Raw genomic sequence first — 56340 nt, forward strand, 5'->3', positions numbered from 1 at the left:
ACCTTTGACCGCAAGATTCATTTCCTCGAGCGAAATAACCCTGAAACATCAACACGCCCTAGGTAAATTCCCAGTAAGTCGCTGCTCATTTTAATTTCAACTGGTATACTATGGCGTTTTTTCAGCAAAATTCGTGGAATCCATGCTCTATCTTCTCGCTAGCTGTATCGCACTGTTAATCGGGCCTCTGTTTTATCGCTACTTTTCATCGGGCAGCGGATTACAGAAGGGCCTCGATGGCTTTATCTTCGTCTCCTTAGGCGGATTAGTGCTGATCCATATTTTGCCTGAATTGCTCGAGCATGGAGGCCTATTGGCCATCGTCTTTGTGGTACTCGGCCTCTGGGGACCGACCGCCAGTGAACGCTTATTCCATCGCTACTCAGAGATCACCCATAATCTCACCCTGTCACTCGGGATTGGCGGTCTTTTACTGCACACCATCACAGATGGCGGCGCTATGGTGCTGGCGCAGCAGGATGGCAATTCCAGCCTATTGGCGCTCGGGGTGATATTGCATCGACTACCCGTAGGCCTTGCCATTTGGTGGTTACTCAAGCCTCAAGTCGGAACGCGTTGGGCAAGTTTGGTATTAGTCGCCATGATGCTGCTCACTGGCGTGGGTTATTTCGCGGGCGAGCAATTATTATCCCAACTCAGTCTAGATAATACCGTTTATTTGCAAGCCTTTGTGACAGGCTCCATCCTGCACGTTGTGCTGCATCAACCCCATGGTCAACATGGTCAACATGATACGGATACGCAAGGCCAGTATGAATATCAGGCTGGTATCGGCAGTTTACTGGGGATTGGATTATTGATGGTGCTGTTACTGATGGATTCTGGCGGCCATGAACATGCCCACCACGATCACAGCACCGAACAGCTGACAACTTGGTTGATGACCATAGCACCCGTGCTTTTGCTAAGCTACGCCGCAGCGGCGCTGCGATTCCAGTTAGGCTTGACGCCACAGGATAGCAGTCTTGCCCGCCGTTGGTTCCAACGCTTAGCTGGCCCTGAGGCGCTAGTACTGACAGCACTGTTGCTCGGTCCTTGGTTAGCGCTATTCCAACTCCTAGTGGTGTTTATAATAAGCGCTTATCTCGCCCATGCTAGGGTCGAGATCACTGATCCCCATACTAAATTGCCCAATAACTCGCTGCGCTTCGGCTTTGCCCATTTGGTTGATCGCAGCGCTCCTTGGGTGCTCCTCAGTCTAGTGTTAGTCAATCTGATAGGTCATCCTTCGGTGCCGTTAAGCAATCCCATGTTGCAGATTGCCGTGCTCTTGCTGGTCTTTTTACCCATGCGCTTCTGTAACTTAGGAGCAGCAGTGCTGTCGATTGCCCTTGCCTATAGTGGCTGGAGCCCTTTGGCTATCATATTGCCTCTGATTGCCGCGCCAGTGCTGAACTTCGCCCAGCTTAAACTCATGAGCTGGCCACAGCGTGGAATTTTGCTGGCAATTATTGCTGTATCACTGGTAGCAGCGCTTAAGTTGCCTATGTGGTTCTCGTTAAGCACTTTACCCGAGGCAATTAACTTAGCTGCACTGCTTATCCTATCTGGCTTATTTGCCGCAAGTTTACTGCGCCTTGGGCCTCGTAAGTTCTTGCGCCGCTTAATGTTGTTAAAACCTGCTGCCCATGGTCATAAGCACGGCCATGAGCATGCACACACGCATTCCACTGCGTCAGAAACCTCCCATGATCACGGGCATGGCCACTCTCATACACACAGCCAGAGTAGCAACCATGGTCATTCCCATGGTGATGGCAATAAGCACCACCACTAACGCTGTTCATTTGCCGACAGACAGGCTAAGTTAATCCTACTTCTAGGATAAATTTAGCCTGTTATGTGCATACTCTTCGTCGCCCTTAATACCCATCCTCAATATCCGCTGATTATTTGCGCGAATCGGGATGAGTTTCACCACAGGCCAACAGCCCCAGCACAATTTTGGCCGCCGGAACAGAATATGCTTGCGGGCAAAGATTTACAGGCGGGTGGCACTTGGTTTGGCGTAAATAAACAAGGGCAAATTGCCGGAGTCACTAACCTTAGGGTGGCTCAAAAATCCCAAGAGTCGATGCGCAGCCGCGGCGAGCTGATTATTAAAGCATTGAGCTCAGGATCACTTGTCTGCCCTAACTGGCTCGAGGAACACGCCGAAGATTATCAGCCATTTAACTTAGTGTTTGGCCAAGGAACGAATCTCTACTGCTTTAACAGCCTTAAGCGGAACACGGTAAAACTCACCCAAGGATTTCATGCGATTAGCAATGGTGCACTCGATGATATCTGGCCGAAAATGGCTAAAGGGCAACGCTCGCTCGAGGCCCTCATTCAACAATCGGGGCCACTTGAGCTAGAATCGCTCATTCAGTTGATGCAGGATGATTCGCGGCCACAGGATAACGAACTACCCGACACTGGCGTAGGGTTAGAGTGGGAACGTCGTTTAGCGGCGATTTATATTCATCACCCTGACTATGGCACCCGCTCCACCAGTATTTTGCTACAAGATGCCCAAGGGGAAGTTCAGTTTACCGAGGTCAGATACGATGGTAAGGGTCGGCGGCTAGGGCAGCAGGACTTTCACTTCAGCCTGCCACCACAATTACCCAAAGAGCCGGACTGTCTCGCCAACTTTTAGTGGATCAGTCCGAACTGTGGTCCATAGTGATCACCCAACGGTCATCAATTTTTTCCACCAGTAGGGTAAATACCCCCGAGGGAGCATCCTTTTGCCGCTTTAAGTCCCAACGCCCCACCACCATAGCGGCATAGTTGCTAAGCATTTTGATTTCTTTAATAGTGAACTTCAGCTCACCCAGCGCCTCTTTATTTGGATAGTTTTTCTTGTAGGCGGCAAGGGTTTCATCCCAGCCGTAACGAAACTTACCGTTAGAGACAAATCTCAGCTGCTCGTTCTTCCAATAACCCTGCATGTAAGCGTCAAGATCGCCGCGGTTCCACGCATCTTGCTGACCTTTTAGCATCTGGGCAATGTCATCCGTTGGCACCGCATTCGCCTGCCCGACAAACAGCAACATCAGTACTGCGAGGCACTGTAAAATGTGTTTTTTCATCAATCCCTGTCGCAACATAGTATCCCTCCCCAACAATCAGGTAAAAATGTACTATAACGAATTTGGCACAGACTATCTTGCCTAAGCCGATTTATAATTAAAAAAAGCTGATGATATTATTCATTTTTCGACTCTGAGCACCAAACCATGTTTACACATTTATGCCACTGGCTACTCAAAATTTCAGGCTGGCAAATCCAGGGGGAACTCCCCAATCAAGCCAAATACATAGTGATTGTCGCGCCACACACCAGCAACTGGGACTTTATCATCGGCGTGCTCGCCCGCGGTGCCTTACACACCCGCATACACTTCCTCGGTAAGCATCAATTGTTTATTCCGCCTTGGGGTTGGTTCTTCCGTGCTATCGGTGGCAGCCCTGTTGATAGGCGTAAAAACAATAACTTAGTCGATGCTGCGGTGCAGTTATTTGCCACCCAGCCAGACTACAAGCTCGCGCTCGCCCCCGAAGGCACTCGCAGCCCTGTTACCCGTTGGAAATGCGGCTTCTACCATATAGCCACCAAGGCTGAGGTGCCAATCGTACCTGTGGGTTTAGACTTTTCCCGTAAGGCAGTCGTAATCCAACCGCCGCTACAACCAAAGGAAATAGAACAAGATATGGCGGAAATCCTCAGCTTTTACCGCAGTATTAAAGGGCGCCATCCCAAAACGATCCCCGACTATACGCCCGACAACAAAGGTTAATGCCTGAGGAATAACGGAGCAAAATATGCAGTTCGAAACTTGGCTACTCTACCTTTTTGCGATTGTGTTGATTGGGATTTCCCCCGGGCCTATCGCCATATTGTCTATGTCCCACGGTATTCATTTCGGTAAAAAACGCAGTATTGCTACAGGGCTTGGCAGTGTCAGCGCCGCACTGGTGCTGATGGCGGCTTCGGCGGCAGGATTAGGCGCCATTATCAGCGCCTCGGAATACGGCTTTAGCCTACTCAAGTGGTGCGGCGCCGCCTACCTGGTGTTTTTGGGCATTAAGCTATTGCTCACTAAGCAGCAAGGGCAAAAGCTGGAAGTGACGAAAACCGAAGGAACAGGTACAGCTAAGCAACTCTTTAAGCAGGCATTTTTAGTGGGGATCAGCAATCCTAAAGATTTACTGTTTTTTGCGGCGTTATTTCCACAATTTATCGATTTAACCGTACCACAAATACCGCAACTGACGATTCTTGCCCTCACTTGGGCGCTCGTCGATTTTAGCTTTGTGATGCTGTACGCCTCTATGGCTAATGTGCTGGCCCCGAGCCTAAAGGCCAGCAACAAATTACATTGGTTTGACCGCTCCAGCGGCGGCGTGTTTCTCACCCTCGCCGCCATCTTGGTCAGTCGGGACTAGCCATCCACTTTCACCGATTTTAAACTGCGGATATCGTTGCCCGTCGGCGCTTGGAAAGCCTGCAAACCAAACTCGGGCAACACGGCAAAGATATGGTCGAAGATATCCGCCTGTATCGCCTCATAAAAAGCCCAGCGGGTATCGTTAGTGAAGATATAAATCTCGATCGGTAGACCCTCGGTGGTCGGTGCCAGTTGGCGCACCATCAGGGTCATATCCTTGTGTACTTTATCGTGGCGCTGCAGGTATTCCTGCAAATAGGCGCGGAAGGTGCCGACGTTGGTCAGATGACGGCCGTTGACCTTCATATCCAGATCCGACACTTTGGCATTCGACTCTTGGATCTCGCTGATCTTGGCGGGAAAATACTCTTTCAAGCAATTGATTTTACTGAGGCGATTTCGCTCTTCCTCGGTTAAAAACTTAATGCTGTTGATATCGATATTGACCGCGCGCTTGATACGACGACCACCCGATTCCGACATGCCGCGCCAGTTACGGAACGCATCCGACACTAAGGCATAGGCGGGGATCATAGTAATGGTCTTGTCCCAGTTACGCACTTTGACTGTAGTTAAGGACACTTCCTCCACCGCACCGTCGGCGCCGTACTTGTCCATTTGGATCCAGTCGCCCTTGCTGACCATACGGTTAGCCGCAAGCTGGATCCCCGCCACAAAGCCTAAAATGGTGTCGCGGAACACTAGCATCACAAAACCCGTTGCCACACCTAAACCGCTGAGGAAGTACACGGGTGACTGATCCGCTAGTACGGAAATCGACACAATTAGGCCGACAAAGAATAGGAACAGTTTGATTAGCTGCACAAAGCTTTTTACTGGCAAACGGCGGCTCACCAGATTGACATCGGAAATCTCATTTACCGCATCGAGCCCAGCGTAAATGGCGCGGATCATCAGGATAACCAGCCAAATACTCAATAGGCGATCGACTAAACTGCTGAGTACGGGATGCTCGGTTAAGGTGATAGGCACTAGAAGGTTGAGCACAATAGCAGGCACTAACATGGCCAGCTTTTCCAGCACGCGGTAACGCATAAACACATCGTCCCACGTCGCCTTGGAGCGCAGGATCACCATGTTAACCGCACGGATCACCCCCCGGCGCATAATAAAATAGGCAATGGCCGCCACCAACACACAGGCAAGCAGCATAATGCTGGTCGACATGCCGTCGGATGGTTGGCTGTCGATCCCGATACTCGATAGCCAGCTCGAGATTTGAAGGCGAATTTCTTGATCCACAATCTACTCCTAGAAAAACGGCTGGGTTATCTGCCCAGGTCAGCCATGCCAAGATAAGGGCATAGGGTTGCGAAAGCATCACGTGCAACAGTGGCACATTCAGCAACAAATATTTCACAACCATATATTTTTAAAAAGATTTTAGCACCCGAAGCTAAGTGCTTAAAGCGCGTATCTGTGTAAATGCCGCATGAGTCTACAACAACTTCCTTTAGACTCGGTTTAGCCGCAACTATTGCTCTAATTCGGCTTGCGCTTGATGTAGCTCGGCCTGAGCCTCTGCCACCTTTTGGCGTTTCTTAGTGATCTTTTCCATCGATTGACCGCTAGCGATGGCTTCGCTGAGTTCATTTTGGCGCTCGACTAATTTAGCCTCTTTGGCCTCGACCTTAGCTAAACGCTCGGCGTATAACGGGTCATCCTCACAATTGGCGGCTACCGCCGCCTCAAGCGCCTTCGCTAATCCATTGGCCTTCGCTTGATTTCCCACCGCTTTGGCCTCGGTAAGTTGCGCTTCAATGGCTGCTAATTTTGCCCCACAGCTCTTTTGGGGTTCCTCCTGCGCCAAGGCAACGCCGCTGCACAATAATGCGATTAAGTATCCATATCGACAAAACATGGCAACCTCCTTTACCTAACTTCAATAGTCCGATGGGGTTGATAGTGCCATAGCTTATAACCACATGCTGAATTTGTGCTGAGTAAAATCGACTTTATTGGTACAAATGCAACTTAGTCAGTGACTTAATGGCAGTAAATTGTTTATGTTAGGACAAAATATTGACTCAGACGGATATCGGAGCCAGAAACCATGCCCAGTTCATTTCGCCTAAGCGCGCTCAGCTCATTATTACTGCTCTCTTCATCAGTGATGGCTGCCGATGTGGCGACTATCACCCTAGAGAATGGCGCTCAAGTCAGATTGAAAGATGACTTCACTTGGGAATATATCATCACAGAGACTAAAGTCGCCGAAGTGCCTGCGGTTGCCACAGTTGCAGCCCCAAGTGCGGCGGTGACATCAACTGCGGCAGCGACTGCAGTAGCCACCAGCACACCCGCCATTGAAGCTGCAACGCCGGTAACCACCCTAACCGCTAATGCGATAGCAAGACCCGAACTCTTAGGGTCTACCGCCAAAGATGGCATTAAAGTCACCTTCAACGAGAGCCAATGGAAGGGCGATAAACTTGGCCTGACCTTCGAGCTGACTAGCACTAGTGGCGAGCACGTGACCTTAGTCGAGGTCGAAGCCAGCTTCTTTGCCGACGATGGCACCTTACTCAAAACCGAAAAGCTGGAAGTTTGGGAAGCCATTTTCCGCATGCCAGAAACCTACCTACGCAAAGGCGAGCAACGCAAGAGCCCGGTGATTTGGGTCGAAGGCGTAGATAAAAGCCGTTGGCAGAAACAAATGATTAATCTCAAAATCACTGAGATTAACTCACGCTAATCCGACAAATGAGATAAGGAATTGGATTTAGCTTTCAATTCCTTACAAACTCAAACGGGTGTTATCAGGTGAAGAATAAACTACAATTGCCAGCATGTCCTTATTCCCCAAATGAGCCAGATGCTTGATGCCCAATAGATATTCATCTCTCGGTCTTACACTCTTGCTCTATGCTGTCAGCTATCAGGCCATTGCCGACACGGTTTTTCTGAATAATGGCGATAAAATTACCGGTGAAATTAAAGCCCTAGATGAGCAAAATCTGGTTATTTCCCGATATTCCCACCATTGAATACATTTCTGACTCGACCTTTGGGCTTAAATACCTGCTAACACAACAGATTTACCTCTCATTTAAATACGATATCAATGAGACTAAATCCGCTGTGCAGCATTCGCAGGATATTTCCTACAGCCTAGGTTTAGGGGTTAACTTCTAAGTTTATTGAGGTTTTACCACGCAGGTCATTTCTGGCGCTTCGTATCCCCAGACAATTTTGGCTTCGCCATGGTGTTCCCACAGACTCTCGTTTCGGCCCTGATACTTAGCACCACTGCCACTGGGCTGAACAAACATCAAGGACGTTTGATCGCCATGCTCGGCTATCAGAGTGGCAGGCTCAGTCTTAAAGTAACTGACCACCACCTCATTGGCAGGATACCCCTCACAGGCATAAAACACCGGGCCGATCATTTCCACTAGGCGATACTGCGCTTGTAGCTCGGCAATCCGCGTCTGATAACTCGACTCGACACAAGCGCGTTTATCTTCACTCTTCCAACATTCATTACGCCCTTTGACCCAACCTCGCTGCATGGCTTTTAATACGGGAGGTTGCTCATTCTTTGCTTTATCAGTTGCTTGAGCGTAAACCTCGGCCAACTGTTGATCTAGCTTAGTCAAGCCCGCATCCTGACACACTATCTCTTCGATACTGCCTGCCTGAACCTTGCTACAGTCAAAGGAAGGCTTTTCTGCAGCCATAGCAGGAATATTTAAGGCCACAGCTAAAAGCACCGCCACTCCTGTGGTTTGCATATTGATTATCTTAGTTAATTTCATTGCAGCATCCCTTTATCTAAGACCCCTAGAGCTCTCTTGTCCATAGCTAATCCTAACTCTGCTTAACCTAAGCTGACTTAAGCTAAATCCCCTTCTTTGAGCGAGCAAAAATCAGCACTTAGCCGCAAATACCAGCCAATATTAGCTCTACAAGCTAACGGCTTTTCACAAACTCGAGTAAGTGTAGTGCAGCCTTGTCGGTTATCCCAAGAGTGTCCATTGAACGGACAATCGCGCGGACACATTTAAAGCCATAGTGCGGACACTTTAGACTCTTCACGCGAACACAATTTTTATCATGCTGATAAATAAAGAATATTTAATTGGCATATATTCTGCCTAGTCAGTGGGCCATCACACTTATCCCTATACAAGGAAGCATTATGAACACTCACACAAAAGTATTCGGCGGTTTATTGATCCTCGCGCTCATCCCCTATGGGATTTGGGCTACGCAGCAGGCAACTACTACGTCATCCGCCGAAACCAACATCTCGATCAATAGCCGTAACTATCCTGACTTTTCGTGGATTTATGTTCGCCAAGATGGTGAGCTCACTATAGGTGCGGGTGAGAGCCAAGATTGGAATAAACTCAAACGCCAAAAGAATCCTTACCAAACGGACTATCTGTGGGTCAAAACGGCTGGAAACAGCTATGTGATCACCGATCCGGCCTTAGTTAATCAAGTGAAAGAGGCCGTGCGCCCAATGCAGAACCAAGGCGAGAAGATGCAGTATCTAGGTGAACAAATGCAGGTTAAGGGTGATACCATCAGCGCCGAAACCAACAAACTCTTAGCGAATATCGCCTTGGGGGAAAAAGATGCAGAGGTTAACGAGCAAATTGAAAGTTTAGGCGCATCGATGGAAGTGATGGGCAAAGAGATGGAACAACTCGGCGAGCAGCACCAAGCGTTAGTCGATGTGGCCGAGAAGCAGGTTTACGACCTGGCGCAAAACGCGATAAAAAATGGCACCGCAGTATTAGCACCTTAAGCCATTATTAGCACTTAAGGGTAAATTATCGGTGATCCCTGTTATAGAGATTGAATTTCCTAGTGAAATTGACTATTTTCACGCCGCTTTGTTATTTCACTAGGAAAAGGATCAACATGGAACAAGCGATAAGTACAGGGAACGACAACCCCATTCAAATGGCAGATACCGTCTATTCGAAAGAAAAGTCACTGTTTACAATTTTAGCGATTATTTCAGGGCTGATTTGGGCCGTGCTGATCTTAGCCACCAAAGGTCTCGCCCTGATTTATGTGCTGATGTTTTTTATCATTTACCTCTTTACCCACTCGGCGTTTATCAGCTACCTAAAGGGCACGGCGGTTGAAATCAGCCCTGAGCAGTTCCCCGATTTACACAAACAATACCTCGCCTGCTGTGAGCGTTTAGAGATTAAAGAACCGCCCCGCGCCTACCTGCTAGCCGCCGATGGCATGCTAAATGCCCTCGCCACCCGCTTTCTGCGTCGCAACTACATAGTGCTGTTCTCATCGATTGTGGATGCACTCGAGTCCGATAAAGATGCCCTTAACTTCTATATCGGCCATGAGCTGGGCCATATTCGCCGTAACCATATTGGTAAAGAGCCGCTGTTAGTGTTCGCCACTTGGCTGCCATTAGTCGGCGCCGCCTACGCCCGCGCCTGCGAGTACAGCTGCGACCTGCACGGTCTGCGTTGCTGCAATAGCCTACGTTCGGCCACCAATGCGGTTGCCGTATTAGCCGCTGGGGTTGAGCAATGGAAACGGATGAATGTGGATCAATATATTCGCCAAACCCAAGAGTCGAGCGGATTTTGGATGTCCTTCCATGAGCTTAATAGCAGCTATCCATGGCTGACTAAACGTATGGCAAGAGTACAAGCGACCGCGCAAGGCAAAGTGTATGCAGCGCCTTCTCGCAGTGTATTCGCCTACCTCTTTAGCCTGTTTATGCCACGTATGGGCACAGCAGGTGGCGGGATTATCATCCTTGCGGCCATTATCGGTGTGGCCGCTGCGGTCGCGATTCCCGCATATAAGGAATACCAAGAGAAAGCGGGCGCAGCCAGCATTAACTATGATGATGCCAACTACGCCACCAGCACCCCGCAAATGGACTCTGAGCCCGCTAACGTGCCCGATGCCGCACTGGCAATCGAGCATATAGACCAGTTACATCAATCATTAGCGCCGATTACCGGGGTGCTGACTCAGTACTACCAAAGCCATAAAGCTTGGCCGACCGAGTTAGAGCCGCTAGGCTTTAGCGATGAGCAGCTAACCACCTTTAACCTCTATTCCGATGGCATAGTCGGATTTGTTGGAGGCGAAACCCTAGGGGATTACCAAGACTATGAGGTGTATCTATCACCCCAAGTCGATGAGCAAGACAATATCACTTGGGTGTGCAGCAGTAGCGGTATTCCCGACGAATATTTACCCGCCGATTGCCAAGGCTAATCTTAGGCTTACTACCCCAGTATTAAGGTGAAGGCCCATCTCCTCACCCATAAATTAAAAAGGCACAAACGATAAGTTTGTGCCTTTTCTTTATTTTAAATGCTTATATCTTAATTAAAAGCTTGGCAGTGTGCCCTTTGGCAAGTAAGCATTAAAACTTGAGGTATAAAGCAGATCCGTTGCCGCTTCGATATCCGGCGCAAAGTATCTGTCTTTATCATAGTAGGCAACCACTTCGCGTAGCTCGGCCTTCGCCTGCGCCACTGCTTTGCTTGGCATTAATGGCGCCCGGAAATCCAGACCTTGGGCCGCCGCCAATAGCTCAACCGCCAATACGCCGCGGGTATTTTCACTCATATCCCGCAGACGACGGGCAGCGAAGGTCGCCATAGACACGTGGTCTTCTTGGTTTGCCGAGGTAGGTAAGCTGTCGACCGACGCAGGGTGCGCGTAGGTTTTGTTCTCAGATGCCAGCGCTGCAGCAGTCACTTGAGCAATCATAAAGCCCGAGTTCACCCCGCCGTTTTTCACGAGGAAAGGTGGCAGTTTAGATAGGCTAGAATCGATGAGCAGCGCGATACGACGCTCTGCAATCGCGCCTAATTCGGCAATCGCAATCGCCAAATTATCGGCAGCCATAGCAACCGGCTCGGCGTGGAAGTTACCGCCGGAGATAATGTCGCCGGTATCTTGGAATACCAGCGGGTTATCGGTCACGCCATTGGCCTCAGTGCCTAATACTTCGGCCGCGTGGCGAATTTGCGTCAAGCAAGCGCCAAGTACCTGTGGTTGGCAACGCAGTGAGTAAGGATCTTGCACCTTTTCACAGTTTGCATGGCTCACGCTGATCTCAGACTCTTCACCCAACAGATGACGGAACACCATGGCCGAATCAATTTGTCCCTTCTGACCACGGGCGGCGTGGATGCGTGGATCGAACGGGCTGCGGCTACCCATGGCAGCTTCAACACTCATCGCACCGATCACTGAGCTGGCAGCAAACAAGTCTTCAGCGTGGAACAGGCCTTCCAGCGCCAGCGCGGTAGAAGCCTGAGTACCGTTGAGCAGGGCTAAGCCTTCCTTCGCGGCTAAATCGATTGGCTTGAGGCCAGCGATTTCTAAGCCTTCGGCGGCCGAAATAATCTGACCTTGATAGCTCATCTCGCCTTCACCCAACAGCGGCAAACACATATGGGCTAACGGCGCTAAGTCGCCAGAGGCACCCACAGAACCTTTTTCAGGCACGCAAGGATAAACCTCGGCATTCACTAGGCTAATAAGGAAGTTAATCACTTCTAAGCGGATACCCGAGAAGCCACGGCTTAGGGAGTTGATCTTTAACACCATCATCAGGCGCACAGTCGCGTCCTGCATGTATTGGCCCGTGCCCGCCGCGTGGGATAACACGATAGAGCGTTGCAGTAATTGCAGATCTTCCGGGGCAATCTTAGTGTTGGCCAGCAGACCAAAACCTGTGTTGATGCCGTAAACGGTGCGACCTTCATCCAGCACCTTTTGCACGATTTGCGCGCTGGTGTTGATCTCGGTAATCGCCTCTGGTGCCAGTTCGAGTGTCAGCTTATGGCGGCTGATTTCACGCAGTTGCGCCAGACTTAAACTGCCAGGCGTTAATACTAAATGATTGACTGATTTCATTTTTACATCCGTATTCTTGTCGTTGTTTTTCACGGTTTGTTGAATAGTTAGTCTTTAAGCATGGGCAGATCTAAGCCCTGCTCTTTTGCACAGTTTTTCGCGATCTCATAACCCGCATCCGCATGGCGCATCACGCCTGTCGCTGGGTCGTTCCACAGCACGCGACCAACACGTTTAGCGGCGGCCTCAGTACCGTCACACACGATCACCACGCCCGAGTGTTGGCTAAAGCCCATGCCGACACCACCACCGTGGTGCAGCGACACCCAAGTCGCGCCGCTGGCAGTGTTCAGCAGTGCGTTCAGTAATGGCCAGTCAGAGACTGCGTCTGAGCCGTCCATCATAGATTCGGTTTCACGGTTAGGGCTAGCAACTGAGCCTGAATCTAAGTGGTCACGACCAATGACGATGGGCGCCGACAGCTCGCCGTTTTTCACCATCTCGTTAAAGGCTTGGGCTAAACGCGCACGGTCCTTTAAGCCCACCCAGCAGATACGCGCTGGTAGACCTTGGAAGGCGATACGCTCACGGGCCATATCTAACCAGTTGTGCAGGTGTGGATTGTCGGGGATCAGTTCCTTCACTTTGGCGTCGGTCTTGTAGATATCCTCAGGATCGCCAGACAGGGCCACCCAACGGAACGGGCCGATGCCTTCGCAGAAGAGTGGACGAATATAAGCAGGCACAAAACCGGGGAAATCGAACGCGTTTTTAACGCCGGTTTCGAAGGCCATTTGGCGAATGTTGTTACCATAGTCTAAGGTTGCCGCGCCTGCCGCTTGCAGATCCAGCATGGCTTGCACTTGTACCGCCATCGAGGCTTTAGCCGCTTTTACGACTGCTGCTTCGTCGGTTTTACGCATGTCAGCCGCTTGCGCCATGGTCCAGCCCTGAGGCAAATAGCCGTTCAGCGGATCATGGGCAGAGGTTTGGTCGGTGACAACATCAGGAGTAATGCCACGCTTCACTAATTCGGCAAAGATATCGGCGGCGTTAGCCAGCAGGCCCACAGATACGGGTTTGCCCGAGGCATTGGCGTCGTTGATCATAGCCAAGGCTTCGTCTAATGAAGTGGCTTTTTTATCCACATAACGGGTACGTAGACGAAAATCGATACGGGTTTCATCCACCTCACAGGCAAGCACAGAGAAACCCGCCATAGTCCCGGCCAGCGTTTGCGCGCCGCCCATACCACCTAAACCACCGGTGAGGATCCACTTACCGGCAGCCACGCCGCCAAAGTGTTGTTTTGCCACGGCAACGAAGGTTTCGTAGGTGCCTTGGACAATGCCCTGAGTACCGATATAAATCCACGAACCCGCGGTCATCTGGCCATACATCGCCAAACCTTGCTTATCTAACTCGTTGAAGTGCTCCCAGTTTGCCCAATGTGGTACTAGGTTAGAGTTAGCAATCAGCACGCGCGGTGCATCCGCGTGGGTGCGAAATACGCCCACAGGTTTGCCCGATTGCACCATTAAGGTTTCGTCGTCTTCGAGGCGTTTAAGCACTTCGATAATCTTGTCGTAGCAGTCCCAGTCGCGGGCCGCGCGGCCGATACCGCCGTAAACCACTAAATCCTCTGGGCGCTCGGCCACATCGGGATGTAAGTTGTTCATTAACATGCGCATTGGCGCTTCGGTTAACCAGCTTTTACAGCTTAATTGGCTACCATGGGGCGCAATAATACGGCGGCTTGGGTCGTGTCGCTTGTCCATTGAGATGTCCTCTTTCAACCTGTTGAACTCACTCGCCATTTGGCTAAGTGCTATTGTTTTTATTGTGTTTTTGTCGCTAAACATCGGATGAATACCATAAGCCTTCACCTCTGTTTGCGTACGTTATTTATGAATGTCAGGTGTCCGCCGAGCTTAAAGCGGCTACCCGGGTGTACTAATTTGGCAAAACTCACCACCCCTTGGCGCGACCAAGTGCGGCGTGAAATCTGTAAACAGGGTTCGGTCGCCGGAATGGCTAACCTCTGCTGCAATTCGCTACTGGCAATAATGGCTTCGATGGTGTGGTGCGCCTCGGTCAGCGGCGCCACCTGCGACAGGTATTCATGGGGTGTCTGCTCGCTAAAGTCCTGCGCCAGATAGTCGGGCGCAAAGGCGGGATTCACATAACGCTCCTCAACTTGCAGCGGCACGCACTGCTCGCAATGCACTAACACCGAATGAAACACCGGACTCCCGAGCTCCAGCGCCAGTGCGATGGCGATAGGCGCGGTAGCGTTTACTTGCTCAAGTGCCAACTGCTGCACACTGTAACCGTGACCACGGTCTTTGATTTCATCGGCAATGTTGCGGATCGCCAACATGGAGGATTGCGACTTTCGCCCCGCCACAAAGGTGCCAAGTCCCTGTGAGCGTTCAAGCACGCCGTTGTCTGTTAGCTCAGTCAAGGCGCGCCGCGCCGTCATCCGGCTACAGACAAACAGTTCGGCCAGCTGGTTTTCCGAGGGGACGCGGGCATTTTCTTCCCACTCACCAGACTCGATACAGCCAATGATATATTGCTTAATTTCTGCAAACTTAGGCGTAGCCAAAACTCTTCCTCAAGATAAAATCTACCTAGGTTTGGCATGGTAGGTACTCACACACCAAAACACTGAGCCACTTTCAAACGTTCAAAATTGCGGCTACAATCCTAGCTTGTATATACAAGTAAATACAAGCTAGCTCACATAACTTTCGATAATAAGGAGTTTGCGGGGCCCAAAAGCCAACGCAGCGAGGGATAACAATGTCTTGGGATCAGGTTTGGATAGACGTTAACGTAGCAACAATGGACCCTTCCATATCAGCACCTTACGGCGCAATTACCAATGCGGCTATCGCAGTTAAAGACGGTAAAATTGCCTGGTTAGGCCCACGCAGCGAGCTGCCTGCCTTCGATGTGTTGTCCATTCCTGTTTACAGGGGCAAGGGCGGTTGGATCACTCCAGGGCTGATTGATGCCCACACCCATTTAGTATTTGCGGGTAATCGTGCCAACGAATTTGAGCTACGCCTAAAGGGCGCCACCTACGAGGAAATCGCCCGTGCTGGCGGCGGCATTATTTCCACAGTTAACGCCTGCCGTGAAGCCGACGAAGCCGAGCTATTTGACCTCGGGCGCCAGCGTTTAAATGCCTTGGCGAAGGAAGGCGTTACCACGGTTGAGATTAAATCAGGCTATGGCTTAGATACCGAAACCGAACTCAAAATCCTACGCGTGGCCCGCGAACTCGGCCAACATCATCATGTGGATGTGAAGACCACCTTCCTCGGTGCCCATGCGGTGCCACCCGAGTTTAAAGACAATAGCGACGGCTATGTCGACTTAATTATCAATAAGATGCTGCCTGCAGTGATCGCCGAAAACCTCGCAGATGCGGTGGATGTATTCTGTGAAAATATCGCCTTTAACCTAGAGCAAACCGAGCGGGTACTGAGCGCCGCCAAGGCGGCTGGCCTGCAAGTTAAACTGCATGCCGAGCAGTTATCCAATATGGGCGGCTCTGAATTAGCCGCACGTTTAGGGGCTAAGTCGGTTGATCATATTGAATATTTAGATGAGGCAGGTGTTAAAGCCCTAAGTGAAAGTGGCACCTGCGCCGTGCTGTTACCGGGCGCGTTTTACTTTTTGCGGGAAACCCAAAAACCGCCTATCGACTTATTGCGTCAATACGGTGTGCCTATGGTGCTCGCCAGCGACTTTAACCCCGGCTCATCGCCCATCTGCTCGACCCTGCTGATGCTGAATATGGGTTGCACCCTATTCCGCTTAACGCCAGAGGAAGCGCTCGCAGGTTTAACATTGAATGCCGCTAAGGCGCTAGGGATTGAAGAGAGTGTCGGCAGCTTAGTGGTTGGTAAACAGGCGGATTTCTGTCTGTGGGATATCGCCACCCCGGCGCAACTCGCCTATAGCTACGGCGTAAATCCCTGCAAGGATGTGGTAAAAAACGGTAAGTTAGTGCATCAATAACCCGCGGTTCAGCTAACCAAGGTCGCCATGGATACTGGCGGCTTTGTTTAGTCATCATATCTGCGGTTATTGAGCGCTATTCTCTAACTGCTCATCTTCTTGTTTTACCAGCTTATGCTCGCCTTCATTACAGCCGATTTTCCAGTAACTTGATGTATAAAAATGGCTTTTCGGTAAGTCGTATGTCTGCTTTAGCAGCTTTCTTAGGGCGCGCATACTGCTAAATTCACAGGCGAGCCATACGGCGCCTTGCCCCTCAAGTTTTGGCAACCGGGCAATGCGTTCGGCTAAGGGCTTACCTTCTGGGTCTGCCTCTGGATTAATTACCCAATGCAATTGCACATGGCTAGGATGCACTAAGGGCTGAATATCGGCCTCACTTAGCACCTCAATCACAGCGTAACCCACGGCATTGCTTGGCAATTGCGCCAAGTTCACGCTGATGGCGGGCAAGGCCGTCATATCCCCTGCCAGTAAAAACCATTCGGCGTCTAAGTTGATCAATTTTTTCAGTCCGGGGCCACCAATTTGGATTATATCCCCAATCTCGGTCGACTTTGCCCAACGGGATGCGGGGCCATCGGTGTCGTGCAGCACAAAGTCTACATCGATTTCATTCGCCCGCTGCTGACGAATGGTATAAGTGCGCATTAATGGCCGCTCATCCCCCAGCTGCGGAAACAGTAACTTGATATAGGCGCTTTCTTGATCGGCGGGAAAACCTGCAAAGCCAGCGCCGCCTAAGGTGACACGTAGCATATGTGGCGTGATTTGGGTTTTACCTATCACGGTCAATTCGCGCGGAGCGGGTCTGTTCATACTTAAACTCCAAAAAGATAAATGGCACTCAATTGTTAGCTTTCCGCCACGCTATCGCTGATCTGGTTGGCAATACGGATAAACACCGCAATTTCATCCTGATCGAGTGCTTGGGTCATATGGGCAACGGTGGCTTTTTCGGCGGCAATAATTTGCGTCATCAACTGCTCGCCATGTGCCGTCGGCCTCAGCAACTGACTACGGCCATCCTTAGGATTATCGACTTTTAGGATATAACCGCCCTGCTGTAGCTCATTGAGCACCCGCGTAATTTGGGCTTTATCCCGCTGCATACGCATGGCAATAGACTGCGCCGTGGCCTCGGGATGACGGCAAATCCCCTTGAGCGCCCGAATATGGGTCACAGGCAATTCAATCTGCTGCGCGGCAATATCCGCGCGCAGCTGTTTTTTGTAGGCATGCACTAATCTGTGCAAGGTTTCACCGAGGGAAGTGGCTGACATAATGGCATCTCGATATAGTTGACAGTATCAACAATATCGATGTTGGTTGATTGTGTCAACCAAATAACCATTGGGTGAATGACTGATTAAGATCAACAAAACTTACGGCCATGAGTCAATCCAATTCATCCACTCAAAACGAGTAACAAAATTCTTGCGGCTTGGATGCAATAAACTGCTAGGATAACCGTTCAAATTTGAGCTTGATCACACAAAACACGCTTTAACACTTGGGGTGTCGGTTCGATAACGGATTTGCCTCAATGTCTTTGTATGAGTAACCCGATGAAAAGAATAATAAATGCTTTAATGCTGGCCATGTTAGCAACGGGCTGTAGCGATCCAAACCCAACACAGACCAATCAAACCGCTGAGCAGGCCAAGGCCGAAAAGGCCATCCCAGTATTAAGCCTTAAGCAGCAACTCGCGCCAATCACCCAGCGTTATTTTGCCCTTAGACCCGAAATCGCCACCTATTATGGCGTGGCCGAGGATGAGGCGGGCAAGGATGTACTCTCTAAACTGACCGATTACAGCCCGTCGGGGGAAAATCATCGCCGTAAAGCGCTTAAGGCCATATTAACCGAACTCAATGCTATCGATGCCAGCCAGCTTAGCGCCTCGGAGCAAGTGAGTTTAGGGTCGATAAAATCTGAAATCGCTGGCGCCCTGTTGCCTGCCGAAACCGTGGCCTATGGCACTATGCTCGGTGAATACGGCGTTTGGTTTTTACCTTATGTCGTCAACCACTTATCGGGGCTGCACGTTGAATTTCCGGGGTATATGGAAGATAAGTTTACGGTCACCACCCCAGAGCAAGCTAAGGCCTATCTCAACCGTTTAAGCATGTACCCAGCCGCCATGGGCACAGTTATCGATAAGCTGGATCAAGATGTACAGATGGGGGTAATCCCACCCGATTTTATTATCGATAAGACCATAGCCGTGTTACAGCAACAGTTAGTGCACCATGCTAGTGAACATCCCTTAGTCAGCAGTTTTAAAGCCAAATTAACCGCCGCCCAAGTACCAGAAAGTGAGGCGTTGGTGAACTCAGCCGCCGAACTGGTGGAGACTAAATATTACCCTGCGACGCGCCAGTTGATTTCCGCACTGCAAGCGGTGCGCCTCAAGGCCACCCATGTGGCGGGACTCGGGCACCAGCCTCAGGGTGCGAAACTCTACAAGGCGATGATTAAGCACCTCGCCAATTCGGAGATGACCCCAGATGAGATCCACCAACTGGGATTAGACGAAGTTGCCCGCATTACGGCCGAGATGGATGTGTTACTCAAACAAGTGGGTTACCGCAAAGGCACAGTTGGCGAGCGCATGCAGCGATTGCTTAAGGATCCTAAATACAACTATCCCAACACCGCCGAGGGTAAACAGCAGTTAATGACGGACATTCACGGCTATCTGGCGAAAGTGAATGCCAAATTACCGCTGTGGTTTGGGCTGTTACCGAATCAAGAAGTTGCGGTTGAAGCCGTGCCAGATAGTCGCGCCGCCGCAACCAGCGGTGCATTTTACGATGCGCCTTCACAGGATGGTTCACGTAAGGGCACCTTCTGGATAAGTCTGTACGATATGGCGGCGCTGCCCTCCTATTCGCTGCAAACCTTAACCTATCACGAGACCAATCCCGGCCATCATCTACAGACTCTCATCGGTCTGTCGGATACCTTGCCGCTGCTGAGTACCATTTTTTACTCTAATGCCGCGGGTGAAGGTTGGGCGCTGTATGCCGAGCGCTTAGCCGCCGAGATGGGCATGTATCAGGATAATCCAATTAACGATCTTGGCCGCTTGCAGTCTGAGTTACACCGCGCAGTGCGCTTAGTGGTCGACACCGGTATGCATGCTAAGGATTGGAGTCGTGAGCAAGCCATTGATTATGCAGTGGCGACTGAGGGAATACACCTCTCTGAAGCCACGGGCGAAATCGAGCGCTATGTGGTTTGGCCGGGGCAAGCCTTAGGTTACAAGCTGGGCGAGCTGAAAATTATCGAACTGCGCACTAAGGCCAAAAAAGCCTTGGGCGATAAGTTTGATATTAAAGTCTTCCACGACAGGCTGCTCGAAAATGGCGCCTTGCCCTTAGATTTATTGGAGCAAAAGATGGATCAGTGGCTCGAATCCGCTAAGGCGGCCAATGCTGCCGCCGAGACTAAGGTTTAATTCGGGTAAAACCGCTAAAATCATCTCAATATAGGGGCTGCTTAGGCGGCCCCTTTTTTTACGGCTCCCTTGGTTTTTACGGCTTCCTTTGTTTTCAGGACTCAGGTTAATCCGCGAAGCGACCTTGATACTTGCCGCTTAAATAGCGGATCACCACAAAACCGACAACACCTGGCAGTGCCCACGACAGCAGACGCAAATTGCCATGGTCGATAAACAAACGGCTGCCACCAAAGGCGAAAAGGCGGTGTAACAGGCGATACCCGAGCCAATCATGGCGCCTAAATGCTCTATCCACCATTCTAATTTGGTCAGGGTCGCCTTAACGCTATAACGCAAGAATCCCGCCCCAACCGTAGTACCTAATAGGCCGAAAATCATCGCGAGGATCAGCTTTTCTTGGTATCCCCATATCGCCATCACGGGGCCAAGTAGCGTCAAGGTCAGCATTAACGACAAATGCAGCGGCGATTTTAATTGCTGACGCTGCGCCTTATAACGCAGAACCAACACACCATGCCTAACGGTTACTAAGGTTAACAAGCTGATATAGATGAGAAATAGGCATTTTTACGATCCGCAATCTGCGCCGCTAAGGCGTCGGCACTGGCTGTAGACTGTTTAATCACGGCGAGCGGATCAATTAGGCCCGTCGTTGCCAGCGCCACGCCCGTCACCGCCACTGTATACATGGCATAGAAATAATAATGCCCAAAACGACTGTGATTCGCGCCGTCCTTTTTCAGCATGGCAGGCATCCAAAATAACACTAATGCCAGTGCACCCGCGGTAATATGCACAAATTGCGACAGGGTGAAAATCGTGTTCATCATCTTGCTCCATCAAAGTTTGAAGCTTGATGGTAACGAGCACGGGGAGTCACCCATAAGTGCCAAAAGTCATGTTTTAAGCTGTAGCATAAAGCAGCCACAGAATGTGGCTGCAATTGAGTTGACTGTTGCTATAACCCAGTATGTTTATCCAGCCTTAAGGTATCGATGATCGAGAAGGTATAACCTAGCTCAGTAAACATCCGCTCGATATTGAGCTTAAAATCGATGGGGCGATCTAAATCGAGTTGATTGATAAAGAAATGGTGTTTTGTCGGGATCTTAATCAGCAATTGTTTTTGATAGAAACAGGCTTCAACCTCGGCATTTAACTCGCGGCCTAGGGCCAAGAGATTCTCCATCATCAAGGGATTGAGTAAGTAGCGCGCCTCGACTTGGTCGCTGCTATACACCTCAAAACAACGCTCGAAACGCACATCCTCAAGCTTGACCCGCGATAACTTAGTCTTAAACCCCTCAATACGATTTTTTAAACTGCCCTTATCCGTGACTAACAGCGTGGTACCGTTGAATCGCTTAGGAATATTGCACACCAGCAGCACACCATTGAAGATGGTCTCTCGCTCAACCGAGCCATTGTTGTTCGATTTAGTGTTGTAAGCATCGACCTCGTAAAACTGGAACGTCACCTTGTTATAGGTTCCTTTAAGGCAATTTTGCGCATACTGTTTATCGGTTTTAGGCAGCAGCCCCAACTCCAGAAAGGTTGAGAAATCCACCTTAGGCTCCCTCGTTAACGCATAATCATTGCCGAAGTACTTGAGACTAATAGGGTAGAGTTTTTCAAAGGCGGCATTATAGAGTTCATTGCTTTCCTTGCCCGAGGCAATGGCCACTAGGGCTATCACTGGAATCGGCAAAAACGCGCCAATCATCAAAGGCACAAAATAATCCATAGGCACCAGCATAAACTGGACCCCGAGCAGCCCGGCGAAGGCGCCCAAAATCACCGTGATGCATAGGTAGTAGATTGGGGTGGTGAACTTAGCATTTTCACGCCGCCTCTGGTTCACGCCCTCACGTTTTGCTTCAAAGGGGGCGCATTTAGGGGCGATTTTTTGTTTGTAATACTTCTGAAAGGGAATACGGTGATCTTCGGGAATATCAAATTCAATCGAACTCATTGGCTCCTACTCTTACGACTCAAATCCATTTAGGCCAATGATTTTACGGATTTTATTCCAGCAAGGCCAGTTTAAGGCCAACAAATGACCGATTAAGCCCGAGCCAGCCTACGACCACGGCGCTGCAATAAGCCAAAAATAATCAGCACTCCAAAGGTGGCACTAAAGAGGGTTAAGGCCCTAGCCACGCCGTAAAAATCCGTGAGATTAAAGGAAACCCCATCCGCCCACAGCACTAAGGAACCTAAGGGTAATTGCATCGCCACCGCGGCGTACCAATCGAATGGCAATAGAGGAAACAGTCGCTGATAGCTAAATAACATCAGCCCAGAGAGCAGCAATAATAAGCCCGCATCATGGGCACCTAACCCCAGATAAACCGGGCTAGTGTGACTGAGGTTATCGACGCTTCCGAGCAAAGCGTACATATAGCCCGCCGTTGCAACCAGTGCAAAACTCACAAAGCTTAATACCGCCAACAGAATACCTAAGCCAAATGCGGGTATATATTTCATAAACAGTCTCATCAGTGCAGGGCGCGCTCGACCTCATCCCTAAAACCCTAAAGGTGAACAAATTCAGTCGAAAGATAGTAAAGCTACAATAACAGCCAAAATTTCCCTTAGCTATTAAGACCATAGTCTTATGCCGACAACAAACTGTGGGATCATAAACAGCATAATTCTCCCCACTAAATCCAGTATTTCATCCATATCCACTAGATAAGCCTCTAAAATTCCTCATTTAATTAAGTTTCAGTCGAATAGCTGAGTGATATGGTGCACAATCTCCCACGGTCTAAGGGCGAAATCCACTAGCCAATTACCCCAATAACGCTTAGGATCGGGGTTGCATTTTTTAGCCAACATATTGTGGAGTATCAAAACATTATGGGTATCAGAGCCATAGTCGTAGACACAGCGGGCACCACGACAGACCTAAACTTTATCCAAGATGTACTATTCCCCTATTCTGTCAAAGCCTTACCAGACTTTTTAGCGCAGAACCAACACAATGTCTTGGTGGAAAACTGTATTTGCGACACCCGAGATATCGCCCTCGAACCCGATGCCGATTTAGCCCGCGTAACTGAAATTTTGCAGCAATGGGTGCATGAAGATCGTAAAGTGACCCCACTCAAAACTCTACAGGGTTTGATTTGGAAGCAAGGTTACGCCCATGGCGAATTTACAGGCCATATCTTCCCCGACTTTATCGAAGCGGTTAGCCGTTTTAGCGCGCAAAAACTGCGTATTTACAGCTTCTCTTCGGGTTCGGTTGAAGCCCAAAAACTGCTGTTCAGCCACAGTGATGGCGGCGATTTAACCGAAATGTTTAGCGGCCATTTTGATACCCGTACCGGTAACAAATTAGATAAACAAGCCTACGCCAACATACTCAACACCATCAGCCTAAGTCCTAAGCAAGTGCTGTTTGTGTCCGACGTGGTTGAAGAGCTTAAAGCCGCCGAAGCCGCAGGCATGATGACCTGCCAAATGGTGCGCGACAGCAAACAACGCACTGGCGATTTTCGCACTATCAAGAGTTTCGATGAGCTAGTGATTGAGTAACACCGACACAGCACATAAAAAGCGACCCTAGGGTCGCTTTTTGTTTATCAGGCAACCAAACCTACCTGTCCGCAGGGTGATTCACCCCATCGCAAACGGGCACATCGCCTAATTCGTAAGGGTTAACGCCTTCGAGGCAACCAAGGTTATAGCCATATTCATTGGGATTAGAGCGCCTTTGATGATGGGTATAGATACCGCACACAGAGCAGAAGTAATGTTTGGCGGTTTTGGTATTAAATTTATAGCATTTCAATACTTCTTCGCCTTTGATAATCTTCAATCCCGCCAGCGGCACTGAGCCGACGATAGCGCCCTTGCGCCGACAGATTGAGCAATCACAACGCCTTGGCATTTCAATACCATTGGGCAGCGATAACTCCAACACCACGGCGCCACAATGGCAACTGGCGAGATGCTTTGCTTGGATCTGAGTATTGCCAACGTGTTTAATCACTTAAGCTCCTTATTGATTAACGCCCCAACCTGCCATGCCGTTCAACTTGCGCTTGCCAGTTTTGCACTTGCAGCGCCTTGGCATTGATCACAGGCCCCAGCATTTGGCTCTTAGCGCGCTTAAAACCACTAAAGGCTAACGTCGCGATATCTAATTGCTTTAGGGCGGGCGCGCCTTGGAACCATTTGTAATACCAAGGGGGCGTATCCATGGTCATGATAATGCGTGAGGTTTTCCCCTTGAGCAGTCGATTGGGAAAGGTTTTCCCCTGCTGATACTGAAAGGCAAAACCGGGTAAAAATGTTCTATCAATTAACCCTTTAAACTTGGCGGGTACGCTGCCCCACCAAATGGGCACCACAATCACTAGATGGTCGGCCCAGAGAATGGCCTGCTGAAAGCGTTGCAGATCCGCCTCTAATGGCTGTTCTTGATGGTATCCCTGCGCCAAATTAGGCTCAAATTCCAACTCGCAGAGCTTTAACAGACGCACCGAATGCGACTCGCCAGCGGCCTTGGCGTAAGTGTCGGCTAAATGTTCACACAGGCTATCGGGTTTAGGATGGCCAGAAACCACCAGAATCTTTTTTGTCATAGTAAAAACCTTGAGTATTCAATATGACAACAGCTTAAGCCCTGCCCCTAGGGGCAGAGTCAAGCCTGCAATTATGCCCGGGATTCACAGGTATCCAAACCATCAATACAGGCATCGAGCCTGACTAATTTATCTTCTAATTCGCTACTCTGCCGTAGGAAATCGGCTTTGATATGCAATAAAAACAGCTGCACAGACTCAAGCTGCGCCGCCTGTTCCCCCTCGGTAAACAAGTCTTTAAGTTGCGAGAGTTTGATACCTAAGGTTTTAGCCTCTTTGATCAGCAATAACTGCTTTATATCGGTTGCGCTATAAGTGCGATAACGCCCCTTACGGATCGGCGCACTGATCAGTCCCCACTCCTCGTAGAGGCGAATCGCCTTGATCGATAGACCAGTTTGCTTCGCCACAGCACCAATATACATAGTATTTAATCCATTAAAATAATTGAAAAAATCATCATAAACCTCCAAGCCTTAGCCAGCATATCACCGCGCTTTAGGCTTGTCGCTCGCACTTTATACTGCTAGTCTGGCTTCTTAAACGAGCGTTTTAACTAGAGCTTTTGACTATGAGTAATGCAATGGAAAGTCCAACACTAAGTCCAATGGAAAAGTTTCTCGCACAGCACCCTATAGTGACCGAAATCCCTGTAGCTTGGGGCGAAATGGATGCGCTGCAACACGTCAACAACGTGGTCTATTTCCGTTATTTTGAAACCGCACGTATCGACTTTTTCAACCGTCTCTTTCCACTCGATGCCTTGTATAAATCCGGTGTTGGCCCAGTGATTAGCGAAAATCAGGCCCGCTATAAACGCCCTGTAACCTTCCCCGATACCCTATTGGTCAGTGTGAGTATTAGCGATATTCAGAACGACAGATTTACCATGCATTATCAGGCGTTTAGCAAGCAGCAACAGGCCATAACGACCCTAGGCACTTCGGTCGCTGTGATGTTTAACTTTAAAACTGGCCAAAAAGCCGAGCTTCCCACGGAATTACTCGCCATTCTTAAACAACACGAGCAAGCTTAAGCTACCGAGTCTATGGCGACATTGCCATAACACTTTAGGCCAAATCAGAAGGAGGCTGTATGTCAGAAAGAGCGCCAATAGAGGCCGCCGTTGAGCATCAACAGGATAGACAACGCTTTGTGATCCCCGTTGACGGGTATGAGGCCGTGCTGGAATACCAACTCAATGGCCAGCACATCGATTTTAATCGAACCTTTGTACCCGACGAGCTACGCGGCAAAGGCCTTGCCGAACGTTTAGTTCGCCATGGCCTGAAATGGGCCAAAGCCCAAGATTACGAGATACGAGCCAGCTGTTGGTATGTGCAGAAGTTTTTGAAATAACTGGCTTCGCAACAGATAAGCTAAATCCAATACACTGGATAGTGGCGTTTGGGATCGGTGGAGAGGTTATTCACGACCAGCGCCACCAGCAATAACAGTAGTGAGCCGAGAAAGACTGGCATCAAGGCATAGAGAAACCCGAGTTGATGCACGTTATCACCGCCTATCACAGCAATTAATGCCGTTGCGCCGCCCGGTGGGTGCAGCGTGCGGGTTAAATACATCAATGCGATGGCAAGTGATACCGCTAACGCACTCGCGAGCACCATATAATCGGCAAATACCTGATAAACAGCCACACCAATCAGTGCCGATAGCACACTGCCACCCATCAAGTTACGTGGCTGTGAAAACTCAGCCAGCGGCGCGCCATAGACTAATACCGCCGACGCCCCAAATGAGCCAATCACAAACATGGTGCCGAGCAGATTATCGCCCATATAAGTGGCGAGACTGGCGACTAAGTAAATGCCACAAAAGGCCCCTACCCATGACCAAACGATCTTTTTCAGGGGTTGTCGTGGCGGACAGATGTCCTTAGAACGCATTCGGGTGAAGTAAAATCTCATGCTAAATCCGGCCGGGAGGTATAAAGGCGCGGATAAGTGATCCGCATCACATTTGCGGCCGCAACGTTAACGTTTTCACCGCGCAATTGCAATTGTGCGGTGAAAGCGAAGATCAGACTTAAGCAGCTTCGCCGTTGAGGCTAGCTAAGATTTCACGAATATCTTCGGGGATGGGACGACTCTTTTCGCAGCTGTAGTCGTAGTGCACTAAGGTGGTTTTCACTTCGGCGGTTTTATTGCCCGCTTGCCAACAGCTTTGGGTTAACTCGAAGCTGCTATTGCCGATACGGCTGACATAGGTTTTCACCGTCACGCTCTTGCCGTAATAAGTCGGCGCGATAAAGGCCACGGTAAAGCCTGCCACTATGAGGTTCCACTGATGCAAATCCAACTCGGGATTAAAAATCTCGAAGATTGGCGTGCGCGCCGCCTCGCACCACACGGGGATCACTGTGTTGTTGATATGGCCTAGGCCATCGGTTTCGGTAAATCTTGGGTGAATTTCGAGGCTGTATTCGGTGACTGACATGCAAACTTCCCTTTTGTTGTTCTTATACTTTTATGCTGTGAATGGGATAAACGAGGCGCTTACCCTGTTTATCCCTACCAAGCCTAACAGAAATAAGAAGCGCGATGCTAGAACTGGCAGCTCGCGGTCTCTGGGGTTTGCTTGCCATTGGCATCGTACTTTTTCATACAACCAGCCTTACCCATATCATAGATTTTTTCGTATTTGAGCTTGCCACTGCTGTCATAGGACTTAAACACGCCATGGCTTTTCGGGTTTTCTAAGTGATAGATTTTGCGCCCCTTAGTCACATGGGAAAAATCCGAGAACCCGGGTTCCTCTTGATAGATAACCCCGTTCATATAGCGCTTATGCACCACATGCTGCTCATCGATACGCAGCATTTCGCTGGCTAACTTACCATTGCGGTCGTAACAGACTTTATCCACGGCATAATTGCCGTCGAGATCCTCGATACAGCTCACGGCACCATTATCAAAATATTCCCGCTGGATACCGCAGCGCGCAATGGCGTTATCCCAGAAATAGGGTTCACCGTTCCAGGTTTCACCTTCTTGCTGGCAATAGTTCCACAAACTCTTTAACTGGCCGTTCGGGTAGAAAGTGTAATGGGGGCCAGAGAGACGGTTATTGATAAGATGACCATATTGGACGAGCGAATAGCCGCCGTCGGTAGAATAGCGGATGCTTGGGCCATATTCCTGACCCGCTTTATAGGTCTGCAGAGACGTTAAGCGACCGTTGGAATCGAATCGATATTCTTTATCAAGCGACCCATTGGTGTAATAACTTAATTCGGATAGTTGGCCGCCGCGATACACTCGCTGCTCACCGTCTTTAATTGAAGTGGTTTCAGCATTTTTTACGCTTAATACGCCCTCACAATCGCCTGCGTAGGGCTCTTTTCGCATCATGCATTCATCCTGCGAGGGTTTAAGCTTTACGGCGTCATTAAACTTATATTGGCTCAACTCATTGAGATCGCCGTTAGGCTCGAGCCACATTTGTGCGCCATCCAACTCGCCTTGACGATAGTTGGCAACATTGCTGACGATATTTGGCGCTGAATACCATAGACTTTCTCCGTGGAGACGGCCCTTATCGTAATGCTTAAGGGCGAACATAAAATTATCTTTATTGAATAACTTAGCCTCACCTTGGCGTAGACCATTCTCATAGTTGACTTCGGTCTTATAGAGATAAGTCACTGATTGCTTTGTGGTAAAAGCATCGTTCTCATCGGGCGTTCGAATATATACCCAAGTGCCTGAACGTTTACCATCGAGGTAGCTGCCTTCACCAGTTTGAAAGCGATAATCCCCTTGGGTGACCTTTTCCACCCAAGTGCCTTGTTTCACGCCCTTTTGGTACAGACCTTTGCTGCCATCGGACTCAAGCCACTCGCCATCTTTTACGCCATTGAGATAAATGCCCTTTTCGGACAACTTTTTCGCGCCTTCGGTGCTGGAATCATAATCTGGGGTATAGATTTCACTCGGGCCATCGGGCACGCCCTTGTTGTAGTGAATAAAGCCGTAGTTATCGGCGTCATCCATAATGGACTGCAACACCCATTTGCCCTGTTTCTTACCGTCGAGGTACTCGCCTTCCCAGTAGGTTTCACGGCTGTCGGCTTCAATCCACTTACCCACTTGCTTACCCAGCTTATAGTCACCGGCATACATCACACTGCCATTGCGGGCATCGTAGGCGGCAAAGTGACCATCCAGCTCACCCTGCACATAATGGGCTTCACTGGCAACTCCAGCCCAAGTACTGCCCATACTCATATATTCATAGAAAGCGCCAGTACGAGGGATTTTGTCGCTGCCATTTTTAAGCCAATCGATGTCGTCGGCCTCGTAGCCAATGGCCACCAGCATAAAGCTACCATCTTCTTCGACGTAGGCGCTGCGATCAAAGGTTGCCACCAGACTGTATTTTCGTTCACGCCCCTCGGCATCTTTATCGGTGCGAGTCAGAGGATAGCGCAGCTTGTATTCCACCGCGTTTTTTATATCCGTCGCTATGCCTTCAGAATTGCGATAGCCAATTAAGGTCGGTTTGAGTTTAGAGGTACCATCAAGAATCGCTTTGATGTCAGGATCTTGAACCCCCTCAGCCTCATAGGTCATACGGTACTGCTGCGGTGGTAACTGGCTTAATACTTTGCGAACGCCGCCGACGGTAAAGGTGCTAATGGTGGGTGCGACTTCATCGAGCACGGCTTGCAGGCGCGGCAGTTTAGTCAACTCCTCGCCCTCAAAACCATAACCTCGCAGATGCTGGCCATCGACATCCTTGAGCATGACGATCACCTCTTTGGTGCCGCCCTTGTCGAAGTCATAGTAAAACACCGCCACGATTTCGGCGCGGCCGTAATCGTCAATGCGCACACCAGGCGCATCGCCGTAGAGCATTTCGCCCCATACCTGTTGATCTTTTTGATAAAAATTGAGCCATTGGCCATTGGGAAGATCCACGGGACCGTGAACCATTTTGTCATATTCCGCCGCAAGTGCAGCAGGAATAACCGCAAACGAAGAGAGCAACACCGCACCAACTGCGGCGCATAAACGACGAATCGAAAGTTCCATTTAACTATCCTTAACACCGACACCTTGCGCCTCGTGCGCACCAGTAAGCGGGGCGAATTTTAAGCGAAGTCCGATGCTTCAGGAAGTAGCTGACACAAAAAAGGCCGCTAAGCGGCCTTTTAGGATCAAAGATTTAACAATCAATTATTGTACATAGCATTAATTTCATGGGCGTACTTGTGGTAAATCATTTTGCGGCGCAATTTCAGCGTCGGGGTGATTAATCCCGCCTCCATCGAAAAGGCTTCAGGCAACAGGGTAAACTTTTTGATTTGCTCAAAACCCGCCAACTCTTGCTGCAAATGCTTTAAGCGCTGCTCGAAATGTTCAACCACATGGCTGTGACGCAGCAGCTCGATAGGCGACTCGTATTTCAGGCCCTTATCCTTGGCCCAGGCTTCGAGGGATTCAAAGGCAGGCACAATCAGCGCCGTCACATAGTTACGGGCATCGGCAATCACAGCCACTTGTTCGATAAAGGGGCAACGGCCCACTGTGCCTTCAACCCGCTGCGGCGCAATGTATTTACCGTTAGAGGTTTTCATCAACTCTTTGATGCGGTCGGTAATAAATAAATTGCCATTGGCATCGAGTCGTCCCGCATCGCCAGTCTTTAACCAGCCATCTTCAAAGGCAGCTGCGGTATCTTCGGGGCGATTGTAATAACCGCGCATCACGGTATCACCACGGACTAAAATCTCATCGTCCTTACCAAGCTTCACTTCGATTTCGGGTAAGACTTTACCGTTCGAACCCGCAACTCGGTTATCTAAAGTATTACAGGTCACAGTCGCGTTCGTTTCCGTCATGCCATAACCGCAAAGCACAGGAATACCAATGGCATGAAAGAAAGACGCTACATTTAAGTCGAGGGCGGCGCCGCCACAAGGCATAAACTTTAAGCGTCCACCGAGCACGGCTTGTAACTTGCTGTAGACCAACTTATGCGCCAAACGCCATTGCAAGGATAACCACAAACCGCCCTTAGCGCGGCCTTGGCTTACCTCAAACTGACGCTCGCCGACTCCCATGGCCCAGGCGAACAGTTTTTTACGGCCTTCGGCAGATTTAGCGACTTTATCTTGCACAGCGCTGTAAACCTTCTCGAGGAAACGCGGCACCACGCACAGGGTATGCGGACGCACGGCGCTGATAGCCTCTTTGACTCTTTGAGTATTTTGCAGATACACGTTGTGGCCACCACGGCATAGCACATAGAAGCTCCAACCACGTTCAAACACATGGCTCAGAGGTAGGAAAGCTAACGACACATCGCCAGTCGTAAACGGCAGGATCTGATCGTGCTGACGCACAGTCGAGGCCATATTGCGATAATCCAGCATCACGCCCTTAGGAGCGCCCGTGGTGCCAGAGGTATAAATTAGGGTTAACAGGTCGTCGAGATTGGCATCCTTTAAGCGTTGCTCAAGCTCGGCGCTCTGGCCGTATTCTTTGGCTAACAAGCTGTCTAAATGCTGATGTTGGGCATTGTCTTGCGCCAGTTCAACACTCGCGTCGAACACAATCACATGCTCTAGGGTCGGACATTGTTTTTGCAACTCACAGGCCAGCGCATATTGCTTAGCATCGTCGACAAAAATCACCTTGGCCGCCGCATCGTTAATGATAAAACTGGCCTGCTCTAAGGTGCTGGTTGGATAGATAGGTACCACAACGGCACGGCTTTTCAGGGTACCTATGTCGGCGCAGGTCCATTGAGGGCAGTTTTGCGACAGGATCACGCAACGGTCTTGCACTTGTACGCCAAGTTCAATCAACACCTGTGCAATTTTATGGCTGATTTGATCGAATGCCTGCCAACTGACTTGATGCCAAGGCGCAGCCATTTCAAAACCTTCCAGCGCGATAGCCTCTTTTAATGACTGGCTTTGCTGCTGTAATAGTCGAATTACGTGATATTGTTCGAGCGACATGTGTGACTCACCTTTTAGCTTACAAGTGTACCGCTTTTGCAGCATTCTACCTGAAGGCAAGCCAAAAACTAAGAGTTTTTGCTCTAATCTTGTGCGAATGTCGTCCAAATCACGCCATTTCAGCCCAGTTAAAGCCCTGTAATATCGCCCTGCCAGAGCTTTTTACTGCCCCAAATCAGTGCGATTTGCCCAAGGATCAGCAGCAACAAATTACCCAGCGACCAATAAAGCAGGCTGCCCTCATGTTGCAGCGCCGCGAGGCTAATAGACACCCACAGTGAATGTCCCACCACCACGAACATGGTCAGGCTCACCTGTAACACTCGGCGACACAGGCAGCCTAACCCTAACACTAAGGCACAGGCCCAATAAGTGCTCATCACTATGTGCGCCAGCAGAGGCAAGCTCATGTCACCATCGAGCCAAGTGACAAACAAACTGCAGATTAACACGCTGAAACTAATCAGATACAACAAGCGCTGCTGGCCGCGGCCAAAGGCCTTAACCAATCCAGCACGGCCATCGAAGCTTGGCATCAACAGCAACATTTCAGTCGCCCGAGAGCGTTGTACACGGCTCCAATGCACTAGCGAACAGCCGATCACACTAAACTGCGCCAACAGCAGTAACACGGGGAAGTCCCAATGCAGCTCATGGGATAAGATCCCTAGCACTATAGTCAACACGGGGAGCAACAGCAGCAACACGGTCAACATAGGACCGATAAAGAAGTTAACCGGATGCAGATAGCGCTCTAACCGAGTCAAGGTCCGCATGGATTGCAGGCTCGGCAGCCAAAACCAGCCCATTTCCAAACCGTTGAGATACACACTGCGTGCCTCCACCCGCCAAGGTAAAGCTAGACATCGACGCCAAATCAAAGCGGCTAACACAATCATCACGGCTAGACTCAGCCACAGCGGCACTTGCTCCGCCAAATCGTTGGAAAACGGCACTAAGATAAACAGTAAAAATGAGCTGTAAAACCATTGGGTTTGCCGCAGGCACAGCAAGATAAAGCCTAGGCTTATCCCTTGGGCAAAGACCAATAACGACAGAGTATCGGTAAGATCAAACAACACGCATTGCAACACCGCAAGGCTAAAGGCGCCTATCAGCATCACCTCACACTGGATAAAAATATTCTGCCGATAACGGGGGATTAAGATGGAGCACTCACTCGCCATCAGGCGGATCAGCTGCCATGCCACCGCAGCCGAGGTAGACACTAGCCCCATGGTGACAAAAATATCGAAACTCGCTTTTTGTCCCGCCCATCCCGCTAAGAGACTCATGGCGAAACCAAATATGCCTGTGCCTAAAAAACTCACGCTGCCGACATCAAAAAACCACAGACGCAACATGCCGTGAAAGGGATTGAGCGAATGGCTACTGCCGATGCGGGTCTGTGATTGTGCTAAGGGTTTAGCGGCACTCATTTGTGTAACTCCACAAAGAGTTGCTCCAAATTTAGCGCCTCGCTTCGCAGCACACCGGGAAGATTAAGCTCCACATCGCCCCTATCCACCAGCACAGAATCGCCATCACGACTGAGAATGCGCACCTGCTCAGGCAACTCAGTGCCAGCCGCTAGTTTTACTAAACGCACCTCTTCCCGCAGGGCATCTATTTCCTTAAACAACACTAATTCGCCCTGTTTAATCAAGGCCACATGGCTCGCCACCCGTTCCAAATCCGAGGTGATATGGGATGAGAACAACACGGCCGAGCCGGATTCGAGGGCCAAGTCGAACAAATCGACCATAAATTTGCGTCTAACTATAGGGTCGAGGCTGGCCACGGGCTCATCGAGGATCAGCAACTCGGGACGATAGGCCATGGCCATGATCAAGGCTAAGGATTGACGCTGACCAACGGACAGGCGTTGTACCTGTTGAGTCACATCTAATTCGAAGCGAGCGAGCCAATCCTGCTCTAACTGCATGTCCCAGTGGGGATAAAAACTGCGGTGCAAATCGAGGGCGCGCTCAACGGTAAAGCCTTCATAACCAAAAGGTTGCTGCGGAACATAACCGAGGCGTTCCTTAGCGGCCGAGGAGAGCTGCTCCGGCGTTTCGCCTAAGGTGCGGATTTCACCCGAATCCGGCGAGAGGATCCCCAAGGCGCAGCGCATCAGGGTCGATTTACCCGCACCGTTTTGTCCCAATAGGCCGACCACCATACCGGCCGATAAACGTAAGGTCAGATCCTTGAGCGCACGTTTTTCGCTGGCACCTTTGCCACGAAACACTTTGTTTACGTTAGAAAACGCTAGTATTGGGGTACAGTCTTGGTCCATCGAATTGCGTCCTTTTTATTCTCGTTTTCGCTTAGCTCGACTCAGGCTACCAACGCTCATTAATCAATTGCAGTAACTCGGGCAGACTCACGCCCAACTGCTTTGCCTGCGCCAGCAGTGCATCTAATTGCGGCTCAAGCAGACTCACACCCGACTCCATCGCCTCGGTACGGGCTGCGACCCGAGTCGCCTGACCACGGCGGCGTTCTAGCCAGCCTTGATCCACTAACTGCTGAATCGCACGGGATACCGTCATCGGGTTGACCGCAAGAAATTCGGCAATTTGGCGCACTGAGGGTAATACGTCTTCCTCTTGCAGTTGGCCGCCCACAATCAAGCGCACGATTTGCTCGTGTAATTGCTTGTAAATTGGCTCACCACTGCTGGGGTTGACATTTAAAAGTTCTAACATTAGTCTTTACACACTGTATTAATACATTGATACACAGATACACTGTATTTAAAGTAACACACTCATCCTGGAATGCAAAAAGGAAAGCGCTCATGACAGATAGCATGATCCACAGGAAGTCCCATAATGCCAGCGCTGACGTGGCAATGAAGCGCGTTGATACGCGCCAGCACTCGGGCAAATTAAGCAAAAGCATCATCAGTTTGAGTGCGCTGATGCTCGCCATAGGTAGCGCCGCGACTTGGGCGAGCGACAACTCAGTTAAACCCACTGAACCCGCCAACACCTGCTATGTGGAAGGTATATCGGACCGATTGAACTGCGGCTTTGTCACTGTACCCGAAAACCCTAACAAGCCCGATGGCAAGCAAATCCAAGTGCATTATGTGGTCTTGCCCGCAGTGAAAAACGTCAACCACGAAGAAGCCTTACTGGCGATTGCCGGCGGCCCGGGTCAATCGGCCATAGATAATGCGGCAGGCTTCGATAGCATGCTGAACAAAGTGCGCCAGCAGCGAGATATTCTGCTGATCGATCAACGCGGTACTGGTAGTTCGAATCCACTGAATTGCGACTCAGGCCCACAATCCCCCCTCGCTATCAACGAGGATAATGTCGATACCTTGGTCGAAGCACAAAAATGCCGCGATCAATTCCCCGACACTGACGTCACCCAATACGGCAGCCTCAATGCGGTGAAAGACTTCGAAGCCGTTCGCACACACTTAGGCTACAAAAAGCTGCATGTCTACGGCATCTCCTACGGCACGCGTATGGCGCAGCTCTATATGCGCTTATATCCAGAGCACTTAGCCACAGTCACCTTAGACGGCATAGTGCCCATGCAACAAAGCGTATTGGAGATTGGCTCGGCAATTGAGCGCGGTTTTGACTTGCTGTTTAAAGACTGCCAAGAAACAGCCGCCTGCCATGCCGAGTTTCCTGAACTCAAGGCCGAGTTTGACCAAGTGGTCGCTAAACTCAACCAAGGGCCGGTAATGGAACAAGTACAAGACCCAGTGACGGGTGAAAAGACCCTACTCACGCTCACCCCCGCGAAGTTTTACGGCGCGATCCGCATGGCACTGTATCAAACCAATGTACGCGCCTTAGTGCCCCATGCGATTCATCAAGCCGCAAAGGATAACTACCAACCGCTACTCGGATTATTTGCCTTAACCACAGATGGCGCGGGGATGGCGATGGGTATGCACGCCTCCGTGGTCTGCGGAGAAGACATGCACCGCATCACCCCTGCGATGCGTGAACAGGCCAAAACCTCCTATGTCGGTAAAACCATGCTCGAAAGCCTCGAAACTTCATGCTCTGTGTGGAAGATGCCGCCAGTCGATGCCAACTTTAGCGAGCCGATCAAGAGCGATATTCCAACCCTGTTGCTGTCGGGCGAAATAGATCCCGCGACACCACCGAGTTGGGGCGAACTGGCGATGGAAAAACTCAGCAACGCCAAACACTTTGTCGCACCTTATGCGACCCATGGTGTGGCCTATCAGTCCTGCGCCAATAACTTAGTCGCCGAGTTAGTGCGTACTGGTTCAGTTAAAGATCTCGATGGTGAATGTTTGCAGAAGGATGTGCGCCGTAGCTTCTATTTAAATGCCAGCTCGGTTGAGCCACTAGCAACCGAAGCCGTAACCCAATCTGCCAAGGATAAGCCCAGCACTGGAGCCAAGGAGTAAGTCATGATCAAAGTATCCCATCTTTCTAAGCGCATCGGCGAAGTGCAGGCCTTAAACGATTTGAGCTTCGTGGCCGAAAACGGCCAGATCACCGGCCTACTCGGCCCCAATGGCGCGGGTAAAACCACTTGTTTGCGCACGATTTTCGGTCTGTTAAAACCCGATACTGGCACGGCTGAAATTGAAGGTATCGACGTCGCCATCGACCCGATTGGCGCTAAGCAGCAGTTGGGCTTATTCCCCGACCCGTTCGGTCTATATGAGCGCCTCACACCAAGGGAATATATCCGTTACTTTGCCGAACTCAGCGGCTTATCCGCGAGTGATGCCAAGGCGGCCACAGATAATGTCATCGCCAAATTGCGCCTCGAAGATATCAGCGATCGCCGCTGTAAAGGCTTCTCCCAAGGGCAAAGAATGAAGACCGCCCTAGCTCAAGCCATAGTCCACAGCCCGAGCAATATTATCCTCGACGAACCGACCCGTGGACTCGATGTGATGAGCACTCGCTTGCTACGCGACATTCTTATCGACCTTAAGAATCAAGGACATTGCGTGCTGTTTTCCAGCCATGTGATGCAGGAAGTGGCGGCTTTGTGCGACCAAGTGATCGTGATGGCGCAAGGCCGAGTGGTGGCCATCGGCAGCCCAGAGCAACTCTGCGCGCAAACGGGTAAGGCCTCACTCGAAGATGCCTTTATCCAGCTTATCGGTACCGATGAGGGCATTGCCGCATGATGACTCACAGCATTAACGCTCACACAAATTGCGATAACGCCAGCTTAGGCCAAAGGGCGAACGATAACTCTCGGGATAAGGAATAATCATGAATAAAATCATCGCAATGGTTCGTAAGGAACTGATAGACGCCGCCCGCGATAAACGATCTGTGATGGCGGGACTCTACTACGCCATAGGCACGCCGCTGATCATGTGTGGCCTATTTATGGTGCTGATCGGCCAGCTGACCAGCCCGGACGATCTTAAAATCAGCATCACTAACCCAGACAAGGCGCCGGACTTAGTGAGATTTTTATCCAACAAGGGGATTACTCAGGGCGAAGCAGGCGCTAAGGATCTGAAAGCCATCGAGCTGATTATCAGCCCCGACTATGCCAAGCAGATGAACCAAGGCAAAGGCGCCGAGATCACTATCGTGGCCGATAACTCAGAGGAAAAACTGCAAAACTCGATTCGTCGCTTAGAGAAACAGTTACAGGCCTATAGCGCCGAAATGGGCAGCCTGCGCTTAATCGCCCGTGGCATTGACCCTCGAGTGGTGCAGCCACTGAAAGTAAATGTGCATGACCAAGCCACGACCGACTCTAAGGGCGGGATGATCTTAGGCATCGCCATTTTCACTATGATTTACTCAGTGTTTATCTCGGGGATGAATCTGGCCATCGACACCAGCGCCGGTGAGCGTGAGCGCAACTCCTTGGCATTGTTACTCAGCCATCCGCTGACCACGCGCCAATTAGTGCTCTCTAAAATCATCGCCGTCGGCCTATTTGCCCTGCTCGGTTTAGTGTTGATTTTACTCGTGTCTAAGATCGCCTACGCCTTCGTGCCTTGGCAGGAACTCGGCTTTAGCGTCAGCATTACCAGCGAATTTATGGCGCTGATGCTGCTAGTCGGTATTCCCGTCGCCCTGATGGCAGCCTGTCTGCAATTGTTTGTGTCCTTTATGGCGAAAACCTTTAAGGAAGCACAGTCCTACCTGACCATGGTGCTATTCGTGCCCTTGGCATTGTCGATGGCGGCCAGCTACAACATAGCGCCGGACATGCTGCAGTGGTTGCCTGTCTCGGGTCAACAGCAAGCACTGATGGACTTTATTAAAGGTAAGGACATGAACATGCTGCAATTGTTGGTATCGACGCTGGGCACCCTAGCCATCGCCCTCGTCTTAGCATTCGGCATGGAAAAATCCTTGAAGAGTGAAAAGGTAGTCTTCGGTTTATAACACTATCGACCCAAGGGCACAGCGCGCCCTTGGGTTAAAGAGGTCATTTATGGAAAACGAATATGTGCTGATGGTGATCATGGTGACTTTTGTGGTTGGTGTGAGTGCCACAGAAATGTTTAAGCATTACCTGAAAATCCGCCAACTGGGTGGCGGCAACGAGCGACAGCTTGAGGATAAACTCACGCAGTTGAGCTTACAGAATCAAGTGCTTACCGAGCGTGTGCAAGTGCTGGAGCGCATAGTGACAGACGCAGAGTACGACACTGACAAGACATCTCTTGCGCAACAGATTGACGCGCTGAAATAGCCGTTAATGCAGTTCGGCCTCGCAGCAATTGTCGCTATCAAACTCATATTGCTGAGTATTAAAGCGCTGCCTGTAGGCCCTCGGGGTTAAGCTCGTTAGCTGAATAAATAATTTGCGAAACGAGCTGACATCCTCATAACCAACACGGGTGACCACTTCCTCTAAGCCTAGACTGGTCGTTTCCAATAGGCGTTTTGCCTCATCCACCCGCAGACGCTGTACATAACTGGCCGGAGTCTCGTTTAATGCCTTTTTAAAGCGGCGAATAAGGGTGCGCTTACCTAAAGCAAATTTATCAGCAATATCATCCAGTAACAGCGGTTCGGTTAAATGATGTTGCATCCATTGCTGCACATTCCAAATCACCTCGTCCTTATGGCTCGACGTCATCAGATCCATGGTCATAAAGGGTTGTTGGGATTGGCGATTAGGATCAATCAGCAGGATTTTTGCCATCTGGCTTGCTAACTGCTCACCCACCAAAATGTGCACTAAATGCAGGGCGAGGCTCATATTCGAGGTCGTCGCCCCCGCGGTATGCAGATGGCCGTCGGACACCACCAGCTTGTCCATCCGCAGGTTCACCTTGGCAAAATGTCGCTGAAACATCTCATTCAGCCACCAGACGGTGGTCGCTTCACGCCCGTCCAGCAGGCCGGTGGCCGCTAAAATCAAGGTGCCAGAGCAATAGGCCGCCAATGGTTTACCTGAGTCGGCAAACAATCTTAACGGTTCAAATAAGGATTCAAAATCATTGAGATAGGTTTGAAATTCGTTCTTATTGGTCACCATGGCCGAAGCCAAAATCACCGCATCGGAGTGCAGAATATCACTCGGGGTATTAAGCCCTACGGCAGGCACTTTAATGCCTTGATTCGTTAGGATATCACCGCCATGACTCGACACCACTTGGCACTCAAACAGATCTTGCTCGGCCTGAGGATTGACTCGCCGCCAATAGGTATTGCAGAAACTAAACACATCGAGAAAACCAATAATCCCGCTGGCTACCGTATTGTCCGTCGCCAAAATAGTGATCCTTTTCATCCCAATCCCCTCGCCAGCCTCATCATGCATAGAGTCTAGCGCAGTGGTGAAAAATGTCACTACTCACCCTAAAATTGTCAATAACGACACTTTAAGCCCAATGCGAGAGTTTTTAGACTGTCTCAAACTTCCGGAGGAAAGGGTGACACTATGATGCAGCCATCTATCAGCTATCTTAAACGAGTACTGGCCTTTGGCTTACTCGGCCTCACTTGGGCGTTATTGCTTTGGTTAAACTTCAGCATTGCGCCCAATGTGTTCGCGCATTTTGTGGCAATACCCGTGCTATTTATTACAACGGGCGTGTCGGCGCTGCTGATCACCAGCAAGCCGCCAAGTCCTATTAACAAGCCAATAAAAAACCCAAGCTAGGCTTGGGTTTAAACTGTCTTGCTAAACAATCTCGCTTACTTTGCCTTAGGTCTGAATGGCTTAATAACGGCCTCGTTACACTCAAGATAAGGCCCTTCCATCAGGTCGATGCAGTAAGGGATGGCGGGGAACACGGCATCTAAACATTCGCGGATCGATTTTGGCTTGCCGGGTAAATTCACAATCAAAGAATCACCCCGTAAACCCGCGGTTTGGCGCGATAAAATGGCGGTGGGCACAAACTTTAATGACTCAGCGCGCATCAGCTCGCCAAAGCCCGGCATCATGCGATCACACACGGCTTCGGTTGCCTCTGGCGTCACATCGCGCTTCGCAGGGCCAGTACCGCCCGTGGTCACAATCAAGCAACAATCCTGTTCATCGGCCATCTTAATCAGGGTCGCTTCAATCACATCCTGCTCGTCGGGGATCACTTGATAAATCGGCTCCCACTCGCTGGTGAGGTAATCATTGAGGGTGTCGATAATGGCCTTGCCCGAGATATCCTCATAAATCCCCGCGCTGGCACGATCGCTTACCGTAACAATCCCGATTTTTGCTTTGCTCATATCCCACTCCAAACATCAATCTGTGACTCGACCCCTAAGCACTTTGGGATCCACTAATTTCTCTGCGGCTAAAATAGCATAAAAACAAGGCGAAATGCGCGCCGACAACTCGACTTAGCTCACGTATTAGCAGCTAGTCTGCCGAGCTGACGGCTTTAGGGTGCGGCTCAGTATCGTGATCCTTAAGTGGCGTTGCGGGCGAGAGATACCCGACAATCGCGCAGCTAAGCGCAACCAGAGCCGCCGCGATAAAACCCCATTGGAAGGCGTGATGCACAACCTCTATGGGTAACTGCTTTATTGCCGCAATTCCCACCTGCGCCCCGTCGAGCGGTAATAAGCCATATAGCAACAGACTGAACAAAGCCGTGCCAATTGCCGCGCCCATGGAACGACTCAAGGACACCATGGCGGTGATTTGACTTAAACGCGCCTTGCCCGACACGCTCTGCACCACCAGCTGCACGCTGGGCATCACAGTCCCTAAACCTATACCTACCAGCACACCTAAGCCGCCGATAAGATTCGCATTCGGCGGCACTAAACCGATTAAGAGCAATCCGACAAAGGCCAAACCCATTCCGAAGGTCGGCAACCATTTAGGCGCCACGTCCCGACTCAACAGCCTGCCCGCTATGGTGGAGCCCGTCACTATGCCAAAGGTCATTGGCATCAGCAGCAAGCCCGTTTTGGCCGGATTAGTGTGCAAGCCAACCTGTAAGTAAATGGGTAAAAAGAAGATCATCGCAAACAGGCAGGCGGCAAACAGTGCTGCCGTGAAGAGCGGCATATAAATGGCTTTATTGACGAGTAAATCCAGCGGTAAGAAAGGACTCTCACGCCGACGCTCCCACCACAACAACACAATGGCGCCCACACAGATAAATCCCATAAAGCCTAAGCTTGTGGCCGATAGCCAAGCAAAGTCTTGCCCTGCCACAGATAAGCAATACAACAGCGCCGTGATGATAGCGGGAAAAAGCAACACGCCGAGTAAGTCAAACCGCCCTTGCCGTACGGGTTTAACACTCTGTTTATGCAAACGATTAAGTCGCCAAACCGCCAGCATAACCAAAGGAATATTCGCCCAAAATAACCAGTGCCAAGAATAGGCATGCACCACAAAGCCGCCAATCACAGGGCCGCCAACACTGGCGAGGGTAAACATAGCGGCAAAATACCCCTGAAAACGCGCCCTTTGCCGTATCGGTACCAGTTCACCCACTAGGGATTGGGACAGACTCATCAGCCCGCCACCGCCGAGACCTTGGAGGATCCGCCCAGCAATCATGTGGTCCATCGTACTGGCACTGGCGGAAACAACCGAACCTAGCGCAAACACCACTAAGGCGATCATCAGGATTTTAGCGCGGCCAAAGTTATCCCCTAGCCAGCCGTAAATAGGCACACTGGCCGCCATCGCCAGCATATAACCGATAGTGATCCACGAGGCTTGCCTGAGGCCGCCAAGATCTTCCACTATGGCTGGGGTTGCGGTGGCGAGTAGGGTTTGATCGACCGCCGCCAGAAACATGGGTAAGAATACGGCGGAGAAAATCGCCAGAAAAACCGAGGTGGGCAGAGGCTCATGCTGGGACGAAGCAGACGCTGGGGTCATAGAGTCTCCACCTGTGATTAAGGCTTAAATTCGCCTTGCATTCCAATACTTTGATGCCCAATAACTGTTTAGCAGGCTCGAAATTTTCACCCCTTGGCTCGTCGAGACATGGAGAAAATTATTCCCGCCCACATAAATGCCGACATGGTGCGTGCTCCAACCTGTTTTGAAAAACACTAAGTCGCCTTTACGCAGTTGATCCCGCGCCACGGGTTTGCCGAGGGCTTGCTGTTCTTCCACTGTGCGCGGCAGAGTCATGCCCAACATCTTTTGATAAGCGACCGACACAAAGGCCGAGCAATCGATGCCTTTCTTAGTGCCGCCACCTAGGCGATAGGGTACGCCGCGCCATTCGGAATGGAAATCGGCGATATTGCTATCGTTCCAAACGGAGATAGGTTCAACTTGCTTCACCACAGGCTTAGGTTCTGGCGCGCTCGCACAGGCGCCAAGACCTAAGGCCAAGATAACTATCAGTAATCGTTTCATTAGCGTAAAACTCATCGCAGGCAATTCTTGCGTAATATGGGTGCTATCAAAGCGATAACGAAAATATCGTGAAAAAACCGATGGTAACAGCCTAAGCTAATCCCAAGCTTAAAACTATAACGCCGTCCACAATAAACGAATACCCACCAGCACCATTAAAATCAAGATGATGCGTTTAAACAACCTATCGCTGATCTTATCTTGAATCGCCAACCCCAGTTTTACGCCTAACCAAGCCAGAGGCGCAAGTAATAGCGAAATCAGAATGTTGCCTTGGTTAATTTGTCCGAGCAGACTGTAGGGCACCAACTTAACCAGATTAACCACCGCAAAAAATACCACTGCCGTGGCTAAAAACTCTGGCTTGGCCAAGCGTAGCGGCAGCAAATAGGCATTGAGTGGTGGCCCGCCCGCATGGGCCACAAAGCTGGTAAAACCTGCGGTTAAGCCGCAAAGCCGCCCCACAAGTGGCGAAGGCTTTGCTTGGGTTTTATCCCCTAATATCAAGCCATAAAGACCAAAACCTAAGGAAACACAGCCTAAAATCGCCCGTAAATAATCTTCGTTTAAGCGGTCGAACAGCCAATAGGCCATGCCTATGCCCACAATCGCCGCGGGTAAAAGGATCCATAATTGGCGAGGGTTATGTTGGCCCCACCAGGAGCGAACACTTAAAAAATCCATATAAATCAGCAATGGCAACATGATTGCCGCCGCGGTTGCCGGGCTTATGGCCAGCGCTAGCAGGGGCACGGTCAGGCCACCGACGCCGCCGGCAAAACCCGATTTAGAGATCCCAGTGATCAACACCGCAGGAATCGCCACCAGCCAAAAAACAGGGTCTGTTAACATCCCTTATTCCCAATATTACGTTAAAGTCATTAAGGTCGAGCATCGAGTAACAGACCTTGAGGGTGAAACATCGCCTCGCTGCACCAGCATAAATGTTAAGTCTATCCGTGTCTAAATGAAGATAAGGAGTCGATATGAGTCAAATGCAAACGTCGCCATTTTACGGCGGCCCAAGGGAATGCCCCGTCGAAGATGGGCGGATCCAAATCCAGCAGATTGCCCCCAAAATCAGTGATGTGGGCGGGATACCCGTGGCGCGGGCGATTCCACAAAAACCGCGTCGACTCATAGGACCTTGGTGTTTTCTGGATCATATTGGCCCAGTCACCGACGGCCCCTTAATGAATGTGGGCGAGCATCCCCATATCGGCCTTCAAACCTTCACTTGGATGCTGGAGGGGGAAATCATGCACAGGGACAGCCTAGGTAGCGCCCAAGTGATCCGCCCAAAGCAGGTCAATCTGATGACCGCGGGCCATGGTATCGCCCACACCGAAGAGTCCGTCGAAGGTCATCGCACTATGCATGCGGTGCAGCTATGGATTGCGCTGCCGCTGGAGCACAAAGACACAACCCCTAGATTCGACCATTATCCCCAGCTGCCCACTTGGCAGGAGGCGGGCGCCGAATTCACCCTATTGATTGGATCGTGGAAGGATAAACAAGCGCCCACGCTGCACTTTTCACCAATCGTCGCGCTCGATATATTCGCCGCAGATGCCACTCAACTAACACTCAGGCTGGATCCGCGATTTGAATATGGCCTAATGCCACTCGAGGGCCGATTCGATATCGACGACGAGGCCTTTGATAACAATAACCTCGCTTACCTTGGCATGCTGCGCGAGAGTGTAACGCTCGAGCTTCACCCTGGCGCACGTTTACTGCTGATTGGCGGCGCGCCCCTCGCCGACACCGTCAGTATTTGGTGGAATTTCGTCGGCCACAGCAAGGAAGATATCGCCAGCGCCCAAGCCGATTGGGAGGCCAAGTCACCACGTTTTGCCACAGTGCCGGGTTATAACGGCAAACGCTTAATGCCGCCGCCCATCCCTTGGTAATCCCAGCCGTTCATGCGTTAGCGCGAGGTAATCGAGCTAGATTACCTCGCCTAATGGAGGTATTTGCAGCCACTATCTAATGCAAGTTGGTGAGCAGAACCGCCTGTCTGATGTAAATGCCAGACAAGATCCACAAGCCAAGCCCCAGAAAATTTTACGGATTTTTTACGCGCTATCCCCACAGGCCTTTGCTAGAGTAGCCTTAACTTCAGCAACGCCTTAGCCGTTATGACTATTGCAAATACAGCCTCCATCAACCAATACTGGCGCACGCATCCCGCGTTATTTACCGCCATGCTGTTAGTGATTGCTCTGCTCACTAGCTATTTGATTGATCACTTTTCAGGCTCGGCCATTGCCGTACTGCTTATCCTGCAATTAGCCGTGGTCGCCGTGGCCCTGCAATGCAGCGCCAACTACGCCTATTTTGTAGCTGTGTTTGGCGCCGTCAGCTTCAATTTTTTATTCACCACGCCGCGCTATTCGTTGCAGATGTTCAACGTCGAAGACATAGTCAATCTAAGCGTGTTTTTGCTGGTCGCCCTCACTAGCAGCAAGTTAGCCGAACATTACCGCCGCCAGCAGCAGGCACTCGAACAGGCACAGCTCAGAAATAGCATTTTGCTCTCAGTCTCCCACGATTTACGCACGCCGCTTGCGACCATTATCGGCACCTTAACCACGCTGAAGGAATACCAAGCTAAACTCAGCCCAGAGCAAAACGAGGAGCTTATCGACTCGGCCGCCGCCGAGAGTCATCGCCTGCACCAATATATTGAAAACCTCTTGCAGGCGACCAAGTTACAACATGGCGCGCTCAAATTTAGCCTAGACGAAGCCAATCTACGCGAAGTGTTACAACGCACTATTGCCCGCTTTCAAACCGCGCAACCTAGGATCCAAATTCACAGTGAGCCAGAACTTCCGCCATTAATGATTTGCAGCTCTTTGATTGAACAGGCGATTTTCAATGTGCTCGACAATGCCCTGCGCTACTCGCCCGCAGAACTGCCTGTTACGGTAAACCTGTACCGCCACCAACAGATGCTACGCATCGATATTCAAGACTTAGGACAAGGCATAGCGCCAGCCGACGCCGAGGCCATTTTCGAGCTGTTCTATCGTCAACATCCCTCGACCGATGGCGGTGCGGGATTAGGCCTAGCGGTCGCCAAAGGCATTATTACCGCCCACAGGGGCAGTATCGGCGCCGAAACTGTCGCTCAAGGCAGCCTGATCCGCATCGCCTTACCCATAACCACGGAGGCGGCATAAATGGCTTATAAGGTCTTAGTGGTGGATGATGAGCCGCAAATCCATACCTTTATGCGGATCTCACTCGAGGCGGAAGGCTTTGAATACTTAAGTGCCACCAGCATAGCCACGGCGCTTAAACAATACCAAAGCCACCAGCCGCACCTTATCGTGCTCGACCTCGGCCTGCCCGATGGCGATGGTATCGAATTGCTCCATGGGCTGCGCCAGCAGGATAAGACCCCAGTACTGGTGCTCACCGCCCGCGATCAGGAGGAAGAAAAAATCCGCCTGCTCGAGGCAGGCGCTAACGATTATCTGAGTAAGCCCTTTGGCATCAGAGAATTAATCGTGCGTATCAAGGTATTAGTCCGTGACCTTGTGGATACCTCAAGCAATGCCGATATGCTGCAATTTGGCCCGCTATCCCTACAAAAGAGCAGCCATCAATGCTGGCTCAATCAACAGGAAGTGGCGCTTACCAAAAAGGAATTTGCCCTGCTCGCCCAACTCATGTCCCACCCGGGGCAATTACTGAAACAGAGCGAACTGCTGCGCAATATCTGGGGCGAGACTCATCAGGAAGATAGCCACTACCTGCGGATTTTAGTCCGCCAACTGCGTAAAAAGCTCAACGACAGCGACGAACAACAACTGATCAAAACCGAGCCCGGCTTAGGGTATCGACTCACCGACCTCGGCCCGCCCTAGGCCAACTCGCCTCACTCTTTAGCTCAACCACAAAAGGATATGAAATGGCACATTTTACTGTCATCGGATTAGGCCGCTTCGGCGTTGCCGCGAGCCTCGAACTCATCCACTTAGGCCATACGGTTACCGGTGTCGATAGCGACCCCAAAATCGTTGAAAAATATGTAGAAAGTCTTACCGAAGCAGTGATTTGCGACTGCGCCGATGAGGTGTCGCTGCGGGAACTCGATCTGACCAACTGCGAGGCCGTGCTGGTCGCTATCGGTGAGGATATGCAGTCCAGCCTGCTGTGCACCCTGGCACTGAAAAACCTCGGCGTGCAGACGATTTGGGTCAAGGCCAGCACCAAGCCGCACCATACCATAGTGTCGAAACTCGGCGTTGCCCGCATTATTCATCCCGAAGAAGAAATGGGGATCCGTGTCGCCCAGTCGCTTAACTATCCTATGGTGAATAACTTTCTCGCCATAGGTGATGGCCTATATATTGTTGAAATCCATATTAAAGCCCATTTGCATCACACCACAGTTGGTCAACTGCTCGGGAGTTTGCAGGAACACAGCGCCGATGAGCAAACCAATGTCCCACGCAATCCTAAGGGCAAGGTGGCGGCGCTGATGGTTAAGCGTGAGGACAACGTATTTAGAAAGATTGATAGCGACTTTAGCCTACATACAGAGGATGCCCTATTCCTCTGCGGTAGCCGTGCCGAGTTAAAACAGCTCGCACCAAGGTTGGTGTAACGTGGTTCAATGGCATCCTTCGCTCACCCTAGAGCACACACCTAAAAGCGGTACAAAACTCTTTGGCGCGCCGCCCTTTATCTTAAGTGTCAGTTTTGCTCTGCTGATCTTACTTGGCACTTGCTTGCTTAAACTGCCCATCGCCACCGAGTCGCCTATTACTTGGCTGCAAAGCCTCTTTACCGTGACCTCGGCGGTGACGGTAACAGGGCTTGTGGTCGTCGATACAGGCAGTGTGTTCACGCCCTTTGGCCAAGTGATTATCGCGCTGTTAATTCAATGCGGTGGCCTAGGCTTGATGACCTTTGCCATAGTCACGCTAATAGCGCTGGGCGGTAAGATAGGTTTCTTGCAGCAAACAGTGGCGAAAGAGGCTTTTAATCAAACCGATACCTCCACCTTAGTCTCGACCGCTAAGGCCGTGCTGATGTTTTCACTATTGGTTGAAGCTGTGGGTATGCTGATTTTATCTGTCTACTGGAGCGGCGAGCTGGGCTGGCAAACCAGCCTGTTTCATGGCTTCTTTTATACCGTTAGCGCCTTTAATAACGCGGGTTTTGCCCTAAGCCCAGATAGTTTAATCCCCTATGTGGCCGACCCAGTCGTTAACCTCACCATCACAGGTTTATTTATTGTGGGCGGCCTTGGCTTTTCGGTATGGATTGACCTTAAACGCAATAAACGTTGGTCGAAACTCACCGTCTACAGCCGCATGATGATTACTGGCACCGTACTGATCAACGCCATAGCCGTGATAGCCATTTACCTGATTGAGTACAACAACCCCAACACCCTCGCGCCCTTAAGCGAGCTCGGCAAATGGTTGGCCTCTTGGTTCCAGGCCGTAACCCCGCGCACCGCAGGCTTTAACACCTTGCCCATAGACCAACTCGAGGATGGTTCCACCCTATTGATTTTAGTGCTGATGTTTATCGGCGGCGGCTCCCTCAGTACTGCCAGCGGCATTAAGGTCGTGACCTTTATGGTGCTTATTCTCACCACCTACGGCTATTTACGCCGCGATGAAGCAGTGTATGTGTTTAAGCGGGAAATCCCCAAAGACACCATTAGCAAGGCGCTCGCCTTGACGATGATCTCCATAGGCGTCACTTGGCTGGCAATATTCGCCCTCGTGCTCACCGAAAAAGCCCCGATTATGGATATCGCCTTCGAAGCCGTATCCGCCCTCGGCACCGTCGGGCTATCCCGTGGATTAACAGGCAATTTATCCAGTGCAGGCCAAGGGATTATCATCTTTATGATGTTTATGGGGCGCCTCGGCCCACTGATGTTGGCCTACTTCCTTGCCAACCCAAGGGTAAAAAAACTGCGCTATGCAGAAACCAAATTAGCGATTGGATAAGGATTGATTGGTCAGTAACACAATAAATGTAATTACAATCATAAACTTGGAACACTGAGCCATAAGGATGGTCGATTAGTGTGAGTCCGTCTAGAACAGATGGATTAACTCGCTCATTTACGGACAAAAAGAGTGTAAAGCATGGATTTGGTAGGACTGATGAAGAGGGTCAAATTTGGAACTTAGCTCTTTAAACGCTGACTGATAGGCGAGCCATGGCATTTGCTCGACGACGCGCAGCAAGTCCATCCGTGGATGCTCGACCGCCCCGTCCGTGGTGCGGACGGTCGTCTCGCTAATCACCATGGATCACCTCTTTAGCATCGGCGTAACCTGTTCGTTTTGAAAGAAGATTAGTAACTCGTTTAGGGACAAAAGCGTGATAGACCCTTAGCTCTACTCGTCACTTTCGGGTTTTAAGCTAAGGGGCTGGCTTTACGATTTGAGCGCCTTGTTAGGGGCAACTACCTCGGGGAACCCCAAGTCTTTATACAGAGCACTCATAACGATATTTACATGTTCAGCTATGAGGTTGTATAGCGATTCAGCGTTGAGTTCTTGTGGGTCATTTCCAGAACACAACCATAATTCAAGATTAAAGCCTAAACCCATTTTATTGAATAATTTATGAAATTCTTCACGTACATCAGGGCTAAGAAATAACTCCCTTTCCTCCATCGCTCTGACGAGTAGCTCATGGTGTTGAAGTAAGGAAATACGCTCTGATTTTGGTAATGAATCGGGTCTAGGCTCAAACTCGGATCTTTCACCGTACTCAGCTGAGTTTGCATGACAGTAACGACGCAAGCCAAGTAATTTGCTGCTTAATAATTTAAATGCTTCTAGTCGTTCCGCATGAAGAATATCTGAGCGCTTTTGTTCGGCTTTGAATAGCTCTAGAAATTTGTCATATTCATGGCGGATAGATGTATCAATTCGTGTTTTTAGCCACCAGCCGAGTACGGTTGCAGTGCCCCCAACTATTGCAGAAACGGAAAATAAGTCTGTTAGGTTCATTTGATATCCTTGCTGTAGTCCCTAACGCCCGCCTAAGGGGCTGGCAACGCATTACATTAAACTCAAACACAACAACCATAACCACCGCGGCTCAATGGGACTGGAAACGCCACGCGTTGACAGTCCCTCTTGAGGCGTTTGTTATAACCGTGCTAAAGCAACAACTGTGAGGCCTCAAGCACATGCTGCTGTGCACTTTTATTATTACTTAACAAAGCTAACTGTCCCGCAGCTAAAAGCCCATAATTATTTGCAAAGGAAAGAATATCGCTAACAAAATCATCCGTATAATTTGGCTCAATACTTGAACCAGAAACTCGTCTGGCAATTTGCGCAGGGCCAGAGTGTGTATAGTTATTTAAACTATCCCAAATATGTTTTTTAGCGTTTGATAAACCCGAGACATTACCATCCCGACTTTCTTCAATATCAGCTATCAATGTGCTGAATGTTTTCTTGAACTTATCTCGTCTTAATTTTTCTATGTCTTCAGATGATGCACAATATTGAAACCAAAGTCCCTTTACATAACTTTCAAACAAGCATCTAAGTAAGGAGCTAGCAGAACCATATAGCTTTAAATCTATTAGCATTAAAATAGATCTATAGTGTTCCATACAGATTGAAAAGTAAGACGATGCAACCATAACTTTTTCAGTTCTAGGTAATTTAATCTCATTTAAGCCTGACTCTAACTTAATCAAAACCTCTCTCGAAAGTTGCATATTTACTCCTAGGTTATAACGCCGCGTTCACCGGCTTGTCCGGTGCAACGCCTTGTTATCTTTATTGGGGCTGATTTTCTTTAGGTTTTTATAAAATTCAGCGACTTCGCTCAGGCCAGAATCTTCAAGTCCGGAAACTGATTTCTTATCGGTTACGATCTCTACCATTCGGTTGTAGCGCTCTCTCATCCATAAATATTTCACTCTTAAATCAGCTTTCCCATGATGACTGGAGCCCATTAAACCCTTTCGGATAATGTCACCTAGGAGCTCAATATATTCTGGGAAATCGTATTCTGGATCATCTAATTCAGTACGAGCTTTAAAAAAATAGTCTATGTAGTACATCCCGTCCGAATCTTGCTCTAAAAGAGATTCTACATACTTCATTTCATCATCGGACGAGTGCCGGGATGGCTTGTTTCTTGCCGCAACATCAATAACATCTCGATCTAGAATTATTCGAGGGTACATAGCAGCTTTTGATTCCAACGTGTACGCTTCAACTAACGCGGGACCGAAAAGGTAATCATCTGTATGGATGAACTTTCCTATTGCCACTGCACCTCGGCATAGAATCTTTCGGTAGACTAAGCGCATTATCAGATGCTTGATATCAAGTAATGTGGAAAAAACTTGACTTTCTTCACCAACCTCAAATGAGACGACAATGGAATCAGAGAATATTGACACCTTTCTAGATGTTGGCTTTGAGAGCGAATCGTATATCTCATCGATCTCCCAGACATCCTTTATCGTTTCATAGGCCTTTATTAACGCGTCAATATTTTCTTCGTTGTCGCTGCCATCCTTTCTTGTAGTCTCGTTTAAAAGAGACTTAAACCCTAGGATGTCTATGAACGCAACAACTCTATTTTCATACTTCATAGTTCAACTCTAAAAGATAACATTTTATTCGTGCGCATGCGCGTTTACCTCGTTGGACCAGTAAAAACGAGCACAGTTAACTATCTGTATCCAAAGAACTTATCAGCTTTCTACCAAATTCACCATCAGGAAAAAGGCGCATGCGCGTTTTCCAAACCTATTAACTAAAATTCAGTTACTATATTCACCTGATTTTATAGAGTTTTGTTTATTGCGGATGGAATTAGTGCGCACTGATTTTGTCTGGAAATCATACCAAAACACCTAAATTTAAATATGACTGTATACCCATACATTATTAGCCACTTCGCGGTAGGGCCAAACATAGGTAACTAGATGAGAATTTGTATGGCAACAAGAGTAGGTATTTTCGATTGAGATAACGAGCCGAAACACACTTTGGGGCAAAAGCCTTTAGCCAGATGAACAGTTCAATGGTCGTTAAAATTCCCATTGTTGCAACAGTGGCCGTTGGTGGCATTGCCGCTCTTTCACATCTGACCCATAGGGATATGGGAAATACCACTATGATGTCGGGAACATCATCGGCCATGTGAACGCGGCATTTACACTTCCATGTATTGCAGATGCCGCCGTCGAGCCTATAGGGATACTTCTTGTAAAATAAAGGGGCGGCGTGTCACTGGGAAAGCATTGACAATGTATACTACGCTAATTGCCTTGAATTGTTATGTGCAGAAAACAAACCTAAATTTACGTATTCCACCGCGCTAACTGAGAATTTCCCAATATAAATTCGATCTCATTTTGCGACAGTACATTTGCATCTTCAGATTCAAGCACTTTAATATCTAAATGACATCCCATATTGGCACAAAAGAACTGTACTATTTTCAATCTAAAACTAGTAAGTTCATTTACTTCCAACTCTTTGCTTGCGCTACTTAGCAACTTGAGAGCATCAACTCTTATACGGACGTATTCTTCATCAACCCAATGTTCATCTGAGTCATCCTTAAAATTGTTATCACAAGCGATTTCTAGTTCATTTAATTTTTCTAAATATTTCTTCAAACTTTATTGTTCCCAAACAGACTAAACTGCTTGTCCAGCGGCCACACCAGATGCCCAGGCCCATTGAAAATTAAACCCACCTAGCCAACCGCTAACATCCATCACTTCACCGATAAAAAACAGGCCGGGGACTTTAATGGCTTCCATTGTTTTGGAGGACAGTTCATGGGTATCCACGCCGCCTAGGGTCACTTCGGCGGTGCGATAACCTTCGGTGCCATTCATTAGTACTGTCCAGCGATGTAGATCGTCGACTAACTTGGCACGCTCTGCATGAACCAGCTGATTTAAGGCTTTGTTGAGTAAAGCCTCATCGAATAACACTTCCACCAGCCGCTTAGGTAACCACTGGCTTAAGGTATTACGCAGACTCTGTTTAGGATGTGCGGCCAGTTGTTGCTCTATGGCCTGTGCGGCATCCATATTGGGTAAAAGATTGATTTCTATGGTTTCGCCCGCTTTCCAATAGTTGGAAATCTGCAAAATAGCGGGGCCAGATAAGCCTCTATGGGTAAAGAGCAAGGCTTCGCTAAAGGCGGTGCCATCTTTGGCAGTAATACGGCTCGGTACGGCAATGCCCGATAGCGGTTCGAAACGAATTTTATCTTCGCTGTGCCAAGTAAAAGGCACCAACCCCGCGTGGGTTGGCAACACCTTAAGCCCAAACTGCTCGGCCAATTGATAGCCGTAGGGCGTGGCGCCGAGTTTTGGCATGGATAAACCGCCGGTGGCGATCACTAAGGAGTCGCAACTTAACTCGCCATTGGAGGTGTTTAGCTCAAAGCGGCCAGCCTCGGTTTTGCTCACCGCCAGAATATCGGTGCGAAGTTTAATGCTCACGCCCGCCCACTCACATTCGGTCAGCAGCATAGTGACTATCTCTTTGGCCGAGTCATTACAGAACAGCTGACCATGGTCGCGCTCGTGGTATTCAATGCCGTGGCGTTCAACCAGTTCGATAAACTGCTGTGACGGATAACGTGCCAATGCGGATTTGACAAAGTGCGGGTTGCCACAGATAAAGTTGGCGGGTTCGACTTTCAGGTTGGTAAAGTTACAACGGCCGCCACCGCTGATAAGGATTTTACGCCCAGCCTGCTTGGCATTATCGAGTACCAGTACATCACGACCTCGGTAACCCGCTGTTGCAGCACACATTAATCCTGCGGCGCCGGCTCCGATAATAATTACATCATGATGTTTCACACTCATACTCCAGTCGATAAATTAATTTGGCTATTGCCTATCACCCCAAATAGTTCAAAGACTGAGTTACAGTATTGGTCTTCGATATTGGGGTAGATATTTCGCGTTCAGCATCCAACCTTAATGGATACAGCCAATGCCCGACTGCTGCCAGTCACATTAAGGCGATGGCGATCGGACATAAAAAAGGGCGCTATTTTAGCACCCTTTATTTTATTCAGCATCATCACGGCTCGCGCTTTATTGCGCTGGCGTTTCTGATTTCTTTTCTCTGCTGAGCAGTTCTTTAGCGGCATCCAAGGGCGCTTTGCCTTGGTATAACACTTGGTAGATTTGCTCGGTGATCGGCATTTCGACGCCCATGCGCTTCGCTAGGGTAAACACTTCTTTAGTATTGCGATAACCTTCAACCACTTGGCCGATTTCGGCCTGGGCGGTATCCACATCGCAGCCTTTACCTAAGGCTAAACCAAAGCGGCGGTTTCGGGATTGGTTGTCGGTACAAGTCAACACTAGGTCGCCTAATCCAGCCATGCCCATAAAGGTGGCAGTGCTAGCACCTAAGGCTTCGCCTAAGCGGGTTAACTCGACTAAACCGCGGGTGATTAACGCCGTTCTGGCGTTGGCACCAAAGCCAATACCGTCTGACATGCCCGCGCCAATCGCGATAACGTTCTTCACCGCGCCGCCTAATTGCAGGCCGATAAAGTCGTCGTTAGCGTAAACGCGTAAACGTTTAGGGCTGTGCAGCAATTCCACTAGCTCAGCGGTAAATTTAGGACAAGTGCCCGCAACCGAAATCGCCGTAGGTAAACCCATGGCTAATTCCTTCGCGAACGTCGGTCCTGACAATACCGCCAGCGGATATTGCTCGCCTAACACATCACGGGCCACATCTTGCAGCAAACGTCCGGTTTCAGGCTCGAGTCCTTTGGTCGCCCATACGATGCGAGCATCTTGGCGTAGCAAAGGTTTCGCTTGGGCCAATACCGAGCCAAACACATGGCTAGGTACCACAACCAGCACATTATTGCTGGCCGCTAAGGCTTTGGCTAAGTCGGCTTCGATATGTAAACACTCGGGGAAGGCAATACCAGGCAGGAATGCTTGGTTGCATTTGTCCTGAGCGAGCGTTTGCATATGGGCAGGATCGTGCCCCCACAACAAGGTCTTATGACCATTGCTGGCTAAAGAGATGGCAAGGGCGGTGCCATAAGAGCCCGCCCCTAACACCGTGATATCGGCAGAGTTTTTCATGTAATTAAGCGTTAGCTTCTTCGGCTGCTGGTGCAGCTGCTGCGGCTTGACGTTGTTGCACGTATTGTGCAAACAGAGCGTCGAAGTTTACTGGTGCTAAGTTCAGTTGTGGGAAAGTACCACGACCCACTAAGCTACCTACAGCTTCACGCGCATATGGGAATAGGATGTTAGGGCAGTATGCACCTAATGAGTGAGCCAGTTGTGGCTCAGTCAGACCTGCGATTGAGAAGATACCCGCTTGTTGTACTTCACACAGGAATGCAGTTTCGCCAGCGTTTTGTGCAGTCACAGTCAAAGACAGAACTACTTCGTATACGTCATCGGCTAATTTAGCGCTGCGAGTGTCTAAATCTAACTTAACTTCTGGATTCCATTCTTTTTGGAATACAGCTGGGCTGTTAGGTGTTTCGAAAGAAACATCTTTAGTGTAAACACGTTGGATGTTGAATTGTGGGGCTTGTTGTTCGTTGTTTGCTACTTCAGCCATAATTTCCTACCTATCCTATTAATGTTATGCCAACACTTATCTGGTTGGCTTTTTTGTCTATTTAGCTGGGCTTATGCTTTGATGCCTGAATGAGATCTCAGTACCGTCCCAACGTTCCCTTAACGGGGTACTTTTGAAGTCAATCTAAATACTTAATTTAAGCCCTTAGTGACCACAGGATTAGTATGCCAAACAATGATGACGCAACTGCTGCACAATCAATTAACTATGCAGCACAGCGCATAACTGCCGCCGACAACTTATCTTTTGCTTTTTGAAACAGGCATATTCGCTGCCTGCCATTCACCCATACCACCTTTCAAGTTATACAGGTTTTCAAAACCTTGTTTACTCAAAAGCTGAGCCGCTTGAGACGAGGTCATGCCAGCATTGCATACCAGTATAATGGGACTGCCTTTGAACTTTTCAAGGGCTGAAACCTGATTATTTTTGATATCCGCGAGCGTAACGTTAACTGCATCAACAATATGGCCCTTACGAAACTCGTCATTTGAACGCACATCCACGACTTTAGCGTCTTGTCTGTTCACCATGTTGGTGAGTTCTTGATGAGTGACATTTTTGATTTTAGAGAAGCTCGATTTGATCACACTGACCACAAGCATTACAAACAAACCCACCCAAGCCAGACTTAGCAGAGTGTGAGCCTTAAAAAATTCGATATATTCTTGCATGGTTACAGCCCGTATAAATGGCGAAAAATTCGATAAGGGCACAGAGTATACCCATTGCCTTGGCAGATTGCAGCAGTTTAGTCACAGTTCTAGAACACAGCTCAGCCCTTGCGCCATCTCGCTTCTCTTGGCGCTCACAGAATCTGCTCAAATAGCGATTCGATGACCTTAATCTAGGTAAAGCGCTTTTTCGTACCCCGCTTACGTAGTAATATTTAACCAATTTCAGATTTCTTTAGCTTCCTTAAACTTTAAAGGTATCACCATGACGACAACTAAACGTCCAATCGCGTTGTTGATCCTCGATGGCTGGGGTTACCGTGAAAATACGCATATGAATGCGATTTACCACGCCAACACACCAGTACTCGACCGTCTCAACGCCCAATATGCCCATGGTTTAATTTCTGGCTCAGGCTTAGATGTAGGCTTGCCCGATGGGCAGATGGGGAACTCTGAAGTAGGCCATATCAACTTAGGTTCTGGCCGAATCGTTTACCAAGAACTGACCCGCATTAGTAAAGCCATTGCAGATCATGAGTTTGAACAAAACCCAGCCCTTTGTGATGCCGTCGATGCAGCAGTCAAAGCCAGTGGTGCAGTGCACATTATGGGTCTGCTCTCTCCCGGTGGCGTACACAGCCATGAAGAGCATATCGAAGCCATGTGCCGTATGGCCGTAGCGCGCGGTGCCACTAAAGTGTATTTACATGCCTTCTTAGATGGTCGCGATACCCCACCTCGCAGCGCCAAAGGCAGCCTAAGCCACTTTGATGATCTGTTTACTACATTGGGCCATGGCCGTATCGCCTCGATTATTGGTCGTTACTTTGCTATGGACCGTGATAACCGTTGGGACCGCGTGTCTCAGGCTTACGATCTTATCACC

Annotated in this window: 61 protein-coding genes (1 of these 61 only partly in view); 25 read left to right on the forward strand and 36 right to left on the reverse strand. The window is 49.7% G+C overall.

Translation table 11 applies throughout. The features are described from left to right. Positions 1-142: 142 nt before the first annotated feature. Together ACK5NH_RS17845 and ACK5NH_RS17850 are read left to right on the forward strand one after the other, a co-directional pair. Complete coding sequence (locus tag ACK5NH_RS17845; protein ID WP_416922329.1) at positions 143-1798, forward strand: metal transporter; 1656 nt, start codon at positions 143-145, stop codon at positions 1796-1798. A gap of 63 nt (positions 1799-1861) precedes the next feature. Then, positions 1862-2662, forward strand: coding sequence for an NRDE family protein (locus tag ACK5NH_RS17850; RefSeq protein WP_416922226.1), 801 nt, complete (start codon positions 1862-1864; stop codon positions 2660-2662). A 4-nt stretch (positions 2663-2666) separates the two neighbouring features. On the opposite strand, the gene ACK5NH_RS17855 is transcribed toward ACK5NH_RS17850, so the two are convergent. Further along, entirely contained in the window at positions 2667-3116 is a 450-nt protein-coding gene (locus ACK5NH_RS17855; RefSeq protein WP_416922228.1) for a YybH family protein, read from the reverse strand. Between the two features lie 129 nt (positions 3117-3245). Here ACK5NH_RS17855 and ACK5NH_RS17860 point away from each other — a divergent pair, with 129 nt between their 5' ends. Together ACK5NH_RS17860 and ACK5NH_RS17865 are read left to right on the forward strand one after the other, a co-directional pair. After that, positions 3246-3806, forward strand: coding sequence for a lysophospholipid acyltransferase family protein (locus tag ACK5NH_RS17860; protein ID WP_416922230.1), 561 nt, complete (start codon positions 3246-3248; stop codon positions 3804-3806). A gap of 25 nt (positions 3807-3831) precedes the next feature. Then, positions 3832-4455, forward strand: coding sequence for a LysE family translocator (locus ACK5NH_RS17865; protein ID WP_416922232.1), 624 nt, complete (start codon positions 3832-3834; stop codon positions 4453-4455). Here ACK5NH_RS17865 and ACK5NH_RS17870 read toward each other — a convergent pair. Both ACK5NH_RS17870 and ACK5NH_RS17875 read right to left on the reverse strand, forming a co-directional pair. Next, positions 4452-5720, reverse strand: a complete 1269-nt coding sequence (locus ACK5NH_RS17870) for a mechanosensitive ion channel family protein (protein WP_416922234.1) — start codon at positions 5718-5720, stop codon at positions 4452-4454. The two genes, ACK5NH_RS17865 and ACK5NH_RS17870, sit on opposite strands and share 4 nt — an antisense overlap. Positions 5721-5952: 232 nt before the next feature. Further along, positions 5953-6339 carry a DUF1090 domain-containing protein gene (locus tag ACK5NH_RS17875; RefSeq protein WP_416922236.1) on the reverse strand — a complete coding sequence of 129 codons (387 nt, stop codon included), beginning with the start codon at positions 6337-6339 and terminating at the stop codon, positions 5953-5955. A 192-nt stretch (positions 6340-6531) separates the two neighbouring features. Between ACK5NH_RS17875 and ACK5NH_RS17880 the strand changes: the two genes are divergently transcribed. Further along, positions 6532-7173 (forward strand): DUF3157 family protein, encoded by a 642-nt coding sequence (locus ACK5NH_RS17880; protein WP_416922238.1) that lies wholly within the window; start codon positions 6532-6534, stop codon positions 7171-7173. Positions 7174-7424: 251 nt separating this feature from the next. Continuing rightward, positions 7425-7613, forward strand: a complete 189-nt coding sequence (locus tag ACK5NH_RS17885; protein ID WP_416922240.1) for a hypothetical protein — start codon at positions 7425-7427, stop codon at positions 7611-7613. Between the two features lie 2 nt (positions 7614-7615). Here the strand turns inward: ACK5NH_RS17885 and ACK5NH_RS17890 are convergent, their stop codons facing one another. Then, positions 7616-8212 (reverse strand): MliC family protein, encoded by a 597-nt coding sequence (locus tag ACK5NH_RS17890; RefSeq protein ID WP_416922331.1) that lies wholly within the window; start codon positions 8210-8212, stop codon positions 7616-7618. A gap of 407 nt (positions 8213-8619) precedes the next feature. Here ACK5NH_RS17890 and ACK5NH_RS17895 point away from each other — a divergent pair, with 407 nt between their 5' ends. Next, entirely contained in the window at positions 8620-9234 is a 615-nt protein-coding gene (locus ACK5NH_RS17895; protein ID WP_416922242.1) for a hypothetical protein, read from the forward strand. 116 nt (positions 9235-9350) lie between these two features. Beyond that, positions 9351-10694 (forward strand): M48 family metallopeptidase, encoded by a 1344-nt coding sequence (locus ACK5NH_RS17900; RefSeq protein ID WP_416922244.1) that lies wholly within the window; start codon positions 9351-9353, stop codon positions 10692-10694. A 114-nt stretch (positions 10695-10808) separates the two neighbouring features. On the opposite strand, the gene hutH is transcribed toward ACK5NH_RS17900, so the two are convergent. From hutH to hutC, 3 genes are all read right to left on the reverse strand, one after another. Further along, a complete protein-coding gene (hutH, locus tag ACK5NH_RS17905) occupies positions 10809-12350 on the reverse strand; it encodes a histidine ammonia-lyase (RefSeq protein WP_416922246.1) in 1542 nt (513 codons plus the stop codon). 47 nt (positions 12351-12397) lie between these two features. Continuing rightward, the gene (gene hutU, locus ACK5NH_RS17910; RefSeq protein WP_011620933.1) at positions 12398-14068 is read right to left on the reverse strand and encodes a urocanate hydratase; all 1671 of its coding nucleotides are present in this window, start codon (positions 14066-14068) and stop codon (positions 12398-12400) included. A 104-nt stretch (positions 14069-14172) separates the two neighbouring features. After that, a complete protein-coding gene (hutC, locus tag ACK5NH_RS17915; protein ID WP_416922248.1) occupies positions 14173-14898 on the reverse strand; it encodes a histidine utilization repressor in 726 nt (241 codons plus the stop codon). A gap of 197 nt (positions 14899-15095) precedes the next feature. Between hutC and hutI the strand changes: the two genes are divergently transcribed. Then, on the forward strand, positions 15096-16322 hold the full coding sequence (gene hutI, locus ACK5NH_RS17920) for an imidazolonepropionase (protein WP_011715377.1): 1227 nt from the start codon (positions 15096-15098) through the stop codon (positions 16320-16322). A 66-nt stretch (positions 16323-16388) separates the two neighbouring features. On the opposite strand, the gene ACK5NH_RS17925 is transcribed toward hutI, so the two are convergent. Together ACK5NH_RS17925 and ACK5NH_RS17930 are read right to left on the reverse strand one after the other, a co-directional pair. Beyond that, positions 16389-17141, reverse strand: coding sequence for a siderophore-interacting protein (locus tag ACK5NH_RS17925; RefSeq protein WP_416922250.1), 753 nt, complete (start codon positions 17139-17141; stop codon positions 16389-16391). A gap of 35 nt (positions 17142-17176) precedes the next feature. Continuing rightward, entirely contained in the window at positions 17177-17605 is a 429-nt protein-coding gene (locus ACK5NH_RS17930) for a MarR family winged helix-turn-helix transcriptional regulator (protein WP_416922252.1), read from the reverse strand. A gap of 285 nt (positions 17606-17890) precedes the next feature. Between ACK5NH_RS17930 and ACK5NH_RS17935 the strand changes: the two genes are divergently transcribed. Continuing rightward, positions 17891-19786, forward strand: coding sequence for a DUF885 domain-containing protein (locus ACK5NH_RS17935; RefSeq protein WP_416922254.1), 1896 nt, complete (start codon positions 17891-17893; stop codon positions 19784-19786). A 150-nt stretch (positions 19787-19936) separates the two neighbouring features. Here ACK5NH_RS17935 and ACK5NH_RS17940 read toward each other — a convergent pair whose 3' ends face one another. From ACK5NH_RS17940 to ACK5NH_RS17955, 4 genes are all read right to left on the reverse strand, one after another. Then, positions 19937-20299 carry a hypothetical protein gene (locus tag ACK5NH_RS17940; protein ID WP_416922256.1) on the reverse strand — a complete coding sequence of 121 codons (363 nt, stop codon included), beginning with the start codon at positions 20297-20299 and terminating at the stop codon, positions 19937-19939. A 23-nt stretch (positions 20300-20322) separates the two neighbouring features. Beyond that, positions 20323-20619, reverse strand: coding sequence for a hypothetical protein (locus ACK5NH_RS17945; protein WP_416922258.1), 297 nt, complete (start codon positions 20617-20619; stop codon positions 20323-20325). A gap of 128 nt (positions 20620-20747) precedes the next feature. Next, complete coding sequence (locus tag ACK5NH_RS17950) at positions 20748-21761, reverse strand: DUF3137 domain-containing protein (RefSeq protein ID WP_416922260.1); 1014 nt, start codon at positions 21759-21761, stop codon at positions 20748-20750. 92 nt (positions 21762-21853) lie between these two features. Continuing rightward, a complete protein-coding gene (locus ACK5NH_RS17955) occupies positions 21854-22288 on the reverse strand; it encodes a hypothetical protein (protein WP_416922262.1) in 435 nt (144 codons plus the stop codon). Between the two features lie 363 nt (positions 22289-22651). Here ACK5NH_RS17955 and mtnC point away from each other — a divergent pair, with 363 nt between their 5' ends. Next, entirely contained in the window at positions 22652-23332 is a 681-nt protein-coding gene (gene mtnC, locus ACK5NH_RS17960) for an acireductone synthase (protein WP_416922264.1), read from the forward strand. A 61-nt stretch (positions 23333-23393) separates the two neighbouring features. On the opposite strand, the gene ACK5NH_RS17965 is transcribed toward mtnC, so the two are convergent. The 3 genes from ACK5NH_RS17965 to ACK5NH_RS17975 form a co-directional block, all read right to left on the reverse strand. Continuing rightward, positions 23394-23789, reverse strand: a complete 396-nt coding sequence (locus tag ACK5NH_RS17965; protein WP_416922266.1) for a GFA family protein — start codon at positions 23787-23789, stop codon at positions 23394-23396. A 16-nt stretch (positions 23790-23805) separates the two neighbouring features. After that, positions 23806-24384 carry an NAD(P)H-dependent oxidoreductase gene (locus tag ACK5NH_RS17970; protein WP_416922268.1) on the reverse strand — a complete coding sequence of 193 codons (579 nt, stop codon included), beginning with the start codon at positions 24382-24384 and terminating at the stop codon, positions 23806-23808. Positions 24385-24455: 71 nt separating this feature from the next. Next, the gene (locus ACK5NH_RS17975; RefSeq protein WP_416922271.1) at positions 24456-24809 is read right to left on the reverse strand and encodes a MerR family transcriptional regulator; all 354 of its coding nucleotides are present in this window, start codon (positions 24807-24809) and stop codon (positions 24456-24458) included. A gap of 182 nt (positions 24810-24991) precedes the next feature. Between ACK5NH_RS17975 and ACK5NH_RS17980 the strand changes: the two genes are divergently transcribed. Together ACK5NH_RS17980 and ACK5NH_RS17985 are read left to right on the forward strand one after the other, a co-directional pair. Then, positions 24992-25420 carry an acyl-CoA thioesterase gene (locus ACK5NH_RS17980; protein WP_374905392.1) on the forward strand — a complete coding sequence of 143 codons (429 nt, stop codon included), beginning with the start codon at positions 24992-24994 and terminating at the stop codon, positions 25418-25420. A 59-nt stretch (positions 25421-25479) separates the two neighbouring features. Next, positions 25480-25743, forward strand: a complete 264-nt coding sequence (locus tag ACK5NH_RS17985) for a GNAT family N-acetyltransferase (RefSeq protein ID WP_416922273.1) — start codon at positions 25480-25482, stop codon at positions 25741-25743. Between the two features lie 20 nt (positions 25744-25763). Here the strand turns inward: ACK5NH_RS17985 and ACK5NH_RS17990 are convergent, their stop codons facing one another. The 7 genes from ACK5NH_RS17990 to ACK5NH_RS18020 all read right to left on the reverse strand — a co-directional run bounded on the left by ACK5NH_RS17990 (position 25764) and on the right by ACK5NH_RS18020 (position 34083). Next, positions 25764-26312, reverse strand: a complete 549-nt coding sequence (locus ACK5NH_RS17990) for an HPP family protein (protein ID WP_416922275.1) — start codon at positions 26310-26312, stop codon at positions 25764-25766. A gap of 118 nt (positions 26313-26430) precedes the next feature. Continuing rightward, positions 26431-26841 (reverse strand): acyl-CoA thioesterase, encoded by a 411-nt coding sequence (locus ACK5NH_RS17995; RefSeq protein ID WP_088212728.1) that lies wholly within the window; start codon positions 26839-26841, stop codon positions 26431-26433. 107 nt (positions 26842-26948) lie between these two features. Beyond that, entirely contained in the window at positions 26949-29438 is a 2490-nt protein-coding gene (locus ACK5NH_RS18000) for a hypothetical protein (protein WP_416922277.1), read from the reverse strand. Positions 29439-29578: 140 nt separating this feature from the next. Then, a complete protein-coding gene (locus ACK5NH_RS18005; protein WP_416922279.1) occupies positions 29579-31372 on the reverse strand; it encodes an AMP-dependent synthetase/ligase in 1794 nt (597 codons plus the stop codon). A gap of 128 nt (positions 31373-31500) precedes the next feature. After that, on the reverse strand, positions 31501-32811 hold the full coding sequence (locus ACK5NH_RS18010; RefSeq protein ID WP_416922281.1) for an ABC transporter permease: 1311 nt from the start codon (positions 32809-32811) through the stop codon (positions 31501-31503). Further along, positions 32808-33671 carry an ABC transporter ATP-binding protein gene (locus ACK5NH_RS18015; RefSeq protein WP_416922284.1) on the reverse strand — a complete coding sequence of 288 codons (864 nt, stop codon included), beginning with the start codon at positions 33669-33671 and terminating at the stop codon, positions 32808-32810. The genes ACK5NH_RS18010 and ACK5NH_RS18015 overlap by 4 nt, the downstream gene beginning before the upstream one ends. Positions 33672-33717: 46 nt before the next feature. Continuing rightward, complete coding sequence (locus ACK5NH_RS18020) at positions 33718-34083, reverse strand: GntR family transcriptional regulator (RefSeq protein WP_188871341.1); 366 nt, start codon at positions 34081-34083, stop codon at positions 33718-33720. 146 nt (positions 34084-34229) lie between these two features. On the opposite strand from ACK5NH_RS18020, the gene ACK5NH_RS18025 reads away from it, so the two are divergent. The 4 genes from ACK5NH_RS18025 (at position 34230) to ACK5NH_RS18040 (ending at position 38059) form a co-directional block, all read left to right on the forward strand. Then, positions 34230-35783 (forward strand): alpha/beta hydrolase, encoded by a 1554-nt coding sequence (locus tag ACK5NH_RS18025; protein ID WP_416922334.1) that lies wholly within the window; start codon positions 34230-34232, stop codon positions 35781-35783. Positions 35784-35786: 3 nt separating this feature from the next. After that, positions 35787-36521 (forward strand): ATP-binding cassette domain-containing protein, encoded by a 735-nt coding sequence (locus ACK5NH_RS18030; RefSeq protein ID WP_023265913.1) that lies wholly within the window; start codon positions 35787-35789, stop codon positions 36519-36521. Positions 36522-36609: 88 nt separating this feature from the next. Continuing rightward, positions 36610-37749 (forward strand): ABC transporter permease, encoded by a 1140-nt coding sequence (locus tag ACK5NH_RS18035; RefSeq protein WP_416922286.1) that lies wholly within the window; start codon positions 36610-36612, stop codon positions 37747-37749. Between the two features lie 49 nt (positions 37750-37798). Then, positions 37799-38059, forward strand: a complete 261-nt coding sequence (locus tag ACK5NH_RS18040) for a hypothetical protein (protein WP_416922288.1) — start codon at positions 37799-37801, stop codon at positions 38057-38059. Positions 38060-38062: 3 nt separating this feature from the next. Here ACK5NH_RS18040 and ACK5NH_RS18045 read toward each other — a convergent pair whose 3' ends face one another. Continuing rightward, the gene (locus tag ACK5NH_RS18045) at positions 38063-39106 is read right to left on the reverse strand and encodes a GlxA family transcriptional regulator (RefSeq protein WP_416922290.1); all 1044 of its coding nucleotides are present in this window, start codon (positions 39104-39106) and stop codon (positions 38063-38065) included. A 150-nt stretch (positions 39107-39256) separates the two neighbouring features. On the opposite strand from ACK5NH_RS18045, the gene ACK5NH_RS18050 reads away from it, so the two are divergent. Further along, positions 39257-39478 (forward strand): hypothetical protein, encoded by a 222-nt coding sequence (locus ACK5NH_RS18050; RefSeq protein WP_416922292.1) that lies wholly within the window; start codon positions 39257-39259, stop codon positions 39476-39478. Between the two features lie 35 nt (positions 39479-39513). On the opposite strand, the gene mog is transcribed toward ACK5NH_RS18050, so the two are convergent. The 4 genes from mog to ACK5NH_RS18070 all read right to left on the reverse strand — a co-directional run bounded on the left by mog (position 39514) and on the right by ACK5NH_RS18070 (position 43006). Further along, on the reverse strand, positions 39514-40047 hold the full coding sequence (gene mog / locus ACK5NH_RS18055) for a molybdopterin adenylyltransferase (RefSeq protein ID WP_006083754.1): 534 nt from the start codon (positions 40045-40047) through the stop codon (positions 39514-39516). 133 nt (positions 40048-40180) lie between these two features. After that, a complete protein-coding gene (locus ACK5NH_RS18060) occupies positions 40181-41665 on the reverse strand; it encodes an MFS transporter (RefSeq protein ID WP_416922295.1) in 1485 nt (494 codons plus the stop codon). Between the two features lie 24 nt (positions 41666-41689). Continuing rightward, positions 41690-42154, reverse strand: a complete 465-nt coding sequence (locus ACK5NH_RS18065; protein ID WP_374905379.1) for an NlpC/P60 family protein — start codon at positions 42152-42154, stop codon at positions 41690-41692. Between the two features lie 114 nt (positions 42155-42268). Next, a complete protein-coding gene (locus ACK5NH_RS18070; RefSeq protein ID WP_011620895.1) occupies positions 42269-43006 on the reverse strand; it encodes a sulfite exporter TauE/SafE family protein in 738 nt (245 codons plus the stop codon). Between the two features lie 134 nt (positions 43007-43140). Here ACK5NH_RS18070 and ACK5NH_RS18075 point away from each other — a divergent pair, with 134 nt between their 5' ends. The 5 genes from ACK5NH_RS18075 (at position 43141) to ACK5NH_RS18095 (ending at position 48138) form a co-directional block, all read left to right on the forward strand. Next, positions 43141-44067: a pirin family protein gene (locus ACK5NH_RS18075; RefSeq protein WP_416922298.1), complete on the forward strand. Its 927-nt coding sequence runs from the start codon at positions 43141-43143 to the stop codon at positions 44065-44067. 228 nt (positions 44068-44295) lie between these two features. Then, complete coding sequence (locus ACK5NH_RS18080) at positions 44296-45342, forward strand: DUF4118 domain-containing protein (RefSeq protein WP_416922301.1); 1047 nt, start codon at positions 44296-44298, stop codon at positions 45340-45342. Further along, positions 45343-46032: a response regulator transcription factor gene (locus ACK5NH_RS18085; protein WP_416922303.1), complete on the forward strand. Its 690-nt coding sequence runs from the start codon at positions 45343-45345 to the stop codon at positions 46030-46032. Between the two features lie 44 nt (positions 46033-46076). Then, entirely contained in the window at positions 46077-46775 is a 699-nt protein-coding gene (locus tag ACK5NH_RS18090; RefSeq protein WP_416922305.1) for a potassium channel family protein, read from the forward strand. A gap of 1 nt (position 46776) precedes the next feature. After that, on the forward strand, positions 46777-48138 hold the full coding sequence (locus tag ACK5NH_RS18095) for a TrkH family potassium uptake protein (protein WP_416922307.1): 1362 nt from the start codon (positions 46777-46779) through the stop codon (positions 48136-48138). 435 nt (positions 48139-48573) lie between these two features. Here ACK5NH_RS18095 and ACK5NH_RS18100 read toward each other — a convergent pair whose 3' ends face one another. The 3 genes from ACK5NH_RS18100 to ACK5NH_RS18110 all read right to left on the reverse strand — a co-directional run bounded on the left by ACK5NH_RS18100 (position 48574) and on the right by ACK5NH_RS18110 (position 50768). Continuing rightward, positions 48574-49155 (reverse strand): hypothetical protein, encoded by a 582-nt coding sequence (locus tag ACK5NH_RS18100; protein WP_416922309.1) that lies wholly within the window; start codon positions 49153-49155, stop codon positions 48574-48576. 152 nt (positions 49156-49307) lie between these two features. Next, positions 49308-49880: a DUF6988 family protein gene (locus tag ACK5NH_RS18105; RefSeq protein ID WP_416922311.1), complete on the reverse strand. Its 573-nt coding sequence runs from the start codon at positions 49878-49880 to the stop codon at positions 49308-49310. A 27-nt stretch (positions 49881-49907) separates the two neighbouring features. After that, positions 49908-50768: a hypothetical protein gene (locus ACK5NH_RS18110; RefSeq protein WP_416922313.1), complete on the reverse strand. Its 861-nt coding sequence runs from the start codon at positions 50766-50768 to the stop codon at positions 49908-49910. A 422-nt stretch (positions 50769-51190) separates the two neighbouring features. Between ACK5NH_RS18110 and ACK5NH_RS18115 the strand changes: the two genes are divergently transcribed. Continuing rightward, positions 51191-51325: a hypothetical protein gene (locus ACK5NH_RS18115; protein WP_416922315.1), complete on the forward strand. Its 135-nt coding sequence runs from the start codon at positions 51191-51193 to the stop codon at positions 51323-51325. Between the two features lie 157 nt (positions 51326-51482). Here ACK5NH_RS18115 and ACK5NH_RS18120 read toward each other — a convergent pair whose 3' ends face one another. The 5 genes from ACK5NH_RS18120 to ACK5NH_RS18140 form a co-directional block, all read right to left on the reverse strand. Then, the gene (locus ACK5NH_RS18120; protein WP_416922317.1) at positions 51483-51803 is read right to left on the reverse strand and encodes a hypothetical protein; all 321 of its coding nucleotides are present in this window, start codon (positions 51801-51803) and stop codon (positions 51483-51485) included. Between the two features lie 21 nt (positions 51804-51824). Further along, positions 51825-53009 (reverse strand): NAD(P)/FAD-dependent oxidoreductase, encoded by a 1185-nt coding sequence (locus ACK5NH_RS18125; protein ID WP_011715342.1) that lies wholly within the window; start codon positions 53007-53009, stop codon positions 51825-51827. 240 nt (positions 53010-53249) lie between these two features. Beyond that, a complete protein-coding gene (gene gpsA / locus ACK5NH_RS18130; protein WP_011620883.1) occupies positions 53250-54266 on the reverse strand; it encodes an NAD(P)H-dependent glycerol-3-phosphate dehydrogenase in 1017 nt (338 codons plus the stop codon). A 4-nt stretch (positions 54267-54270) separates the two neighbouring features. Continuing rightward, complete coding sequence (secB, locus tag ACK5NH_RS18135; RefSeq protein ID WP_011620882.1) at positions 54271-54756, reverse strand: protein-export chaperone SecB; 486 nt, start codon at positions 54754-54756, stop codon at positions 54271-54273. Positions 54757-55016: 260 nt separating this feature from the next. Next, positions 55017-55451: a rhodanese-like domain-containing protein gene (locus ACK5NH_RS18140; RefSeq protein WP_416922320.1), complete on the reverse strand. Its 435-nt coding sequence runs from the start codon at positions 55449-55451 to the stop codon at positions 55017-55019. Between the two features lie 265 nt (positions 55452-55716). Here ACK5NH_RS18140 and gpmM point away from each other — a divergent pair, with 265 nt between their 5' ends. Further along, positions 55717-56340, forward strand: partial view of a 2,3-bisphosphoglycerate-independent phosphoglycerate mutase gene (gene gpmM, locus ACK5NH_RS18145; protein ID WP_416922322.1) — the 5' portion only. It continues 921 nt past the right edge of the window; 624 of the gene's 1545 nt are visible here — the first part of the coding sequence; the start codon lies at positions 55717-55719; its stop codon lies beyond the right edge, outside the window.

This window comes from Shewanella sp., from assembly GCF_047975355.1.
Lineage (GTDB): Bacteria > Pseudomonadota > Gammaproteobacteria > Enterobacterales > Shewanellaceae > Shewanella.

Coding starts and splice junctions, on each gene's coding strand:
- ACK5NH_RS17845 (WP_416922329.1), top strand. CDS start 143: ATGCTCTATCTTCTCGCTAGCTGTATCGCACTGTTAATCGGGCCTCTG.
- ACK5NH_RS17850 (WP_416922226.1), top strand. CDS start 1,862: ATGTGCATACTCTTCGTCGCCCTTAATACCCATCCTCAATATCCGCTG.
- ACK5NH_RS17855 (WP_416922228.1), bottom strand. CDS start 3,116: ATGTTGCGACAGGGATTGATGAAAAAACACATTTTACAGTGCCTCGCA.
- ACK5NH_RS17860 (WP_416922230.1), top strand. CDS start 3,246: ATGTTTACACATTTATGCCACTGGCTACTCAAAATTTCAGGCTGGCAA.
- ACK5NH_RS17865 (WP_416922232.1), top strand. CDS start 3,832: ATGCAGTTCGAAACTTGGCTACTCTACCTTTTTGCGATTGTGTTGATT.
- ACK5NH_RS17875 (WP_416922236.1), bottom strand. CDS start 6,339: ATGTTTTGTCGATATGGATACTTAATCGCATTATTGTGCAGCGGCGTT.
- ACK5NH_RS17880 (WP_416922238.1), top strand. CDS start 6,532: ATGCCCAGTTCATTTCGCCTAAGCGCGCTCAGCTCATTATTACTGCTC.
- ACK5NH_RS17885 (WP_416922240.1), top strand. CDS start 7,425: ATGAGCAAAATCTGGTTATTTCCCGATATTCCCACCATTGAATACATT.
- ACK5NH_RS17890 (WP_416922331.1), bottom strand. CDS start 8,212: ATGCAAACCACAGGAGTGGCGGTGCTTTTAGCTGTGGCCTTAAATATT.
- ACK5NH_RS17895 (WP_416922242.1), top strand. CDS start 8,620: ATGAACACTCACACAAAAGTATTCGGCGGTTTATTGATCCTCGCGCTC.
- ACK5NH_RS17900 (WP_416922244.1), top strand. CDS start 9,351: ATGGAACAAGCGATAAGTACAGGGAACGACAACCCCATTCAAATGGCA.
- hutH (WP_416922246.1), bottom strand. CDS start 12,350: ATGAAATCAGTCAATCATTTAGTATTAACGCCTGGCAGTTTAAGTCTG.
- hutU (WP_011620933.1), bottom strand. CDS start 14,068: ATGGACAAGCGACACGACCCAAGCCGCCGTATTATTGCGCCCCATGGT.
- hutI (WP_011715377.1), top strand. CDS start 15,096: ATGTCTTGGGATCAGGTTTGGATAGACGTTAACGTAGCAACAATGGAC.
- ACK5NH_RS17925 (WP_416922250.1), bottom strand. CDS start 17,141: ATGAACAGACCCGCTCCGCGCGAATTGACCGTGATAGGTAAAACCCAA.
- ACK5NH_RS17930 (WP_416922252.1), bottom strand. CDS start 17,605: ATGTCAGCCACTTCCCTCGGTGAAACCTTGCACAGATTAGTGCATGCC.
- ACK5NH_RS17935 (WP_416922254.1), top strand. CDS start 17,891: ATGAAAAGAATAATAAATGCTTTAATGCTGGCCATGTTAGCAACGGGC.
- ACK5NH_RS17945 (WP_416922258.1), bottom strand. CDS start 20,619: ATGATGAACACGATTTTCACCCTGTCGCAATTTGTGCATATTACCGCG.
- ACK5NH_RS17950 (WP_416922260.1), bottom strand. CDS start 21,761: ATGAGTTCGATTGAATTTGATATTCCCGAAGATCACCGTATTCCCTTT.
- ACK5NH_RS17955 (WP_416922262.1), bottom strand. CDS start 22,288: ATGAGACTGTTTATGAAATATATACCCGCATTTGGCTTAGGTATTCTG.
- mtnC (WP_416922264.1), top strand. CDS start 22,652: ATGGGTATCAGAGCCATAGTCGTAGACACAGCGGGCACCACGACAGAC.
- ACK5NH_RS17970 (WP_416922268.1), bottom strand. CDS start 24,384: ATGACAAAAAAGATTCTGGTGGTTTCTGGCCATCCTAAACCCGATAGC.
- ACK5NH_RS17975 (WP_416922271.1), bottom strand. CDS start 24,809: ATGTATATTGGTGCTGTGGCGAAGCAAACTGGTCTATCGATCAAGGCG.
- ACK5NH_RS17980 (WP_374905392.1), top strand. CDS start 24,992: ATGGAAAAGTTTCTCGCACAGCACCCTATAGTGACCGAAATCCCTGTA.
- ACK5NH_RS17985 (WP_416922273.1), top strand. CDS start 25,480: ATGTCAGAAAGAGCGCCAATAGAGGCCGCCGTTGAGCATCAACAGGAT.
- ACK5NH_RS17990 (WP_416922275.1), bottom strand. CDS start 26,312: ATGAGATTTTACTTCACCCGAATGCGTTCTAAGGACATCTGTCCGCCA.
- ACK5NH_RS17995 (WP_088212728.1), bottom strand. CDS start 26,841: ATGTCAGTCACCGAATACAGCCTCGAAATTCACCCAAGATTTACCGAA.
- ACK5NH_RS18000 (WP_416922277.1), bottom strand. CDS start 29,438: ATGGAACTTTCGATTCGTCGTTTATGCGCCGCAGTTGGTGCGGTGTTG.
- ACK5NH_RS18005 (WP_416922279.1), bottom strand. CDS start 31,372: ATGTCGCTCGAACAATATCACGTAATTCGACTATTACAGCAGCAAAGC.
- ACK5NH_RS18010 (WP_416922281.1), bottom strand. CDS start 32,811: ATGAGTGCCGCTAAACCCTTAGCACAATCACAGACCCGCATCGGCAGT.
- ACK5NH_RS18015 (WP_416922284.1), bottom strand. CDS start 33,671: ATGGACCAAGACTGTACCCCAATACTAGCGTTTTCTAACGTAAACAAA.
- ACK5NH_RS18020 (WP_188871341.1), bottom strand. CDS start 34,083: ATGTTAGAACTTTTAAATGTCAACCCCAGCAGTGGTGAGCCAATTTAC.
- ACK5NH_RS18025 (WP_416922334.1), top strand. CDS start 34,230: ATGAAGCGCGTTGATACGCGCCAGCACTCGGGCAAATTAAGCAAAAGC.
- ACK5NH_RS18030 (WP_023265913.1), top strand. CDS start 35,787: ATGATCAAAGTATCCCATCTTTCTAAGCGCATCGGCGAAGTGCAGGCC.
- ACK5NH_RS18035 (WP_416922286.1), top strand. CDS start 36,610: ATGAATAAAATCATCGCAATGGTTCGTAAGGAACTGATAGACGCCGCC.
- ACK5NH_RS18040 (WP_416922288.1), top strand. CDS start 37,799: ATGGAAAACGAATATGTGCTGATGGTGATCATGGTGACTTTTGTGGTT.
- ACK5NH_RS18045 (WP_416922290.1), bottom strand. CDS start 39,106: ATGAAAAGGATCACTATTTTGGCGACGGACAATACGGTAGCCAGCGGG.
- ACK5NH_RS18050 (WP_416922292.1), top strand. CDS start 39,257: ATGATGCAGCCATCTATCAGCTATCTTAAACGAGTACTGGCCTTTGGC.
- mog (WP_006083754.1), bottom strand. CDS start 40,047: ATGAGCAAAGCAAAAATCGGGATTGTTACGGTAAGCGATCGTGCCAGC.
- ACK5NH_RS18060 (WP_416922295.1), bottom strand. CDS start 41,665: ATGACCCCAGCGTCTGCTTCGTCCCAGCATGAGCCTCTGCCCACCTCG.
- ACK5NH_RS18065 (WP_374905379.1), bottom strand. CDS start 42,154: ATGAAACGATTACTGATAGTTATCTTGGCCTTAGGTCTTGGCGCCTGT.
- ACK5NH_RS18070 (WP_011620895.1), bottom strand. CDS start 43,006: ATGTTAACAGACCCTGTTTTTTGGCTGGTGGCGATTCCTGCGGTGTTG.
- ACK5NH_RS18075 (WP_416922298.1), top strand. CDS start 43,141: ATGAGTCAAATGCAAACGTCGCCATTTTACGGCGGCCCAAGGGAATGC.
- ACK5NH_RS18080 (WP_416922301.1), top strand. CDS start 44,296: ATGACTATTGCAAATACAGCCTCCATCAACCAATACTGGCGCACGCAT.
- ACK5NH_RS18085 (WP_416922303.1), top strand. CDS start 45,343: ATGGCTTATAAGGTCTTAGTGGTGGATGATGAGCCGCAAATCCATACC.
- ACK5NH_RS18090 (WP_416922305.1), top strand. CDS start 46,077: ATGGCACATTTTACTGTCATCGGATTAGGCCGCTTCGGCGTTGCCGCG.
- ACK5NH_RS18100 (WP_416922309.1), bottom strand. CDS start 49,155: ATGAACCTAACAGACTTATTTTCCGTTTCTGCAATAGTTGGGGGCACT.
- ACK5NH_RS18105 (WP_416922311.1), bottom strand. CDS start 49,880: ATGCAACTTTCGAGAGAGGTTTTGATTAAGTTAGAGTCAGGCTTAAAT.
- ACK5NH_RS18110 (WP_416922313.1), bottom strand. CDS start 50,768: ATGAAGTATGAAAATAGAGTTGTTGCGTTCATAGACATCCTAGGGTTT.
- ACK5NH_RS18115 (WP_416922315.1), top strand. CDS start 51,191: ATGAACAGTTCAATGGTCGTTAAAATTCCCATTGTTGCAACAGTGGCC.
- gpsA (WP_011620883.1), bottom strand. CDS start 54,266: ATGAAAAACTCTGCCGATATCACGGTGTTAGGGGCGGGCTCTTATGGC.
- secB (WP_011620882.1), bottom strand. CDS start 54,756: ATGGCTGAAGTAGCAAACAACGAACAACAAGCCCCACAATTCAACATC.
- ACK5NH_RS18140 (WP_416922320.1), bottom strand. CDS start 55,451: ATGCAAGAATATATCGAATTTTTTAAGGCTCACACTCTGCTAAGTCTG.